Origin of the sequence: Vibrio crassostreae (assembly GCF_041439375.1) — a bacterium.
Taxonomy (GTDB): Bacteria; Pseudomonadota; Gammaproteobacteria; order Enterobacterales; family Vibrionaceae; genus Vibrio; species Vibrio crassostreae_D.
Genome location: NZ_JBGONY010000002.1, coordinates 1 through 57,671 on the forward strand (window position 1 = coordinate 1; position 57,671 = coordinate 57,671).

Annotated in this window: 51 protein-coding genes (1 of these 51 running past the window's edge); 30 read left to right on the top strand and 21 right to left on the bottom strand. The window is 44.8% G+C overall.

Annotation, left to right across the window (positions count from 1 at the left end; translation table 11 throughout):
- The first annotated feature begins 77 nt into the window (after positions 1–77).
- Positions 78–596, top strand: a complete 519-nt coding sequence (locus ACED45_RS01270; RefSeq protein WP_371713173.1) for a lipocalin family protein — start codon at positions 78–80, stop codon at positions 594–596.
- A gap of 93 nt (positions 597–689) precedes the next feature.
- Here the strand turns inward: ACED45_RS01270 and ACED45_RS01275 are convergent, their stop codons facing one another.
- On the bottom strand, positions 690–1,304 hold the full coding sequence (locus ACED45_RS01275) for a TetR/AcrR family transcriptional regulator (protein ID WP_371713174.1): 615 nt from the start codon (positions 1,302–1,304) through the stop codon (positions 690–692).
- A gap of 200 nt (positions 1,305–1,504) precedes the next feature.
- Between ACED45_RS01275 and ACED45_RS01280 the strand changes: the two genes are divergently transcribed.
- From ACED45_RS01280 to cyoE, 7 genes are all read left to right on the top strand, one after another.
- Positions 1,505–2,629, top strand: a complete 1,125-nt coding sequence (locus ACED45_RS01280) for an efflux RND transporter periplasmic adaptor subunit (RefSeq protein WP_371713175.1) — start codon at positions 1,505–1,507, stop codon at positions 2,627–2,629.
- Between the two features lie 8 nt (positions 2,630–2,637).
- Positions 2,638–5,736, top strand: coding sequence for an efflux RND transporter permease subunit (locus ACED45_RS01285; RefSeq protein WP_371713176.1), 3,099 nt, complete (start codon positions 2,638–2,640; stop codon positions 5,734–5,736).
- A 728-nt stretch (positions 5,737–6,464) separates the two neighbouring features.
- Positions 6,465–7,361, top strand: a complete 897-nt coding sequence (cyoA, locus tag ACED45_RS01290; RefSeq protein ID WP_371713177.1) for a ubiquinol oxidase subunit II — start codon at positions 6,465–6,467, stop codon at positions 7,359–7,361.
- Between the two features lie 5 nt (positions 7,362–7,366).
- Positions 7,367–9,445 carry a cytochrome o ubiquinol oxidase subunit I gene (gene cyoB, locus ACED45_RS01295; protein WP_048669033.1) on the top strand — a complete coding sequence of 693 codons (2,079 nt, stop codon included), beginning with the start codon at positions 7,367–7,369 and terminating at the stop codon, positions 9,443–9,445.
- Positions 9,435–10,052, top strand: a complete 618-nt coding sequence (gene cyoC / locus ACED45_RS01300; protein ID WP_010439790.1) for a cytochrome o ubiquinol oxidase subunit III — start codon at positions 9,435–9,437, stop codon at positions 10,050–10,052. The genes cyoB and cyoC overlap by 11 nt, the downstream gene beginning before the upstream one ends.
- Complete coding sequence (gene cyoD / locus ACED45_RS01305; protein ID WP_010439794.1) at positions 10,052–10,363, top strand: cytochrome o ubiquinol oxidase subunit IV; 312 nt, start codon at positions 10,052–10,054, stop codon at positions 10,361–10,363. The genes cyoC and cyoD overlap by 1 nt, the downstream gene beginning before the upstream one ends.
- Positions 10,364–10,371: 8 nt before the next feature.
- Complete coding sequence (gene cyoE / locus ACED45_RS01310) at positions 10,372–11,244, top strand: heme o synthase (RefSeq protein WP_371713178.1); 873 nt, start codon at positions 10,372–10,374, stop codon at positions 11,242–11,244.
- Between the two features lie 77 nt (positions 11,245–11,321).
- On the opposite strand, the gene ACED45_RS01315 is transcribed toward cyoE, so the two are convergent.
- The 6 genes from ACED45_RS01315 to ACED45_RS01340 all read right to left on the bottom strand — a co-directional run bounded on the left by ACED45_RS01315 (position 11,322) and on the right by ACED45_RS01340 (position 19,344).
- Positions 11,322–11,810, bottom strand: coding sequence for a hypothetical protein (locus tag ACED45_RS01315; RefSeq protein ID WP_371713179.1), 489 nt, complete (start codon positions 11,808–11,810; stop codon positions 11,322–11,324).
- Between the two features lie 207 nt (positions 11,811–12,017).
- Positions 12,018–13,994 carry an alkyl sulfatase dimerization domain-containing protein gene (locus ACED45_RS01320; RefSeq protein ID WP_371713180.1) on the bottom strand — a complete coding sequence of 659 codons (1,977 nt, stop codon included), beginning with the start codon at positions 13,992–13,994 and terminating at the stop codon, positions 12,018–12,020.
- A gap of 310 nt (positions 13,995–14,304) precedes the next feature.
- Entirely contained in the window at positions 14,305–15,294 is a 990-nt protein-coding gene (locus ACED45_RS01325; RefSeq protein WP_017107610.1) for an efflux RND transporter periplasmic adaptor subunit, read from the bottom strand.
- The gene (locus ACED45_RS01330) at positions 15,294–15,875 is read right to left on the bottom strand and encodes a magnesium transporter (protein WP_371713181.1); all 582 of its coding nucleotides are present in this window, start codon (positions 15,873–15,875) and stop codon (positions 15,294–15,296) included. The genes ACED45_RS01325 and ACED45_RS01330 overlap by 1 nt, the downstream gene beginning before the upstream one ends.
- A gap of 632 nt (positions 15,876–16,507) precedes the next feature.
- Complete coding sequence (locus tag ACED45_RS01335) at positions 16,508–17,419, bottom strand: hypothetical protein (protein WP_122975736.1); 912 nt, start codon at positions 17,417–17,419, stop codon at positions 16,508–16,510.
- A gap of 674 nt (positions 17,420–18,093) precedes the next feature.
- Entirely contained in the window at positions 18,094–19,344 is a 1,251-nt protein-coding gene (locus ACED45_RS01340; protein WP_371713182.1) for an OmpP1/FadL family transporter, read from the bottom strand.
- A 157-nt stretch (positions 19,345–19,501) separates the two neighbouring features.
- Here ACED45_RS01340 and ACED45_RS01345 point away from each other — a divergent pair, with 157 nt between their 5' ends.
- The 4 genes from ACED45_RS01345 to ACED45_RS01360 all read left to right on the top strand — a co-directional run bounded on the left by ACED45_RS01345 (position 19,502) and on the right by ACED45_RS01360 (position 23,146).
- Positions 19,502–20,437, top strand: coding sequence for a LysR family transcriptional regulator (locus ACED45_RS01345; RefSeq protein WP_371713183.1), 936 nt, complete (start codon positions 19,502–19,504; stop codon positions 20,435–20,437).
- A 242-nt stretch (positions 20,438–20,679) separates the two neighbouring features.
- Positions 20,680–21,057, top strand: coding sequence for a lactoylglutathione lyase (gene gloA, locus ACED45_RS01350; protein WP_017084654.1), 378 nt, complete (start codon positions 20,680–20,682; stop codon positions 21,055–21,057).
- Positions 21,058–21,071: 14 nt separating this feature from the next.
- Complete coding sequence (locus ACED45_RS01355) at positions 21,072–22,169, top strand: alkene reductase (protein WP_371713184.1); 1,098 nt, start codon at positions 21,072–21,074, stop codon at positions 22,167–22,169.
- Positions 22,170–22,279: 110 nt separating this feature from the next.
- A complete protein-coding gene (locus tag ACED45_RS01360) occupies positions 22,280–23,146 on the top strand; it encodes a DMT family transporter (protein ID WP_371713185.1) in 867 nt (288 codons plus the stop codon).
- 100 nt (positions 23,147–23,246) lie between these two features.
- On the opposite strand, the gene ACED45_RS01365 is transcribed toward ACED45_RS01360, so the two are convergent.
- Both ACED45_RS01365 and ACED45_RS01370 read right to left on the bottom strand, forming a co-directional pair.
- Positions 23,247–23,675 carry a MarR family winged helix-turn-helix transcriptional regulator gene (locus tag ACED45_RS01365; protein ID WP_050622032.1) on the bottom strand — a complete coding sequence of 143 codons (429 nt, stop codon included), beginning with the start codon at positions 23,673–23,675 and terminating at the stop codon, positions 23,247–23,249.
- Positions 23,676–23,691: 16 nt separating this feature from the next.
- Entirely contained in the window at positions 23,692–24,336 is a 645-nt protein-coding gene (locus ACED45_RS01370; RefSeq protein WP_371713186.1) for a cytochrome b/b6 domain-containing protein, read from the bottom strand.
- A gap of 192 nt (positions 24,337–24,528) precedes the next feature.
- Between ACED45_RS01370 and ACED45_RS01375 the strand changes: the two genes are divergently transcribed.
- Entirely contained in the window at positions 24,529–24,966 is a 438-nt protein-coding gene (locus tag ACED45_RS01375; RefSeq protein WP_371713187.1) for a c-type cytochrome, read from the top strand.
- Between the two features lie 130 nt (positions 24,967–25,096).
- Here ACED45_RS01375 and ACED45_RS01380 read toward each other — a convergent pair whose 3' ends face one another.
- The 3 genes from ACED45_RS01380 to ACED45_RS01390 form a co-directional block, all read right to left on the bottom strand.
- The gene (locus ACED45_RS01380) at positions 25,097–25,591 is read right to left on the bottom strand and encodes a peptidylprolyl isomerase (RefSeq protein ID WP_371713188.1); all 495 of its coding nucleotides are present in this window, start codon (positions 25,589–25,591) and stop codon (positions 25,097–25,099) included.
- 202 nt (positions 25,592–25,793) lie between these two features.
- Positions 25,794–26,393, bottom strand: a complete 600-nt coding sequence (locus ACED45_RS01385; RefSeq protein WP_132762665.1) for a thiol:disulfide interchange protein DsbA/DsbL — start codon at positions 26,391–26,393, stop codon at positions 25,794–25,796.
- A gap of 89 nt (positions 26,394–26,482) precedes the next feature.
- On the bottom strand, positions 26,483–26,857 hold the full coding sequence (locus tag ACED45_RS01390) for a hypothetical protein (protein ID WP_102432614.1): 375 nt from the start codon (positions 26,855–26,857) through the stop codon (positions 26,483–26,485).
- A gap of 316 nt (positions 26,858–27,173) precedes the next feature.
- On the opposite strand from ACED45_RS01390, the gene ACED45_RS01395 reads away from it, so the two are divergent.
- Positions 27,174–28,130, top strand: coding sequence for a glycosyl transferase family protein (locus ACED45_RS01395; RefSeq protein ID WP_371713189.1), 957 nt, complete (start codon positions 27,174–27,176; stop codon positions 28,128–28,130).
- A 99-nt stretch (positions 28,131–28,229) separates the two neighbouring features.
- Here the strand turns inward: ACED45_RS01395 and ACED45_RS01400 are convergent, their stop codons facing one another.
- Both ACED45_RS01400 and ACED45_RS01405 read right to left on the bottom strand, forming a co-directional pair.
- On the bottom strand, positions 28,230–28,514 hold the full coding sequence (locus ACED45_RS01400; protein WP_371713190.1) for a hypothetical protein: 285 nt from the start codon (positions 28,512–28,514) through the stop codon (positions 28,230–28,232).
- A gap of 202 nt (positions 28,515–28,716) precedes the next feature.
- Positions 28,717–28,950, bottom strand: coding sequence for a hypothetical protein (locus ACED45_RS01405; RefSeq protein WP_048609358.1), 234 nt, complete (start codon positions 28,948–28,950; stop codon positions 28,717–28,719).
- Between the two features lie 303 nt (positions 28,951–29,253).
- Between ACED45_RS01405 and ACED45_RS01410 the strand changes: the two genes are divergently transcribed.
- The 4 genes from ACED45_RS01410 to udp all read left to right on the top strand — a co-directional run bounded on the left by ACED45_RS01410 (position 29,254) and on the right by udp (position 34,890).
- A complete protein-coding gene (locus ACED45_RS01410) occupies positions 29,254–29,670 on the top strand; it encodes a CBS domain-containing protein (protein WP_060982864.1) in 417 nt (138 codons plus the stop codon).
- 173 nt (positions 29,671–29,843) lie between these two features.
- Complete coding sequence (locus ACED45_RS01415; RefSeq protein WP_371713191.1) at positions 29,844–31,307, top strand: MATE family efflux transporter; 1,464 nt, start codon at positions 29,844–29,846, stop codon at positions 31,305–31,307.
- A 153-nt stretch (positions 31,308–31,460) separates the two neighbouring features.
- Positions 31,461–33,818: a zinc/cadmium/mercury/lead-transporting ATPase gene (locus ACED45_RS01420; RefSeq protein WP_371713192.1), complete on the top strand. Its 2,358-nt coding sequence runs from the start codon at positions 31,461–31,463 to the stop codon at positions 33,816–33,818.
- Between the two features lie 313 nt (positions 33,819–34,131).
- Positions 34,132–34,890, top strand: coding sequence for a uridine phosphorylase (gene udp, locus ACED45_RS01425; protein WP_371713193.1), 759 nt, complete (start codon positions 34,132–34,134; stop codon positions 34,888–34,890).
- Positions 34,891–35,087: 197 nt separating this feature from the next.
- On the opposite strand, the gene ACED45_RS01430 is transcribed toward udp, so the two are convergent.
- Positions 35,088–36,254, bottom strand: coding sequence for a DUF1887 family protein (locus tag ACED45_RS01430; protein WP_048609362.1), 1,167 nt, complete (start codon positions 36,252–36,254; stop codon positions 35,088–35,090).
- A gap of 197 nt (positions 36,255–36,451) precedes the next feature.
- Positions 36,452–38,443, bottom strand: a complete 1,992-nt coding sequence (locus tag ACED45_RS01435; protein ID WP_048658275.1) for a methyl-accepting chemotaxis protein — start codon at positions 38,441–38,443, stop codon at positions 36,452–36,454.
- 277 nt (positions 38,444–38,720) lie between these two features.
- Between ACED45_RS01435 and hinT the strand changes: the two genes are divergently transcribed.
- The 7 genes from hinT (at position 38,721) to ACED45_RS01470 (ending at position 45,325) form a co-directional block, all read left to right on the top strand.
- Positions 38,721–39,071: a purine nucleoside phosphoramidase gene (hinT, locus tag ACED45_RS01440; protein WP_004736268.1), complete on the top strand. Its 351-nt coding sequence runs from the start codon at positions 38,721–38,723 to the stop codon at positions 39,069–39,071.
- 296 nt (positions 39,072–39,367) lie between these two features.
- Positions 39,368–40,759 (top strand): COG3014 family protein, encoded by a 1,392-nt coding sequence (locus tag ACED45_RS01445; RefSeq protein WP_371713194.1) that lies wholly within the window; start codon positions 39,368–39,370, stop codon positions 40,757–40,759.
- Positions 40,759–41,142, top strand: a complete 384-nt coding sequence (locus ACED45_RS01450; protein WP_017060222.1) for a YcfL family protein — start codon at positions 40,759–40,761, stop codon at positions 41,140–41,142. The genes ACED45_RS01445 and ACED45_RS01450 overlap by 1 nt, the downstream gene beginning before the upstream one ends.
- Positions 41,143–41,228: 86 nt before the next feature.
- Positions 41,229–41,819: a penicillin-binding protein activator LpoB gene (gene lpoB, locus ACED45_RS01455; protein WP_048658277.1), complete on the top strand. Its 591-nt coding sequence runs from the start codon at positions 41,229–41,231 to the stop codon at positions 41,817–41,819.
- A gap of 204 nt (positions 41,820–42,023) precedes the next feature.
- Positions 42,024–42,878 carry a phosphotransferase gene (locus tag ACED45_RS01460; protein ID WP_371713195.1) on the top strand — a complete coding sequence of 285 codons (855 nt, stop codon included), beginning with the start codon at positions 42,024–42,026 and terminating at the stop codon, positions 42,876–42,878.
- Positions 42,879–42,986: 108 nt separating this feature from the next.
- Positions 42,987–43,526: an alpha/beta hydrolase YcfP gene (ycfP, locus tag ACED45_RS01465; protein ID WP_048658279.1), complete on the top strand. Its 540-nt coding sequence runs from the start codon at positions 42,987–42,989 to the stop codon at positions 43,524–43,526.
- A 509-nt stretch (positions 43,527–44,035) separates the two neighbouring features.
- Positions 44,036–45,325 (top strand): NAD(P)/FAD-dependent oxidoreductase, encoded by a 1,290-nt coding sequence (locus ACED45_RS01470; protein ID WP_371713196.1) that lies wholly within the window; start codon positions 44,036–44,038, stop codon positions 45,323–45,325.
- Between the two features lie 110 nt (positions 45,326–45,435).
- Here the strand turns inward: ACED45_RS01470 and ACED45_RS01475 are convergent, their stop codons facing one another.
- The 4 genes from ACED45_RS01475 to ACED45_RS01490 all read right to left on the bottom strand — a co-directional run bounded on the left by ACED45_RS01475 (position 45,436) and on the right by ACED45_RS01490 (position 50,997).
- Entirely contained in the window at positions 45,436–45,981 is a 546-nt protein-coding gene (locus tag ACED45_RS01475) for a GNAT family N-acetyltransferase (RefSeq protein ID WP_371713197.1), read from the bottom strand.
- Positions 45,982–46,128: 147 nt separating this feature from the next.
- Positions 46,129–46,896 (bottom strand): peptidoglycan binding protein CsiV, encoded by a 768-nt coding sequence (locus ACED45_RS01480; RefSeq protein ID WP_086712213.1) that lies wholly within the window; start codon positions 46,894–46,896, stop codon positions 46,129–46,131.
- Positions 46,897–46,959: 63 nt separating this feature from the next.
- Entirely contained in the window at positions 46,960–50,421 is a 3,462-nt protein-coding gene (gene mfd / locus ACED45_RS01485; protein WP_371713198.1) for a transcription-repair coupling factor, read from the bottom strand.
- A 6-nt stretch (positions 50,422–50,427) separates the two neighbouring features.
- Entirely contained in the window at positions 50,428–50,997 is a 570-nt protein-coding gene (locus tag ACED45_RS01490; protein ID WP_371713199.1) for a PilZ domain-containing protein, read from the bottom strand.
- A gap of 227 nt (positions 50,998–51,224) precedes the next feature.
- Between ACED45_RS01490 and lolC the strand changes: the two genes are divergently transcribed.
- From lolC to lolE, 3 genes are read left to right on the top strand one after another with little or no spacing between them, the layout of a single operon-like run.
- Positions 51,225–52,433 carry a lipoprotein-releasing ABC transporter permease subunit LolC gene (gene lolC / locus ACED45_RS01495; protein WP_371713200.1) on the top strand — a complete coding sequence of 403 codons (1,209 nt, stop codon included), beginning with the start codon at positions 51,225–51,227 and terminating at the stop codon, positions 52,431–52,433.
- A complete protein-coding gene (lolD, locus tag ACED45_RS01500; RefSeq protein ID WP_076645514.1) occupies positions 52,426–53,118 on the top strand; it encodes a lipoprotein-releasing ABC transporter ATP-binding protein LolD in 693 nt (230 codons plus the stop codon). Before lolC ends, lolD begins: the two co-directional genes overlap by 8 nt.
- The gene (lolE, locus tag ACED45_RS01505) at positions 53,119–54,363 is read left to right on the top strand and encodes a lipoprotein-releasing ABC transporter permease subunit LolE (protein ID WP_076676706.1); all 1,245 of its coding nucleotides are present in this window, start codon (positions 53,119–53,121) and stop codon (positions 54,361–54,363) included.
- Between the two features lie 226 nt (positions 54,364–54,589).
- On the opposite strand, the gene ACED45_RS01510 is transcribed toward lolE, so the two are convergent.
- Positions 54,590–55,102, bottom strand: coding sequence for a DUF2062 domain-containing protein (locus ACED45_RS01510; protein ID WP_017078948.1), 513 nt, complete (start codon positions 55,100–55,102; stop codon positions 54,590–54,592).
- A 17-nt stretch (positions 55,103–55,119) separates the two neighbouring features.
- Between ACED45_RS01510 and ACED45_RS01515 the strand changes: the two genes are divergently transcribed.
- Positions 55,120–57,447, top strand: a complete 2,328-nt coding sequence (locus ACED45_RS01515; RefSeq protein ID WP_371713201.1) for a DNA internalization-related competence protein ComEC/Rec2 — start codon at positions 55,120–55,122, stop codon at positions 57,445–57,447.
- Between the two features lie 31 nt (positions 57,448–57,478).
- On the top strand, positions 57,479–57,671 hold the 5' portion of the coding sequence (gene msbA, locus ACED45_RS01520; protein ID WP_004736248.1) for a lipid A ABC transporter ATP-binding protein/permease MsbA. 1,556 nt of this gene lie beyond the right edge of the window; only the first 193 of its 1,749 coding nucleotides appear in the window; the start codon lies at positions 57,479–57,481; its stop codon lies beyond the right edge, outside the window.

The window sequence follows — 57,671 nt, forward strand, 5'->3', positions numbered from 1 at the left end:
TATAACTCTTTACCATGCTGTTCAAAAAACACTCACGAAAGATCAACACGCCCTAATAAAAACAAGCCGAGGTTAGGATGAAAAAAATATTATTGCTGCTTAGTGTGATTCTATTGGGTGGTTGCGTGGGCATGCCTGAAACAGTAAAGCCCGTTCAACAGTTTGAATTGGATCGATACTTAGGAAAATGGTACGAAGTGGCTCGTTTAGACCACTCGTTTGAGCGTGGCTTAGACAACATCAGTGCCGAATACAGTCTGCGTGATGATGGTGGCGTTAAGGTAATTAACCGCGGCTATTCGGCTGAAGATGGCGAATGGAACGAGGCGGAAGGTAAGGCGTACTTTGTCGAAGGCAGCGATCAGGGTTATCTAAAAGTGTCGTTCTTTGGCCCCTTCTACGGAGCTTATGTGGTGTTTGAGTTGGACAAAGAGAATTACCAATACGCGTTTGTTTCGGGCCCAGATACTGATTACTTGTGGTTACTTTCAAGAACACCAGAGGTTGCGCCAGAAGTGATGGAGAAGTTCAAAGCAATGTCTAAAGAGCGTGGCTTCAATACCGACGAGCTGATCGTTGTGGAACATACCCAATAAACGAATCGCTGTTATTTGTGTGAGTCGTTGATAAGGCACAGAAGATGAATATCTCTGTGCCTTTTTCATTTTTATTTAACGATAGAGCTCAACCTAGCGAGGCTGGTTGCCGTTCAAGAATAGCGCGACACATTCGCGAGTGTAGTGAAGCCTTTCTTCTTCTGACTCGCCGCTATTGTGGCCGAAGAACGACCAATACGCCGACTTACCATGAAACATCAGCAACAGTTGACGTGCCGCTATGATTGGCGAGCTTGTAGAAGAGAGCGTTAAGTCGCCAGACTCTATCTTTGTCTGCAAGTAATCAGCGAGTAACTTAGTGGTCTTCTGTGGCCCTGTTTCTAAATAAATAGAGGCAATTTCTGGGTGCGTGTTGGATTGACTCACCGCGTTCTGAAAGGTTTGTCGAGACTGTTCATCAAGTAACAAATCCTGAAACTTCACACCAAATTTCACCAACTCATCACCCACCGCCGCATTCATATCAAAGGCAGCAGGGCTAAGTTCGCGCTCTGCACACTTGGTTTGCATGCAGGTTTCGAAAAGTTCGTCTTTATTTTTAAAGTGAGAGTAGACCGTTTGCTTGGAAACGTTCGCCGCTTTCGCTATCTGATCCATATTGATCTTGAAGCCATGCTCAGAGAAAAGCTGGCTTGCTGCGGTTAAGATCTGCGATCTCTTCTGTTCACTCTTGATGATTTTAGTCACGTGCTGTTTCTCATTGCTTGGTACTTGGTGTTGCTCAGTTCAATGCATTTCGTTCTGCGTTAAGCATTATGCTTTTTGTGATGGTTTTATCAATCATTAACGATGAAACTTATTTTTAACATAATCAAACTAGACAGTCTAGTTTGGTTTGGTTAGTCTGAAAAAAGAATAGGATTGAGTACCGCATAGGAACAGGAAGTATGTATAAATTGATGAAAGGAAGTGCGGTGGCGTTGTCTCTATCGGCTTTTCTTGTTGGATGTGGTGAAAATACACAAGCCGAGACAGCATCCGATGCAGATAATGCTGCAGCGGAATCGAATAGTGCAGCGTCGACAGTCTTAACGGTAGAAACTGTCGCTTTGGAAAGCTCTCCATCGTATGCAGTGCTGCGTGAATATGTTGGTGTGGTTAAGGCAGGTCAGCAAGCTAATTTAGGTTTCGAGCTGGCAGGTAAAGTGAATGAGATTCTGGTTGATGTCGGTGACACAGTAACCGAAGGTCAACCCCTTATTCGATTAGACACTCAACTGTTACAGACTGAATCGAGCCAGCTAAAAGCGCAAGCAGAAGAAGTGAAAGCTCAACTGAGCCTTGTTGCGGCGAACCTAAAACGTCAACGTTCATTGAAAGCGAAAGGCTTCAGTGCCGAAGCGGAGATTGATTCACTAACCAGTGAGCAACGTGTGTTACAGGCTAACTTACTGCGCATTGACGCCTCGGTAAAAGGTAACGACCTAAAATTGGTTAAATCGACGATTCTTGCGCCGTATTCGGGCACCATCGCAACGCGTTTTGTATCGCTCGGCGATGTGGTCAATGTCGGCAATCCAACTCTTACATTGCTGGCATCGGAAGGCAAAGAAGCCTTCATCGGTATTCCTGCTCACCAAATGCAAAAAGTCACCTCACTTTCTTCCCCTAACATTCGAGTTGGACGTACAGATTATGCCGTGGAGCTGTTGAATCCGGGAGCCATGGTCGACACGCAATCCCGCAGTGTCGGCTTACGTTATCTTTTCCCCGAACAAGCGTCTGTTTTAGAAGGTCAACTTGCGTACCTTAAATTTGATGAACAGATTGATGAGCAAGGTTACTGGGTGCCATTAACGGGTTTGATTGATGGCTTGCGCGGTGTGTGGAATATCTTTGTGATTGGCGATGGCAACAAGGTTGAACGTAGAAGTGTTCAAGTGTTGTTTGCTAACAATCAACAAGCGTACGTGAGTGGTGCGATTGAAGATGGTGAGCAGGTTATTGCGAGTGGTTTACATCGCTTGGTTCCGGGCCAAACCGTGAAGCCAGTAAGCACTGCTGCTGAATAGGGAATAGTATGAAAATCATAGAGACTATTTCCAATACTCGACTGCTCATCTTGATGACGGCGCTACTGATGGTGAGTGGTATTTCTGCGTTCATGACACTGCCTCGTGCAGAAGATCCAGTAATCATCAACCGTTACGCGAATATCACAACCAGTTTCCCCGGAGCCAGTGCCGAGCGTGTTGAAACCTTGGTGACTGAGGTAATCGAGAATAAGTTGCGTGAGCTGAGTGAAGTTAAACTCGTGAGCTCAACCTCTAGGCCGAGCGTGTCGATTGTCACGCTAGAGCTTAATGACACCATCACTGAGCCCGAACCCGTCTGGTCGCAAGCGCGTGACAAGCTATCTGATATCGAATCCACTTTACCTGCGGGTGCGCATTCTCCCGATCTCGACAGTGACCATACCTATGCTTTCACGACCATCGCATCTCTGACTTGGTCTGGCGCAGGTGAGCCTGACCGTTTAACTCTCGGGCGTTATGCCAAAGAGCTCGCCAAGCGGTTACGAACGTTGTCGGGTACCGAATTCGTTGATGAATACGGTATGCCGCAAGAAGAGATTCAAATCAGTTTACGTACGGCCGCTGCCGCTGCATTAGGGCGTTCAAGTGCCAATATCGCCGAATCGTTAGAAGGGGCAGATGCTAAGAACTCGGCGGGTGAACTGGTCAGTGCGTATTCACGTTTTGGTTTAGAGATTGAATCAGAACTTGATTCCATTGAACGCATCAAGCAAGTCCCAATTGCCACCGACAGCAATGGCCACATCATCCGTATGGAAGATATTGCTTCTGTGAAACGTGGTGAAAAAAAACCACAAGACCAAATTGCCATTATTGATGGTGAGCCGGGAGTCATTGTCGCGGCAAGAATGCACCCTGATCTGCGTGTTGATAACTGGACGTCTCGAGCCAACGCGCTGATTAGCAAGTTTGAGCAAGAGTTACCAAGTAACGTTAAGGTGACTGTACTATTTAATCAGCAAGGTTATACCGAGACTCGCTTAGACGATTTAGGCAAGAGCTTGATGATCGGTTTCGGTCTGATTTTGATTGTTCTATTTGTCACTTTAGGTGTGCGTGCCGCGATCTTAGTGGCAATTTCTCTGCCGTTAACCTCATTGTTGACCCTGTCGATCATGAAAATGACCGGTGTACCGATTAACCAAATGTCGGTGACAGGCCTAATTGTAGCACTGGGGATCATGGTCGATAACGCGGTGGTGATGGTCGATACTATTCAGGCATATCGCTTGAAAGGGCAACACAGAGCGGAAGCGACCATGAATGCGTTGAAGCACTTGTGGGTGCCGTTATTAGGCTCAACCTTAACTACCGTGTTGGCGTTTGCCCCGATTATTTTGATGCCGGGTGCATCGGGTGAGTTTGTCGGTGGTATTGCGATTACTGTGTCTTTCTCACTGATCGGTTCTTACATTATTTCACATACCCTAATTGCGGGCTTGGCGACTAAGTTACTGCCGAAACAGCTCAGTGATGTTGATAAGAAAGGTCAGCACCATTGGTACATGACCGGTTTGAGAATTCCGGCTTTGACGCGTTGGTTCTCGTCTTCTGTCCGTTTTGGTGTGACGCATCCAATCATCACGATTGCTCTGGTGTTGTTGGTACCGTTTACTGGTTATTGGAGTATGTCTCAGCTGACTGAGCAATTCTTCCCACCATCAGATCGAGACATGTTTGAGATTCAGGTGTACATGCCGCCGCAAGCGAGCATTTATGCGACCAAGAATACCTCTGAAAAAATCGACGATATCATTCATCGTTATCCTGAAGTAGAACGTATCGATTGGCTGGTGGGCGCAAACTTCCCATCTTTCTATTACAACTTGCAGGCAAGGCAAAATAATGCGCCTTACTTCTCGCAAGCCATGGTGAAAACAGAGAACTTTGACCAAGCCAATGCGCTGATTCCTGAGTTGCAAAAGGTGTTAGATAACGAGGTGCCGGAAGCACAAATCTTGGTGCGAAAGCTTAATCAAGGGCCTCCATTTACTGCGCCAGTTGAGCTGCGTGTTTATGGTGAAAACCTCGATACGTTAAAAGCGATTGGTGAAGATGTACGCTTGATTCTGGCAGGTGTGCCTCATGTGACTCATACGCGAGAAACATTGCAGCCAGGTACGCCTAAGGTGTGGTTGAAGGTCGATGAAGACACCGCGAAACTTAACGGCATCTCACTCAATCAGTTTGCTGGCATGCTGCAAACTACGCTTACAGGCCGTGAAAGTGGCTCTGTGATTGAGGGCAGTGAATCGGTGCCAATCCGTGTTCGTGTTGCGGATGATGCGCGTGAAAACTTGGCGCACTTAAGCAATATTCGTTTGCCAATCAGTTCTGATGTCTACTCAACGGGCATCAATGTGTCGACTTTGGCTGAACTTGAACTGACTACCAGTCGTGGTGCGATTACTCGTCGTAACGGGCAGCGTGTCAATACCATTGAGGGTTACATTGAAGCGGGTGTCTTGCCTCAAACCGTGCTTAATGAGTTCCAAAAACGATTGGAAAGCTATGAGATGCCATCGGGTTATACGATTGGTTTTGGTGGTGAATCGGCTGAGCGTGACAATTCAGTCAACAGCCTTATCTCGAATGTCGCTGTCGTGGTGGTATTGATGGTTTTGGTGGTGGTGATGTCGTTTAACTCGTTCCGAATGAGTAGCATCATCTTCATGGTAGCAGGACTGGCTGGTGGGCTAGGGCTGTTGTCGGTATGGATCTTCGGTTATCCGTTTGGTTTTACGGTGATCATCGCCATGCTTGGGATTGCGGGCTTAGCGATTAACGCTGCCATCGTGATTCTGACGGAATTGAAACTCGATAAGCAAGCCTCATCAGGCAATGTGGATGCGGTCGTTGAGGCAGTGATGTCGTGTACTCGTCATATCAGCTCGACCACGATTACAACCGTTGGCGGCTTTATGCCGTTGATTATTGCTGGTGGCGGTTTCTGGCCTCCGTTCGCGGTCGCGATTGTTGGCGGAACGGTATTAACCACGCTTATTTCTTTCTACTTTGTGCCTGTGGTTTATCACTTAATGACTAAAAATCAGCGTAAGAAAGTCGTCACAGCAACAGCATAACCCCTTTTTAATGAGTATTACTCCTCTCCTTTGAGGGGAGCAATACTCACTGAAATACATCAAAATACTCATCAAATCGGCTTTTTAGATCGATCTTTTCCATTGTTTTTCGGTACCTCACTGGCATTATTATCAATGAAAAGTAGTGTGTTATTCGAATATCTAATGGGTTGCTGTCTGAAGTGATGTCTTTTCTAAATACCTTTAAAATCGTATGTGAATTCATAAATTTGACATGTATCACACTTTACTTAATTCGCTCTTTCTAATGTAATCAATCATTGTTGCTTCTACTGCGTGTTTACTTTTCTCTCTCCCGTTTCGCTTTAATCCTTTTCCGCACATGGCTCAACTCGTGTGGCACGTATATGATGTGCGTCTGAATTGCATCAATTTCCCACATCTTACTTTCATAACTGGAAGGTTATTTTCCAAGTTTGTTTGGTGAGCTTTCAATTTCAACTCCTCATAATGCGCCAAATGTAACAATGTATTTCAAAGTGTAACAATTAAGTCATATTTTTTGTGTGGTTTTAACCGTGCGGCAATGTTTCGGCTACGCTGTGCTGTCGTTTTAATTCGGCAGTTTTAACTGTACTGAGAAGGGTTTAATTCAGTTTCGCTTTGAGATGCGTCGTTTCACATGCTCAACACATAAATATTCTAATGACCATGACAACCAGTACTCGGGCGTTCGTTCTGAGGCTGGATAACCATCGAGAAAGTTAATGGAAGCTTCAAGATATAAACGCATTTTATCGAGAGCAAATCTGTCGAGGATTGGTTTGGTGGGAACCGTCCTGATGCTCGAAGGATGTAACTCAGCATTGCTCGACCCAAAAGGTAGCGTTGGCGTTCAGGAAAAGGAGCTGATTATTACTGCTCTGTTGCTGATGCTGATTGTCGTCATCCCCGTGATTCTGATGACCATCTACTTTGCTTATAGATACCGTGAAAGCAACACCACAGAAGAGTATGCACCTGACTGGGCGCACTCAACCAAGATTGAAATAGTGGTATGGACGATTCCAATCATCATTATTGCGATTCTGGCTACCATCACTTGGCGAACAACACACGAACTGGAGCCTTCCAAGCCTCTGGAGAGTGACGTTAAGCCTATGGTGATCGAAGTGGTCTCTCTGGACTGGAAATGGCTGTTCATCTATCCGGAGCAAAACATTGCGACGGTTAACTATGTTGCGTTCCCGAAAGATGTACCGGTGACGTTTAAGCTGACTTCAGACAACATCATGAACGCGTTCTTTATCCCGCGTCTTGGTTCGCAGATTTATGCGATGCCGGGAATGGTGACCAAGCTGAACTTGATTGCTAACCATGAAGGCGACTTCAAAGGTTTTGCATCGAACTACAGTGGTAAAGGGTTCTCTCAAATGAAATTCACCGCATCAGCAATGCCTGACCAAGTGGCGTTTCTAAACTGGGTGGAAAAAGTGAAGGCTAGCCCAGACCGTATTGAAGATTGGGAGCATTTCCGTTCATTGGCTGCGCCAAGTGTTGCTGAACCTGTGACTTTTTTCTCCAGTATCCCACCATTTTTATTCACTGATGTCGTGACCCAGCACCCTGGTTCAATGAACTGTTTGCCGGAAACCCAAGGATAATCGTCATGTTTGGAAGATTAACTCTAGACTCAATTCCCTACCACGAACCCATTATTGTAGTCACTTTAACCATGATTGCTTTGGTGGGTGCTTTAGTGGTGTTCGCGGTAACTAAAGCAGGTAAGTGGCAATACCTTTGGAATGAATGGTTTACGTCTGTAGACCACAAAAAACTGGGCTTCATGTACATTGCGGTTGCGATGGTGATGTTAGTTCGTGGCTTTGCTGATGCGGTAATGATGCGTAGTCAGCAATTGCTTTCTGCAGCCGGTGAGACGGGCTATTTACCGCCACATCACTACGATCAGATCTTCACTGCTCACGGCGTGATCATGATTTTCTTCGTAGCGATGCCATTGGTTATCGGTTTGATGAACATTATCGTGCCGCTGCAAATTGGTGCTCGTGATGTTGCATTCCCTTACTTGAATAACTTAAGCTTCTGGCTGTTTGTGGTGGGTATCATTCTAACCAACATGTCACTGGGTTTAGGTGAGTTTGGCCGTACGGGTTGGTTAGCGTATCCACCGCTTTCCGGCATTGAGGCAAGCCCGGGAGTAGGTGTCGATTATTGGATATGGGCACTGCAAATATCCGGTGTGGGTACCACACTAACTGGTGTGAACTTCTTTGCGACCATTTTGCGCATGCGTACTCCGTCTATGCCAATGATGAAGATGCCAGTGTTCACATGGGCATCTCTGTGTGCCAACATCCTGATCATCATCTCTTTCCCGATCCTAACTGTGACCATTGCGTTACTGACTTTGGATAGATACATCGGCACGCACTTCTTCACCAATGACCTTGGTGGCAACGTGATGATGTATGTGAACCTGATTTGGGCATGGGGACACCCTGAGGTGTACATCCTAATCTTGCCTATTTTCGGTGTGTTCTCTGAAGTTACTGCGACTTTCTCACGTAAAAAACTGTTTGGTTATACCTCACTGGTATGGGCGACGGTGGCTATCACTATTTTAGCGTTTGTGGTTTGGCTGCATCACTTCTTCACCATGGGTTCAGGCGCCAATGTAAATGCCTTCTTCGGCATTGCAACTATGATTATCTCTATCCCGACCGGGGTTAAGATCTTCAACTGGTTGTTCACCATGTACAAAGGTCGTATCCGCTTTACTACACCTATGTTATGGACGGTCGGTTTCCTTATCACCTTTACGGTGGGTGGTATGACAGGCGTATTGATGGCAGTTCCGGGCGCAGACTTTATTCTGCATAACTCGGTATTCCTGATTGCTCACTTCCACAACGTAATTATCGGTGGCGTAGTGTTCGGTTGTTTCGCTGCTATTGGTTACTGGTTCCCGAAAGCGACGGGTTTCACTCTGAACGAACTTTGGGGAAAACGCGCATTCTACTGCTGGATAATCGGTTTCTTGATGGCGTTCTTGCCGCTTTATGCTCTGGGCTTTATGGGCATGACGCGTCGTTTGAGCCAAGACATCAATCCTGAATTCTTCCCTCTACTGGCGGTTGCGGCTGCAGGTACGGGCGTGATTGCGATGGGTGTTGTTTGTCAGTTCGTTCAGATTTACGTGAGTGTTCGTGACCGCGACCAAAACCGAGATCTAACCGGTGACCCGTGGGGCGGACGCACATTCGAATGGGCAACGTCTTCACCACCGCCGTTCTACAACTTTGCAAAATTGCCTAAGGGCGATGAGATCGATTCGTTCTGGTATCAAAAGCAAAGTGGTGAGTTTGATCCAACTCAGGAAGAAGAATACGAACGTATTCACATGCCTAAGAATACACCGACAGGCATTTATGTGTCTGCATGGGCGTTGGCATTTGGTTTCGCAATGATTTGGTACATCTGGTGGCTAGCGGCGGCAAGCTTAGTGGGCATCGTGGTGACGTGTATTCAACACAGCTACAACGACGATGTGGACTACTACGTGGAAGTTGAAGAGATCAAAGCGATTGAAGCGGCTCGACGTGCACAGCTTGAAGAAGCTAAGAGACAGTCAGTGAAGGGCGACAACTCTGGTCGTGGTAACAGCGCTGACGGTGACAGTGATAACAACAATAAAGATGATTTGGAGACGACGTATGCAAGCTAATACTCCGTCACACACTTATGATCTTGCACACTCGCATGATCATCACCACGAAGCTGCGGGTAACAAGTTGTTTGGCTTCTGGGTTTACTTGATGAGTGACTGTGTCCTGTTTGCCACACTTTTCGCGACTTATGCCGTGCTTGAGAGTGGTTCAATCGCAGGGCCTACAGGCAAAGACATCTTTGAACTGCCCTTCGTGTTTGTCGAAACCATGATGCTGCTGTTCAGTAGTATCACCTTTGGCTTTGGCATGATTGCAATGAAGCGCAAAGACGTTACGGGACTGAAGCGATGGATCAAAGTTACTTTCGTATTGGGCTTAGCTTTTATCTGTATGGAAGTGTATGAGTTCCATCACTTGATTGCAGAAGGTTATGGTCCTCAAGAGAGTGCGTTCCTTTCTGCGTTCTTTACCTTGGTTGGCACACACGGGTTACACGTAACGTTTGGTCTGATTTGGATGGCAGTGGCGTATCACCAGCTTTCAACCAAAGGCTTGAACGACAACATGTCGATGCGTTTCCAGTGTTTAAGCTTGTTCTGGCATTTCCTTGATATCGTTTGGATTTGTGTATTTACCATTGTGTACTTAATGGGGGTGATGTAATGGAACAGCATCTAGACAGCGGTGCAACGGATTATGTGAAAGGCTTTATTGCGTCACTAATTCTGACCATTATTCCGTTCTACATCGTGTGGTCACATGCGCTACCAAGCACGGAAACTTACGTGATCTTGTTCGGTTGTGCGCTGGTGCAAATCTTTGTGCACTTTAAGTACTTCTTGCATATGGAAGCGAAATCTTCCGATGGGCGTTGGAACTTGGTGTCACTGATGTTTACCGCCATCGTTGTATTGATTCTTATCGCTGGCTCGGTATGGATCATCTACAACATGAACGTCAACATGAAGTTGTAGGCTAGGGTATGCTGAAAAGATATCTGTCTATTACCAAACCGGGCATCATTTTCGGCAACCTGATTTCTGTTGCGGCGGGGTTCTTCCTCGCCGCAAAAACAGAACCAGCCAGTGCGATGTTGTTACTGACAACATTAGCGGGTGTGGGACTTGTGATTGCATCAGGTTGTGTGGTCAACAACATCTTTGACCGAGATATCGACCAGACAATGAAACGAACCCAGAACCGTGAATTGGTTCAGGGCAACATCAACACAGACGTCGCATTTATCTATGCGTTAGTCATGTTGTTGGCAGGCACGGCGTTGCTGTTTCAATTCGTTAATCCGATGTCTGCAGTGGTGGTGTTGCTTGGTTATGTGTTCTACGTTTTTTTCTACACCATGTGGTACAAGCGTAATTCAGTTTACGGCACCTTAGTGGGCAGTATTTCTGGCGCGGTTCCACCATTGGTTGGCTACCTTGGCGTGACGAACTACCTGAGCTTAGAAGCCGTTCTGCTGTTCATTATGTTCTGCTTATGGCAAATGCCACACTCGTATGCGATTGCGATGTTCCGCATTCAAGACTACCGAGATGCAGGCATTCCCGTTTTACCGGTTAAAGAGGGTGTGGATAAGGCCCACAAACATATGAAAGCGTATGTGGTCGCTTTTGGCGCGGTTGCTCTGGGGTTATTTTTACTCGGAGAGGCGGGTTATGAATACCTAGCAGTGTCGGCAGCCGTTTGCTTTATGTGGACCAAAGTGACGTTCCGTAAGGTCGACTGCCTCAACTACATTCAGTGGTCAAAGACCGTCTTCAAGGTCTCTCTGCTGGTGGTAATGAGCATTAGTGGTGTGCTGGGGTTGGAGTTGATTCCGCTGCCTACGCTTTTTTGATTTAAGTTTGTCGTTGAACCCTCAATGTACTGAAGTCCGAGGGTTTGACGACCTTTTATCTGTTCCGCTTTAAGCTATTACCCTTCAAAAATATCACCAAGCCAATCTTCAAGCTGTTCTCGTTTATCTTGTGGGCCGTTGATGATCACTAAGCCGTTTAGTGTCGCGTGATCCCAGGAGATGGTGCCAGTTGCTAGCGCATCGAACACATCTAATTCAGTAATTAACAGTAGATCTTCTTCAGTAGGCAAAGTGTCTCTGCCTGACACATCGACGCCCTTCTCAAGTTTCACTTGGCTGTAATGACCTTTAATTGCTTCGAATAAGTTGAACTCTATTTTGCTTGGGGGGGGCTTCGCAAGCGCAGCCTTGATGGCAAAGAGTCGAAAGTGATCCGGTTTATTGAGGTTGTTGAATTCATTGTCTTGTCTGGCTGTGATGACGTTGCCAAACACCTCTAGTGAACCGGGCTCTGTCACTAAACTAAACCCGGTATCTTGGTGAAGGCCACAGGCAAACGTGAGTGAAGAGGTGAGTGAAAGAATCAAAGTAAATCGTTTTAACATAATGGTTATCGAGACCTATAACAGGGTTAAGAAGCTGACGGCAGCAGCCGAACCTGACGATAAAAAAAGGGACCACAAAGGGTCCCTGTATTTGTTTGTCGTCCATGTGAAGCGGTCAGCGTATTGGTTGATAGTGTGTTAGTGATTGTTTACTAACACGCTATCATCGAAGAGCTATCGCCGAAGAGCGACCGTTCAAACTCGCTATTAGCGAACGATGAGCATGATCTCTTCTGGAGTCATTGCCTTATCGAAGTAGCTCATGAATTGACCGAAGCCTTTGATGTCGCCATTCGAGAACTTGAATGCACCAGACTGTAGGTTAGTACCAATCACTTGTTGAGCGTTTGGACCTGCAATCAAGATTTGGTTCAATACTGCACGAGTGGTGTCGATTTGAACGTCTGCGCCTTTCACTGCTTCTTCGTGTAACTGAGCAATACCGTTGCGAATTTCGATAGTGAATGCTTCGTTCGTATCAGAGAAGTTGTACGTTAGCATCATGTTCACGTCTAACGAGTTTTCTGCGATAAGCGTTGAAGTCATCATGTCGAAGATCTGCTTGCTTGGTAGTGCAGTAAGAACGTCAACAGAAGCGAAGCTGATCATGTTAGAGAAGTCACGTTTGTTCTCTAGTTCAGCCGCCGCGTTGAGCGCCCAGTTACGCCAGTTGATGTTCACTTGGTCTGCAGCCCATGCTTTGTAAGCTTGTGCTTTCATTTCGCGAGCTTCCATATCTTGCTTGTTTACCGTGATCGGGTAAGAAAGAATTTCTGCTGCAAATGTGTAATTTTCTGCCTTAATTGCTGCTTGTGCAGTCGTAAGGATGTTGTCACGACCGCCCATGACCTCTACGAAGGCTTTAGCGCGTTGCTCGTAAGCCATTGGCTCTAGCTGCCATGGGTCACCTTCGAAGAAACCGTTGTAACCTACGTAAATCTGACGCACGGCGTGTGCAACAGTGCCGTAGTGCTCACCTAACCACGGGTGTTCTGCAAGGTGCTTCGGAAGTTTAACGACTTCAACTAGCTCATCTGGCGTCATACCTTTGTTCATGTAACGGATAGTTTGGTCATGCGTGTATTGAATCGCATCACGGTAAGCCGTTAATACGTCAGATACCGCTTCTTTGCCTTCAACAGGACGACCGTGAGAGTTAATCATGATCTCAGTATCAAACTTACCCATTACGTCGATGCCTTTGAACCACATTGATGGGTCACGGAATTTAGTACCACGGATTGTGTGAAGGTTAGGGAAGTTCTCTCCTTGAAGTACTTCTGCTGCGTGCAGGATTTTCTGCTCTGGGAAGTAAACCACTAACTCATCTTTAGTTTCAGATGGCACGTTCTCGATGTGCATTTTCACGCCAGCAATTTCGATTTCGATGTGGCTTTGGCTTGGTACAAGCAGGTTTGGTTCAATGAACGAGATAGCACCTTGCATGAAGCGTGGACCAAGGCCATCGTTTACTGTGCCGTGCTCGCCTTCTTCTACGTGCTTAGCGCCTGTGTAAGAAGTACGGTGACCAAATAGAGTACCTAGGTTTGAAGACCAGTTAGCCACTGCCGCGGTTAGGCCTTCTTCTGCGATGATTTTCACTTCACCTGATGCCACTTCTTCATCCGTTACCCATGCACGCACACCTGAGATGTGGTCGATGTGGTTGTGAGAGTAGATGATGGCTTTAACTGGCTTGTCTGTGATTTGACGAAACTGCTCTTTAACCGATTGAGCCATTTCTACCGACTCGCCTGGATCAACAATGATGATGCCGTCCGTACCTTCAATCATGACGGGTGTATCTAGACCGAAACCGTAACCAAGATATACGTTGTCATCTACTTTGATGATTGCTTGGTCCATTTTACGACCATGCTTGGTGAGGATTGGGTGAACATGGTCAGACTCAGCAATGTAAGCTAGAGAATCGCCTGTTTTAGAAACAACTTGAATACGTTCGCCTTTTCCCCAGAACATGTTTGATTTGTGTTCGAATAGAACCTCGCTCTTGTAGCGAGCATCAAGATCAATGTTTTGGTATTGCGCAGCATTTGCCGTCTGAAGTTCTTGGCCGACTTTCGATGTCGCTTCTACAGTTGGCGTTGCAGATGCAAAACCAGAAGCAAGTAGAGTGCTCGCAATAGCAACAGGAAGCGCCATTTTTTTGAATGTATTAGTCATGGTAGTGACCTTATATTTGGATACAGGAATTGGATTTCTTGAGCCAAATGATAGAGGTGGGGGAGGTCGCTATCTACGCGCTAATAATATTTCAATCTATCGTTTTTTCGATGATTTGTTTGATAAACGATTGTATTGGCGATTGATTTTGATCTAAATCAATTAGTAAATGAGCTTGCAACAGATACAAAAATGCCCTGAAATTCAGGGCATTTGTTTTACAATTAGTCGCTAGTTCATGAGTGGCTGTGATACGAGTGAATAACAGCCAAATCATTGAATATTTAATTGCTTATCAAGAGCTAATCGTTTACCAAGCACCTAAGTATGACTTGTAAGATTGTAGGCGAACCGTTGCTGCACCGATTACATCGATGAAGCCCCAGAACGGATGTGGCTTCTCAGCTGAGATCCAAGCTGCGCCAGCTGAACCAATTGGGATATTGAAACCTTCTGGTTCGATGATCTCAAGTACGATGGTACGACCTAAACCGTTACCGTTTCTTACCACGTGTTGACCGACGCTTTGTGGCCCCTGAAGTGGAGAAATACTTGACTCCCCCGTACCTGCATTAAAGCTGTGTACTTTTGCTCGGAACACATGCCCTGGGTAGGCATCAACGAAGAACTCTGCGAAGTCTCCTACTTGAACATAGCCGTAAGTTTGGTCTGAAATACGCATCTCAAGGAATTTTTTGCTGGTGTTGTAGAGGTGCATGTTACCCATGACAGAACCTTCAGCAATATTCACTATCGATACCTGACCATCAAATTCAGCTCTAATGGTTTTCTTCTCTTGCGCCCAATTTACTTTTTGTAGATCGGCTTTTAACGACACAAGTTGAGCGTGCAGCACTCGAAGGTCTGAGTCGTACTTTTCTACGTCACGCATATTGAAGATTTCAGGTGACGTTTCAGCGCGCTCTAAGTCGCGAGTCATTTGCTTGATTTCTTCTTCTTTCTGAACAATTGAAGATTCGATCTTTGCTTTGTCTGCGGCAGAATCGATGTCGACGAGTGTGTAAATTACGTCGCCTTCTTTAACCATTTGGTTGTGCTCAACAAGCACTTTGTCGATCTGCTGACCAAAGATAGGTGACATTACCGCGTGTGGTGCTTTCACTGTGGTTGAGTTGGTTAAATCAACCGGTGCCCATAAGCGAGAGATAACCGCTAATACGGCAAGGATTGTTACGCCGCCAATGGCAGCCCACGTGTAGTTTTTGAAGTTCTTCTTCAGTGCACCTGTCGCAAACAGTGACCATACAATTAGGATGTATGGAATCATCATCTCTTTCATTATGCGACCTCTTTTTCTGTAGGGGATGGTTTTGCTGGAACCTGATTTGTTTGAGACGGCTCTGTTAACGATTGTTCAGGTGATACGTGGACAGCGGCTGTCGCTGCATTAGTCGCATCTTGTTTAGGCTGAACACCACGGCGAATAACATCACTCAGTGATTGACCAATATGTTTCCAGTTCGCCAATGCGATGACCAAGGCGATAACCCAGAATGTTTTGCTGATGAACAGTCCACAAAGTGACAGTGCAAACACGATTTGTACGTGAGCGCTTTTGTGCTCTTTTGCTTTATGCACACCCAGTTCATGCAACTGCCACATGCCGTAAACACCGGCTAATACCACAGCAATTGTCACCGAGAACAAGTAACCAGAGAAGGACTTCATCTGGAAGAAGTTCATCATCATTTCATTGGGATGGTTGTTGAATTGAGACATGTCGATGTCTTTAGAATGGATAGTGCCTAACGGTGCAAGAGCCCATGCGCCAGCAAACATTACCGCCATAAACAGGCAGAATTTAATCAAGACCATCACAACGGCCCAGATCTTCTGGAAAACGATTTTTATAAAGTTCATATCTCAACCTACATCAATAAGAAGAGAGAATTTGTAGCCTAGAAGTCACCTTAAATGACATCTTAAAAAGTAGATGTCTATTATGTGGGTAGATTGGTGCTCATAATAAACAAAAGTAACAGATGATATTTAAAGTGATATTGCTCAGTCTAGACAACCGATTCTCGGTATCAAGAAGCGAATATGCTCCTCTACAAATCAATCTTTATTATTTGTCAGCAGACGTAAATTAGATGGCTATGAGGCGTTCGAATTAATATTCGTGCTTCTTTCAGCGACTGTCTTTATTACGTGTATTACCTCGGCAATCGAGGGGCTATTCCATGACAATTGACATACCAAAGTAAAACATTTGTCAGCATTCTGTTTTGGCTAATAATTGATTTGTTAGCAGGATAATAGGAAGAGTTTTGACCAGTATCTACCTAGAATTACGATTTGATAATATCGTAATTACGATTAGTAGTTATAACTCTAAATCGGTAGGTCGATTTATTTGGAAAGGCTCATATACAGATAGAAAACATTGTTCATTAACTTGGTTTGGATCATAGAAGTCGGTGAAAAGTGCTAAAAAGACTGGCCTAAAATATTAAATAAATTAGACCAACCTGTAGGGGGATTTTAATCGATTATTTGAACGGGTTTAATGTAACAGGAGCAATAAAGAATTTCAGGTTCCAATCTGGTGCATATGGCACATACTCAGCTGGATTGGTTGTATTAACATTTGCGTCTGGTTTCATTACGTAATATTGAAGTTCTACACCCCAACGAACTGGCATTGGCCCAACCTTAAACATATCGATATAGCCTAATCCGACAGGTACAGTAAATTGGTCGGAACCGTCTTTTGTCCAATCAATTTGAATATTAGGTGTCATACCAATTAACGCGGTGTTGCTGACACGATAGTTTAAGAAATACTGGATGTCCGCTTGATTGGTTGACTCAGTAACGCTGTCACTGCCGCCCACGTCCCACCATTGCTGAGCTAAGAAACCAACGTTCCAGCTTTCAATACTGGTTGGATTACCTGTTTCTTTACCAAGGCGAGCGACCATTGCTGCAGGGCCGACTTGCCACTTATCTTGCGTTAAACCATCAGTACCTGTTGGCATGATCATCGTTGGACCAACACCCCAAATCCACCCATCATCACGGTTAGGGGCTGCCATTGATAGAAAGACAGTGTCTCCCATACCGTTTGTACGTCCTTCAAAGAAATCACCGTTTTCACGATCGCCTGGTGAACTGTAGTGGTTGGCAACCAAACGGTTCACCAAGTTCCATTCACCATCCATGATAGGTACAGGCATTACTGGTTGAAAGCTGAAGCGGTTTTGCATCTCATGGTGACCATCTTCTTTTTCTAGAAAAGTATAATCATTTTGAGTAATTAGCATCCATACATCTGATACTGGGTTTGCTGATTTTTTTGCCGCTTCTTGTACTGATAATTTTTCTTGTGCACTTGCTGTTGTTGAAAGTAATGCTGCTGCAGTAATGGCAACAGAAAGGAAACTCTTTTTAATTTTAAGCATATCTATACTCTTAGTCATAACTTGTTTGGCATTCACTTCATCTTCACAGTCATGAAGTGTTTATTCGTTGGCGGGAAATATAGAAGATGTGAATAATATGAATCTACGTAATATTTCGTTTTTTAATCATCGCAAATACGATAGCTAATGATCTTTATTCATTAGTAGTGAGTTTTATAAAAATAAAGGGCTGCTTTTTGAACTAATGTGCTGGTCGTTCTTTAGGAAAATAGCGAGCGGAGAAAGCGTTCCTCCAAACCTCTTCATTAGGCTGAATAAGGGCTGAAGCCTAAAACGCTCGAAAATTAATAGGTTTAGTTGAAAGAACAGTGTTTTGCTAAATGCACAATTTTCAGCCTGCGCTGTGAAAAAGACAAAGAGCTTTACTAAGTAGCTGAAAGCGACTGTGAAACAGTGTCACGAAAAATGAGACAATAAGCCCTTGTTTGTTGGGTTTATTAGGTTGATAATCAATGCAAATCAAAACGGCGATAAATGACTTGTCGATTGAGAGCAGAAAGAAAATTAATTGAAATGCTTAGCCCAAATAAAAAAGCTTAGCGCGCAGGGCACTAAGCTTAATATTTAGTTAAAAATTTCAGGTAAGTAATATAGATTTAGCCAGATGACTAAATTTAATTCTTATTTGAGTTAGTGTTGTTCAAGGCTGAATGTTACTTGAAGCGATAGTTCACTTGTAAGCCAAAGTAGTGTGCATAACTCTTGTATTGACCGTTAAGGTTACCTAGCGAAGGTGCAAGGTCGAGCGTGTAATCAATGTTTGGTGTACCTAAGTCGATGTAATCGTAGTAACCACGCACTTGCCAGCTGTCGTTTACTTGATAGGTCGCACCGACTCCATAGCGCCAAATGTCGCTTACCGGGAGGTCCATGTATACCTTTGTCGGATCATCTTGCGGTGAGGTTTCGTAACTCACTCCGGTTTCTAATCGCCATTGTTCATTAAGTTGGTAGTGTGTACCGATCGCGAAATTCCATACATCATCAAAATCACGTTGAACGATTTCAATTGGTGCATTGTTCAGGTCTAGCGTTAGGTCTGTCCAAGTTGATAAGTCATACCAAGTCACACTCCAAAGCATGTCCCACTGCGGATTAACGGCATGAACACCACTTGCTTGAACGTGTTGTGGCATGATGAAATCTAATCCAACATCCATGTTGACGATATTGCCTTTGAATCCTGGTTGCGTTGTTTTTACATCGCCTTCACCGTAGTGCGCGATTTCAGAGCGATAAATCAAACCGATACGATGTGCTTCGTTGAATTTGTAAAAGGCACTGAGTGTATAATCTACGTTAAAATCGTCGGCATTGGCCTCAAGCTTGCCCTCTCCAATCGTTGGGAGAACTCCCGGAAAGACATCGAGTTCACCATTTGCTGAGAAGTATTCCAGATTGATGGCAGCACCAACAGCAAACTTGTCAGTTACTTTGTACGATATTGCTGGTGCAATTTGTACGGTAATAAACTCCACGTTTTCTAATAGATTACCACCGTGGAAATTGTCACCATAATCAACGCCGGAACCACCCTGTGATGCAACTGAAAGGCCTGCGTGGAATTGATCGTTGATTGGTGTGACAAAGTAGAAACTACCTGTTGGGGTTGTTGTCCCGCCATCTGCGTTCTCCCCATTTGAAAATGCGGGGCCTGTTGAACCTTGATCAGAGTAATCAAATGTCGTATCTAAAATAGAAGCATTTACTGTAACGTTGGTTTCTTTTAGTTGAGACATGCCGGCCGGATTCGTCCAAGCTGTTAACGCACTCTCTGCTAGAGCTGCGGTACCAGCTCCTGCAGTACTTGCGTTCAATGAACCTAATTCAGGAAGCAATGGGCCAGCCGCCATTGCATGAGTTGAAAGCGTTGACACTACAATGGCAAGTGCGTGTTTTTTCATGGAATAGAACCTATTTTGGGAGCAGTTTTTAGGGCGCTGATAGTAGTCTCACAAATTGGGTCGAAAAATAGCGAATTAACATTTCATAGTATCGTATTTACGATAGGATAAGATTTGTAGATACACGAGAGTACTATCCAGAATAAAGGCATGATCTATGAGCAACGACATCCCCAACTTTAATCTACTTGCCGTGTTTTCTGCGGTGATGGAGCAGGGCAGTTTAAGTAAAGCTGCGGATCAACTCAGTACCAATCAATCGACCATCAGTACCGCGTTAGCTCGCCTAAAAAAAGAGATTGGCCAAGAGCTTTTTGTTCGTAAAGGAAGAGGCGTTGCGCCTACGTCTTATGCGCAAAGCTTGTATGAGCAGATTAAAGCGCCAATCAATGAACTCAATGGCGTGTTTCAATCGATGGCTAATTTTGATGAGCAATCCTCTGAGCGTAAGTTTGTGATCTCTGCGCCTGAGCACTTACAGTGGGTACTGCTCAATAGTTTCGCGGAGCTTCCTAATCAAAACTTGTCGCTGGAAGTCTTTGATCAACCAGACAGTGATGAGCGCATTTATGAAGATCTTTTGACTCAAGAGTTCGATGCGATGATCGATATTGTGGTGCCTGAACACCCAAGTATCGCCAGTGAAACACTTTATGAAGGCGAGTTTGTGATCGTGTGCCGAGCTGATCATCCGCGAATCCAAGGTGAACTCAGCGAAGCTCAGTTCCTAAGTGAAAAGCATGCTGTATTAGACAGAACACGACGCAAAGTTCGCAGTTTAAATCACTACACTGCTTTGGATCTGTCCCAGCGTAAAATCGTGTTCCATGGACGCTCGCTGTTCAGTAATATCTTGCTGTGTAGCCAATCCGACTACATCACTGTGGTGCCTTTATCTATGGCCGTGCAGTTCCAAGAAAAGTTAAGTTTGCAGCTGTTCAAGCCACCCTTTGAATATCAGCCGATGTCTCACTACCTGATTTGGTTGAAGAAGCAGAACAGCGACCCCGCTCATAAATGGTTCAGAGAACAAGTCATTAGTACATCAGATTCAATGTCGAAGGCGCTTAAAGATAGGCGGTTGCGATTTTAATTGAGAGTCTAAATCTAAGGGGAGCATTGGCTTCCCTTTTTTGTGTCGCTTAGTTGGTACTAGACAATATATTAATAACAAAAAATTATTAAAATGAGAATATTTAATAATTTCACTGATTTGTGTGTGTTCAGTAATATACCTAGCAACAGAGAAGTAGGTGGCCTCAAGGTCAACCCAAACGAACATTACTTAGCTTCTGAACGAGGCTGAGGCTGAGATTAAAGTATCAAGGGCGAAATATGAAATTCCTACACACAATGATCCGAGTTACTGATTTAGACAAGTCTATCGAGTTCTACACCAAGGTATTGGGAATGAAGGAACTTGAACGCCATGAAAACAAAGACTACCGCTACACATTGGTTTTTGTTGGCTACGAGCAAGGCGGCACGACTATCGAGCTAACGTACAACTGGGATACTAACGAGTACGAGATGGGCAGCGCGTTTGGTCATCTGGCATTGGGTGTAGAAGATATTTACGCAGCATGCGACAAGATCAAATCGCTAGGTGGTAACGTCACTCGCGAAGCGGGTCCAGTGAAAGGCGGCTCAACTCATATCGCTTTTATTACTGACCCAGACGGCTACCAAATCGAACTGATTCAACTAGGTTAATCGAGGATATAACAATGACAAACGCACTATTTCAACCAATTCAACTTGGTAATATCGAGCTTAAAAACCGTATTGTTATGCCACCGATGACGCGTTCTCGCGCAACTCAACCTGGTAATTCAGCAAACGACATGATGGCGGCTTACTACGCTCAACGCGCTTCTGCAGGTTTGATTATTGCGGAAGGCACACAAATTTCACCTATGGGCCAAGGCTATGCTTGGACTCCGGGTATCTATTCTGATGAGCAGATCGCTGGTTGGAAAAAAGTAACTGATGCCGTACATGAAAAAGAGGGCGTTATCTTCGCTCAACTTTGGCATGTAGGCCGTGTAACACACCCAGACAACATTGGTGGTGAACAACCAATTTCGTCTTCTGCACTTAAAGCAGAAAGCGTAAAAGTATTCATCGATAACGGCACTGATGAACCAGGTTTTGTTGATGTGGTTGAACCTCGTGAGATGACGAAAGAAGACATCAAAGATGTGGTTGAACAGTATCGCCAAGCGGCTTTGAATGCGGTTGAAGCGGGCTTTGATGGTATCGAACTTCACGCAGCGAATGGTTACTTAATCAACCAATTCATCGATTCTGAAGCAAACAACCGCACTGACGAATACGGTGGTTCAATTGAAAACCGTTTACGTTTCCTAGGTGAAGTGGTTGAAGCTATGGTTGAAGCGATTGGTGCTGACCGTGTTGGTGTACGCCTTGCTCCGTTCACATCGTTGAATGGTACGGTTGACGCTACACCAGTAGAGACTTACACAGCTGCTGCAGCACTACTTAACCTATACAAAATTGTTTACCTGCACATTGCAGAAGTTGATTGGGACGATGCACCTGAAACGCCAAAAGCATTTAAAGCGGCAGTTCGTGAAGCTTACGATGGTGTCCTTATTTATGCGGGTAAATACGATAGCGAGCGTGGCGAAAAGGCCGTTGCTGAAGGCGTAACTGATATGGTTGGCTTTGGTCGTCCATTTGTTGCGAACCCAGATTTACCAGCTCGTATTCAAAATGGTTACCCACTTGCAGCGCACGATCCAAACACATTGTTCGGTGGTGCTGAAAAAGGTTTAACAGATTACCCGGAATACGCAGGCTAAAAACAGCTGCCTGAAGCAGAGTATTGAGATAGTATCTCGATCCTGTTGAATGTTTATAAAAAGCAACCTTGCAGAGTCGGGTTGCTTTTTTTGTTATTGGACTAAGTAAAATGATGAACGTGAAAGCGATGCGCGGAGAGCTTTACCTTCTATTTGCCACCCTGCTAGCTGGGGTTGGATGGATTGCATCTAAGCTGGTGGTATTAGAAATGCCTGGGCCAGTGTTCATTGGTGTGCGATTCCTCGTCGCGAGTCTTATTCTTCTGCCATTTTGTATTCACCATATTCGTAAGCTTTCGCTTAAGCAGATTCTGTCTCTTTGCGGCGTGGGTTTGTTGTTGTCTGCCTCATTGCAGGTATGGGTGTTTGCGGTTTCAGTGACGGAAAGCTTGTCGGAAGGGGCATTCATCATGAGCTTAGCCATGATCATTGCACCGTTTGTGTCTTGGATTTTGTTTCGAGTTAAGCCTAATCGTGCGTTTTGGATGTCTTTCCCTATCGCGGTTATCGGCATGCTATTGCTGACTCTGGGCAACGGCTGGCATGTTGAGCAGAGTCAGATTTACTTCTTACTAGCATCGATGTTGTTGTCCGTTCACTTTGTGATGAACAAGCGTGTGATTACCAATATCAAGCCTATCGCATCAATCTGTGTGCAACTGTTTGTGGTGGGTGTGACTGGTTTAGCCTTTGCTTCTATGACTGCTCAGCCGGAGTTCGAAATCACCAAAACCTTAGTCTTCTGGTTTATTGTCTCTGCGGTGATCGCAACGTCTATTCGTTACTTGCTGCAAACGGTCGGTCAGCACTCCGTGAACATGGAAGTGGCGGCATTGATCATGATTCTTGAGCCAGTGTGGACGCTGCTGTTAAGTGTGAGTGTGCTTGGTGAAAGTGTTGAGATGCAGAAGCTGCTCGGTGGGGCGGTGATCATTGCTTCACTGTTTTGCTATATCAAATGGTCGAGACGAAAATAAAACACTCGGCGCAAGGCCGAGTGTGGGTTGTTTTTCAATACACGTTCAGAGTGTAATAATTTCTAAGCACTAAGCTAGGTAAGCAGTGAACGCGGTAAGATCAGATTGCCGCGACTACTTTCTGAAGTAGCTTGAGCATTTGTTGCTGTTCTTCAGCATCTAACTCGTTCATCAACTCTTTGTTTAAACGAACTGGGATAGGAACGAGTTGTTCTTCAAGTGCTTTGCCTTTTTCCGTTAAGTAAATTCGGAAAGAACGTCGACTGTTTGGATCGGCTCTGCGTTCGACCAGTTCAAGCTTTTCTAACTTGTCTAATGTGCGTGTCGTTGTTGAATTCTCGACTTTGGATTTCGCAGCAATATCACGCTGAGTCACACCTTCTTCTTCCCAAAGACACATCATAGTTGGCCATAGAGCAATGCTTAAGCCATGTTCTTTCAATTCCGTGTCGAAATCTTTGGTCGACTTATTGGCGATCACATTGATCATCCAACCAAAGCTTTTTTGTCTATCAAACTCTTCTGGCATCTTTCGCTACCTAATTTTACTGTGATATTACAACTATTGTCATCGTAACTAATACCGATGCAATTAGCACCAACAACGCTTTCCTATTTGATGAAAAAGCCAATTGACTGCTATTCCTGAAATAATCCGTTGACACTGAATGGTTTTGTTTGCCTGTGATCATGGCAAGAACCAGCGGTTTTGAACGCAGTTTGTAGATGATAATAGCCACCAAGTGCAGTACGACAAAGACCACTAACATGCGAGCGGCAATGCCATGCACCGCACATAACACATCGAATGCGGCATCAGTAATCACGAGTTCCGAGCCTGGAATCGCATCAAAGAAACCAGCAATCACAAGCCCTGTCATACATTGGATAAACAGAGTCGTGATCATTCCTATCACCATCCAGGCACCCAACGGATTATGTCCCGGTTTTGGGCGAGCCTTTCCACGTAAGTAATTCCAAGCCGATTTCGGGGAGCTAATGAATTGAGAGAAACGACTGGTATCACTGCCGACGATTCCCCAAACCAAGCGCCATAAAATCAGACTGAACAGCGCGAGGCCTAAGTAAACATGGGGACCTTGTCCGTTAAATCCTGATGCAGCAAGACCAATAAAGAGTGCGGCTTGAATCCAGTGATAAAGTCGAGTTGGTAGATCCCAGATTTTCATAATGCTTTTCCTGTTTGCGAATTTGCTTGGTGGGAATAATTTACACAACAATAGTTGCACGTGCAACTATTGTTGTGTAAATTAAATGCATCTCTTCGATTACGGTTGAACTATCAAGCCGTAATTCACTAAGAAACCAATCAGTAATTAACGAAGAAATCACTCAATCAATTAATCACGAGGAATGACACTATGAAAAAATTCACGATCGCTTTAATCATCGCACTACCAACGATTGCTCTACCTATGATCTCTGCAGCCGCAGCGGATGTTGTAAATAATCGTCAACAGGCTTTTAGCTCTATTGAAGAGGTCAGTAAACAAGTCGATTCAGAATTGAATAACAGTGACGTGGATTGGCTGAAGGTGGGCGAGTTAAGTGAAATGTTGGTGGAACATGGTGATGTCTTGAACGCGAGTTTTGCTGAAGCTGACACAGGAGGTAAGGCCAAGAAGGAGATTTGGAGCAAGCCTGAGAAATTTAACCAACTGATGTTACAGATGAACCAAGGCTTTGCAGAGCTGTATCAAGCGAGTGTTGAACAAGACTTGTCGAGTGCAGAGCGAGGGTTAACTTCTGCGAATAAGACGTGCAAAGGATGTCACCGTACTTATCGTTCTCGTTGGTAACGATTCTAACAACGAGCTTTGAATATAGGTGGTAAAGTCGACCCCTTACCACCATAGTCCTATCGCGCAGCCTTCTTTTCTTTGTGCAATCAATTCGAATGCACTAGGGGCGGGAAAGTACGTGAGTGAATTAGTCGCGAACAGTGACTTTAGTAATCACAATCTCTTCGCAAGGCACATCTTCATGTCCCCAACGAATGGTCGTTGGCGCGGCTGCGATCTTGTTTACCACATCCATACCTGCCGATACTTTACCAAATACAGCGTAACCCCAGCCTGCGTTGGTTGTTGAGGTGTGATCGAGGAAATCGTTGTCATCAAGGTTGATGAAGAACTGTGCCGTTGCAGAATGTGGTGCATCAGTACGAGCCATCGCTACAGAGCCAATCACGTTCTTTAAGCCACGGTTTGCTTCGTTGACGATGGGTGCGCGAGTTGGTTTTTCTGTCATGTCGATAGTGTGCCCACCACCTTGAATCATGAAACCTTCAATAACACGGTGAAATGTCGTGCCTTCGTAGAAGCCATCTTGGCAGTATTTAAGGAAGTTTTTCGATGTTACTGGCGCTTTTTCAAGGTTCAGTTCAATTTCAATGTCGCCAAAGTTTGTGGTCAGAATGATCATAAAGGTCCCAATATTTGAGTGTTAATACTTTGAAGGCTACAGCACAGTGGTTAGCTTATTTGAGTGCAGTATATGAAAAATTGTGGAGGATGCCAGTTAACAATGCTTCCCAAGCGGATTTATGGGAATGGTGAGTGGCTAGGGAGACTTCATATATAAGAAAGCCAGCGATGAATCACTGGCTTTGAGATGAAAAACGGACTTAGAGCGTTAGTAGGTAATTCACTAGTTGGTTGTACTCTTCGTAGCTCTTGATTTGATCCGGTTTCACGATGTATTTGTTGTTAACCAGAACTCCAGGAACACCTGTTAGTGTGCTTTGATCAAACTCTTTATCGAAACGTTTTTGCATCGAGTTCACTGCAAAGCTGTTGTATGCTGCATCAAACTTCTTCGCATTGATACCGTTATCAATGAAAACGTCACGCAGTTCTGCTTCATTTTTTGGTGTTTGTTGCTTCTCATGGATCTGAGCAAACATGGCAGGAACCATGCTTTCTTCAGCGTCTAGCGCAACCATGGTCGCGTAAGCCTTCGCCATTGGCACTGCCATGTTGTTACCCATAAAAGCGACGTGCACTTTTTGGAAGCTTGCTGACTTTGGCAAGTCTGCTTTTAGGTACTTAATGACCCCTTCAAACTTGTAACAATGTGGGCAGTAGAAAGAGAAAAATTCGGTAACGACAGGCTTGTCGGCCTTTGCTACATCAAGGATTTTGTAGTGCGTGCCTTCTTCAAATTGTGCGGCGTTTACTGAAGCGCTTAAGAGTAGAGCAGCAAAGAGGCTAAATAGTTTTTTCATGTGTTAATTTCCTAAATTCGGATGTCATTTGATACAGCAAAAATGCTGTTATAACTTGGTGGCAGAGATTGCCAAACAGGGACAAACGATTAGGAAATAGGGGGGCGGTATGGCGCTTGTGGTGCAAAAATCGCTTTGTGCGAAGATTCTTTTTCTATCAGTGCCAGTGATTCAATCTGCGGTTCGAAAGATTCAGAAACGATAAGTGGTGGCATTTTCAGTAGACAGACCGATCCACAGCAGTGGTGCTCAACGTTGGATTGTACGCTGGAAAAAGGTGTTGGGGCGCTCTCTACAGAACTGATGTTAGAAGCAGAGAAAGATAAGCTATTGGCAGAAGTTGATTGAGCTTGGGGGGCTTGCAGAGCATTGCTGCTCGCGATGCTGTCCACACTAATGGTGGCCATTAGCATAGCGAAGAGCATGAAAGCGTGTACCCAAATTTTGTTAATCAACTTTGGCATCAATTCTTAGTCTTGGTATATGAACGTGTGTTGGTGCGAATAAAATTGTGCAACCGCTAACCGTAAAATAGGTAAAGTGCAAACGTTCCGATAATACACGACTTGTTTCAGCATCTCTAATCAAACCCGATGAAACTTGCCAGGGTTCTATTTTTGTTTGACCTATCAAGGTGCGCTGCATTCGTTAATTTTACCTCAATCCGTGTATTGATAATTAGGGAGCAGCTGTTGAATCGCTTTGCAATGGACTGCGGGTATCATAGAATCGAAAACGTATGCGAATTTTATTGATATCAACGGAAGAGAATAACAATCAATGAGTAGTATTTTAGAGTGTATTCGTACAGTTGGACGAGGAGAAAGAGGGCGTAAGCCTTTATCGTTCGAACAAGCCTACCGCATCATGGATGAGTATTTAAGCGGAGAAGTCGGCGACGACCAAATGGCTATGCTACTGATGCTGATTCGTGTGCAGAATGAAACCAATGAAGAGATCGCTGGCTTTGTAAAAGCGTTTCAATCTCGAGTGCCAGATTTAGGTGCTGATATTGATTGGCCGTGTTATGCAGGTAAGCGTAACGATAACGCCAGTGGTAAACCTTGGAACTTGCTGGCAGCAAAAATCCTCGCTGACAGTGGTTATAAAGTCTTAATGCATGGCTACATGGACAAACCGAGCGGTAGGACACACGTTGAAAGCCATTTGCAAGATGTTGGTGTGCAAAGTGCAGAGAACCCTGAACATGCTAAGTCGATTCTTGAACAAGACGGCATTGCTTATTTACCGCTAGCTAACTTTGCACCAGAAGCTCAGACCATGATCGGCTGGAAACACCGTTACGGTTTGCGCACACCAATCAACACTGTGGTTCGAGCATTGAACCCAGGTGGTGGCCGTTTAGGCCTGCGTGGCAGTTTCCATCCTGGCTTCCCACAGCTTCATGCGGAAGTTGAGCATGTCATTGGTAATAAATCCCACTCGGTGATTTCATTCAAAGGGATGAATGGTGAGTCGGAATATAACCCTAAAGTTAGCCAAACGGTTTGGATGAGCTCTCCTGACAAAGTTGAATCGTTCTACTGGGAAGAGATGATGAACCTAGAGCTGCCACTTCCTAGTCAATGTGTACTTGGTACACCGGCTGAAGAGATGGCGTTAATGGCGAATACCGTTGTTGACAGCATGACAGCTATTCTCTTTGCAGAAACGCACGATAAAACTGAGGCATACCAGAAAGCGGTGCGCCTGTGGCATGAGTATTGTGCGAGTTAGATGATTGTTTTTAACCAATGAGAGAAGGTCAGCGTGTGCTGGCCTTTTTTGTGCTTGATTTCTAGCAAAGGGCTTTCGTGAATGCTCAAGCAATAAGAGTTACTTTACTCGCATCAATCGATGCATCTTGCCTTCAAATTGAATCTCAATGACTTGTGAAATTTTCATTTTCTCAACTCGTTCAAGCATTGCTGCTTGATAGGCTCGCTTCTTCATCCACTCTAACGGTTCTTTAAAGCCATCTTCATTAATCACAAATGACTGATCGGTAATAGAGTCTTCAAAGATATGAACCACCCAAATGCGTGATTGGAAATCCAATAACTCGCTAAAGTAGCTTTTTAATTTAGATAAGGAGTTAGAGAGATACGTTCGAGAAGACATAGTAAACCGTATTTAGACAATGAAAATCGGCAAGGGCACCGTCTGATCATTATAGCCTTTACCCGTTAGGCTTGTCAGGGCGAATTCGGCAGCCATTATGGCTAATGCTAATGCTAATGCTAATGCTAATGCTAATGCTAATGCTAATGCTAATGCTACTGTGGCTGCCAGTTCGTGATTAACCAAACCAGTGTCGGACTCACTATTTTACGAATAGGCCGAAGTCGATCTCTTGCTCTCTTTGATACTTCACCAGCTTCACTTTTAGGTCGTGTTTTGCTGCTAAGTCAATGGCTAAGCACGACATGCGTTTTATCTCATCAACGCAGCTTGAAATAAGCGGTTTTTCTTGATTATCTATAGTGGCGATGAGTGTGTTTTCTGTGCCGTCGTTACCTGCATAAACATACGCGTACATGTTGTTGTCGTGTTGCATAAACTTCCTAAATCCGGATTTCTAATTATTAGTGCGGTGAAGATTACAGGGTTTATCTACTCAGGCTAGTTCGGCTAAGTAAGGTTAAGCAAGGAAAAGTAAGGCTTTGTAAGGGCTCTTTTCCCCCTTTTTTCTGGTGGTCTAAAACGTGCTCAAGCCTTTGTTTGTCTCGCTTTGTTGTCTTGTTAGGTTTTGCCTATCAATAAAATTGTTGAAATCCATTTAGTAAAATCAAGATTTTAGACAACAATTAACTTAACAAGATAGAAAAATATATAACGCAAAGTATTTAGGGAGAACGCAATGCATTCTATTAAAGTGAAAGATTATATGACGCAACAGGTTGTGACATTTACTCCTGATATGCCGTTAAGTCTAGCGTTAGACAAAGTGATGCGTAGCCACCATATGGGTGGACCCGTAATTGACGATAATGAGCAAGTGATTGGTTTCCTTTCTGAGCAAGATTTACTCGAGAAGCTGGTGAAGGTGAGCTATTTCTGCCAAGACACACACATTGTGGGTGACTGCATGTATCAAGAAGTACTGTCTGTCTCACCTGAATTATCTATTATTGAGCTGGCGGACATGATGCAAGTTGGTAAACCTAAGGCATACCCAGTAATTGATAACGGGAAGCTGGTCGGTATGATCACCCGAACCGATGTTTTGAGAGCAATCGGCAAGAACTTAGATGAATGTTTCAAACATCCTGTATAGTAAGGTGTTAAGAACGATTATTTTTATCAATACCCATAATTGACAAAAGGCGCACTAGCGCCTTTTTTCTGTATAGAGCTTTTCTAGATAGATCCTTTCTTTGTGGATCCCCAACTTGTGGTTGACTAGTTTATTAAGCTTTAGTTTGCGGTATGCCAACTTTTGGAGGTTTCATGTCAAATCAAACGGCAAAGTTTGTTGAAGGTTCAACGATGCGCCATATATTGGTGATGTCGGGGGCTGGCTCTGTCGGTTTGATGGCGTTATTTGTCGTAGATTTACTCGACATGCTGTTCATTAGTATGCTCGGGCAGGTTGAATTGGCCGCGGCAGTGGGCTTTGCAGGTACGCTGACTTTTTTCTCTACCTCTGTTTCGATTGGTACTTCGATTGCCATGGGCGCATTAGTCTCCAAAGCTATTGGCTCAAAGAATCAAGAACACGCTCGAAATCTAAGCACCAGCATCATGCTGACTGCGTTTGTTATCAGTTCCACCGTAACTGCAATCATGTTCGCTTATATTCCAGAGCTGTTAGCCGCGATAGGCGCAAAAGGGATTGCTGCTGAGCGTGCTCAAGCTTACCTACAGATTTTATTGCCAAGTGGGCCATTTCTAGCGTTGGCGATGGCGGCTGGTGCGGGTTTGAGGGCGGCAGGAGATGCCAAACGTTCGATGTGGGCGACTTTGTCGGGCGGTATCGTTAATGCGATTTTGGACCCTCTGTTTATTTTTGGTTTTGGCTGGAATATAGAAGGGGCGGCTATTGCTTCTGTTTTTGCCCGTTTTTCGGTGCTTCTCTTCTCGCTGTATCCTTTGATTCGCAGCCATCAGCTGGTGGCTCCACCTTCGTTTGTGCAATGGCGCCTTAATATTCGACCAATATTGGCGATTGCGCTGCCTGCGATTATCACCAATACCGCAACGCCTATCGGTAATGCGATTGTGACGACAGGTATCGCACAATATGGTGAGGATTTTGTCGCGGGTTTTGCCGTGATCGGTCGTCTAACACCGGTTTGTTTTGCGGTTATCTTTGCCTTGTCTGGCGCTGTGGGACCAATCATTGGTCAGAACTTTGGTGCAGAACGCATGGACAGAGTTAAAGAAACACTTAATAACTCATTGCTGGTGACGACACTTTATACCATTGCCGTTTGTATTCTGTTGTACCTCGTTCAAGGTTATGTCATTCAAGGCTTTAGCTTACAAGGTGATGCGGCAATCATTGTGGCGGCTTTCTGTACCTATGTGGCGTTAACCTTCACCTTTAACGGCGCGCTATTTGTTGCCAATACCTCCTTTAATAATCTAGGTAAACCGCTTTACTCAACGGCGTTGAATTTGGGCAAAGCGACGTTAGGTACTCTACCATTCGTCTATCTAGGTTCTCAGTGGTATGGCGCTTTGGGGGTTTTGTACGGACAAGCGTTAGGTAATGTTCTGTTCGGGATTTTAGGTATTTTGGTACTTCGACATCATATTACTGAGCTGATGCAAGGTTCTCAAGTTGATCCAGTTGAAGACGATGTGTCGATTGTCAGCTTGAACACACAGCCGTTTTGTTCACACGATGCGGTTCTTATTGATGATGTATCGGCGAATCGTGAAGAGTGTGCGGAGCGTAAATCTCCGTAAGCCATTGGCGCTGGCATAATATTTTTGTTTTCTCGATAACTTCTTCTTGACCTTGGAGTAGCCTCCAAGGTTTATACTTTTGGTGAACTTAAGGTTCTGTTGCTCGTGAGTCAGCAACAACCTCAAGGCTTTTGAGTATTAAGGAGATACATTATGTGCGCAAAACATGCAGCGTGCCGCTCAACAAAAGTGGACGTTCAACCTCAAGCGGTGGGAGCTGGTTGCTCTAGCCCTAAAATTTCCAGCATTACGGCAGCAGGTACTTCATCTGGCTGTTGTAGTTCTTCTTCTGCGGCTCCTTCATCGTCAGGGGATGATTGTTGTAGTTCGGACAGTGGAGAAGAGGACAGTCAGTCCTTACCCTCATCTTTCGACGCTCAATTTTCGAAAAGTTGGTTGGTTGCCGGAATGGACTGCCCAGCTTGTGCAAGAAAAATAGAAAACGCGATCAGCAATATTGACGGTGTTATTCAAGCGAAGGTTCTCTTTGCTACCGAAAAGCTGGTTGTGAAATTCGATAATGAAAGCCTTGCCGACACCATTGAACAGGTCTCTATTAAAACGGGTTTCCCTCTTACGGAAGTCGGTTCAAAGAAAGAAAAACAACAACCTGAGACTTTTTGGCAAGCTCATATCCAACCTAATTTACAGATTATCGCGATTGCAGCGGCAATGCTGTTTGCTGCGCTTCTGAAAAGTACCTCTCCTCAATTAAGTGAAGGCTTGTTTACGGTAACTTGTTTGCTTGGTTTATATCCGGTGGCGAAGAAAGCGGTTCAGTTGGCACGCTCAGGTACACCGTTTGCTATTGAAACCTTAATGAGTGTTGCCGCACTGGGTGCTTTGTACCTGGGTGAAACCGCGGAAGCGGCGATGGTTCTATTATTGTTCTTGATTGGTGAGCGCTTAGAAGCGTTTGCTTCATCTAGAGCAAGAAGTGGCGTTCAAGCGTTAATGGCATTGGTACCAGAAAATGCAACTAAGATTATCAACGGTGAACGTGTTGAAGTAGCAGTCAGTGAACTGGTTCCTGGTGATGTGATTGAAGTGGCTGCGGGTTCTCGTTTACCTGCTGACGGTCAATTGATTACAGACGCGGCGAGCTTTGATGAAAGTGCGTTAACCGGTGAATCTGTTCCTGTTGAACACACCGAAGGTAACAGCATTATGGCTGGTGCCGTCGTCGTGGACAAAGTGGTTCGTATAACCATCACTTCAAAACAAGGTGAAAACGCAATCGACCGTATTCTTCACTTGATTGAAGAAGCAGAGTCTCGTAAAGCACCGCTGGAACGTTTCCTTGATAAGTTCAGTCGTTGGTACACGCCATTGATGATGGTGGTGGCTTTGCTCGTTATTATCACGCCACCACTGTTGTTCGCTCAACCTTGGGAAACATGGGTATACCGTGGTCTAGCGTTATTATTGATTGCTTGTCCGTGTGCGTTAGTTATCTCGACGCCAGCAGCGATTACTTCTGGTTTAGCGGCAGCAGCGAAACGTGGTGCACTAATTAAAGGCGGTGCAGCACTGGAGCAGCTTGGTAAAATCCAAACTATCGCCTTCGATAAGACGGGCACACTGACCGAAGGTAAGCCTCAGGTTACGGATATTCAGTCTCTTTCGGGTTGGCAACAAGATGCGATGCTGCGTGTGGTTGGTGCAATTGAAGTTGGCTCTACTCACCCATTGGCGCAATCACTTGTCGCTAAAGTAAAAGATCTGAATATTGAGATTCCTGAATCACATAACAAGATCGCACTTATCGGTAGTGGTGTTGAAGGTGATGTTGATGGCGTTAAGTATCAGGTTCTGTCACCGTCTAAAATAGCGTTCGATCTTGGTGCCGATGTGGTTTCTCAGGTAGAAGCATTGGAAGGCGAGGGCAAGACGGTTGTGGTTGCTCTTGAGCTTAAAGATCAAGAAGAATCAACAGAGCAAAATACGACAGTGATTGGTCTGATTGCTTGGCAAGATACGTTACGCAGTGACGCTAAGCTTGCGATTGAACGACTCAATGATTTGGGTATTCAATCTATCATGCTGACTGGCGATAACCCGCGCAGTGCGGCTGCGATCAGCAGTAAGATTGGTATGCAATACAAGGCGAGCCTACTTCCAAGCGACAAGGTATCTTACGTTGAGGAGTTATCTCAACAGTCGCACGTTGCAATGGTTGGTGATGGCATCAATGATGCGCCAGCAATGAAAACGGCGAATGTCGGCATCGCAATGGGCGGAGGGACTGATGTTGCCTTGGAAACGGCGGATTCAGCACTAACTCATAACCGCTTAACAGAATTGCCAGCGATGATTGAGCTATCGCAAGCAACTATGAACAACATCCGTCAAAATGTTGCGCTAGCGCTCGGTTTGAAAGGTGTATTCTTGGTGACGAGCTTATTAGGTATTACTGGCTTATGGGTTGCAGTGTTAGCGGATAGTGGTGCGACAGCTTTGGTGACATTAAATGCTCTACGTCTGCTTCGATTCAAGTCTAAGGCGGATTAAGTTCAGATCTCTGACATAGATTATGTCTTATTCAAAGCGACGAATATAGAAAGCGTCTAATCTAAAAAGCGCCTTTAGCGGTAATACGTTAAAGGCGCTTTTTGTCTCATTAGTATGCAACATAGGTATACGGATTGCTTATTTTTGTGATGCCAATCGTTTTTTTGTGAAACTTGAATTCTTGTTGCGATCATTCGTGTGACATGTATCACTTCATTTTGTAATAAGCTTGGTTAGAGTGTGTTCGTACCCCACGAATTTACTATGAGCTTAAATAAGGGTAAAAAGCCCAATAAGCCAAAAGGAGCGAACTATGTCTCAAGCTGTTTTCCACTTAGGTGTTACTGAAGCAGATCTTAACGGTGCTACTCTGGCGATCATCCCTGGTGATCCTGCTCGTGTGCAAAAAATTGCGGAAGAGATGGAGAATCCAGTATTCCTTGCTAGTCACCGTGAATACACGCTTTACCGCGCAGAGCTAGACGGCAAGCCAGTTGTTGTATGTTCAACAGGTATCGGTGGCCCATCTACTTCTATCGCTGTAGAAGAGCTTGCTCAACTTGGTGTTCGTACTTTCCTACGTGTTGGTACTACTGGTGCTATCCAACCTCACGTAAACGTGGGTGACATGATTGTTTCTACAGGTTCTGTTCGTCTAGACGGCGCTAGCCTGCACTTTGCTCCAATGGAATTCCCAGCAGTTGCTGACTTCGAAGTGGCAACAGCGATGAAAGCAGCGGTTGAAGAATCAGGCGCAGCAGTTCACATGGGCATAACGGCTTCAAGTGACACTTTCTACCCAGGTCAAGAGCGTTACGATACGTTCTCTGGTCGTGTTGTTAAGCGTTTCCAAGGTTCTATGCAAGAATGGCAAGACATGGGCGTTCTAAACTTCGAGATGGAATCTGCAACGCTGCTAACTATGTGTGCAAGTTCTGGTCTGAAAGCAGGTTGTGTTGCTGGTGTAATCATCAACCGTACTCAAAAAGAGACGCCTGATCACGACACACTAAAAGTAACAGAAGCGCGTTCAATCAAAGTAGTTGTAGAAGCTGCTCGTAAAATGCTTTAAGTTGCAAAAAAGATTTAAGTCTTAAACTGACTGCAAATTTTGAAAATGGCCGTATCGAATGATGTGGCCATTTTTTATGTGGCAGAGAAAGTAGACAAGAAAAAGTATCAGATACAAAAAAGGCGAGTGACTTAATCGTCATTCGCCTTTTTAACAATCTGCTTAAGAGCATTTAGCTCTCATGAGTTTATTTGTTTTTAGTACTCTAGATCTTCACTACCACCCGCAGCCGTAAACCATGCCGTTAGGTGTGTTTTAAGATCTTTCAATTCGTCAGGGCCAATCAATGCAAGGCCAAGATCTTCTGCTCGTGTGATGTCGTTATGGCGAAGAGGGCGGAAGCTCACTAACATTGCACGTGCTTGTAGGCCACCCAATAGGTCTCTAAGCGATTCCAGTTTGTACAAGGTGTCATCACCATCGTCACGCATACCTTTGGTCTTACATTCGATGATGTGCAGCTTATTGTTCACCACTGAGGCAACATCAAGCTCGTTACGAACTTCTCGTTCACCCAGTTGACGGTATACCTGAACATTCAAAGAACGATCTTGAATGGTCGGCATGTCATCTTGGATTTGTTTCACTGTGCTGTGAACCAGAGTCTCCAGCCATTCACCGTTTGAGAAGCGGCGTGCGTCTTCATTAGCAAAAGTTAAAATACCATTGTCGTAAGTCGCAATCTTCGCTTCAACTAAATCGCTCAACAGCATGTTCAGTTCACGGTAACCTTGTTGCTTCTCAGAGAGACCAACATCAAGCTTCTGTTCTTTACGGCAGGTCGTTGCAAGGTAGTTTAATGTCGCAAGGCCTGGGCCCAATTCTAGCGCGTTACTTGCCCAACGTTCACCCAGTTCATAAAGTTTCTGATCAAGTTGCGGAGATAGCTGAACATCGCTGAACTCGCCACGAGCCCCAAATACCGTTAGGTAGTCGTCGATAGTAATGCGGTCTTGAACTTGTGCGTCTTCTTTTCCGTTCGGGTACAACCAGCACAGCTTGTCACTGTTTGGTTCAACCACGAAGATTGGCCAGTGGTAAGTACGGAATACTTCGTACACCGAAAGTAGGCGGTGACGCAGGCCACAACTCGCGTTGAGCTTCACTTCTTGACCGCGAGCTTTGAGGTCTTCGGCAAGAGTTTGGATAGATTCTTTGATTACAGATGTGTTTACGATGGTCGGAATTTCGAAAAACTCACTGGTAATGTCGCGCTTCTGTAAAACGCTGTCTAAACGTTTGTACATACTGACTTGATTCTTGTCGCCGATAAACACGATGTGAGTGCTGACCGTTCGGTTATCAAGTAAAGGGGTGAGCAAGCGAATAGGGTCTTGATCGATAATGCCAACATGAACAGCCATATAAATTCCTTAATAGCGGCTCGCTCATAAAGGTGAAAGAAAAAACGGGAAGCAGCAAGCCTTAATAATCATATAATGACAAAGCTCATAAAAAACAAGGGCAACCCTTGATAAAAGTTGCCCTAGCTCAATTAGTTACCACTATTGGGTATGAAGTCTCAAGAATCTCACTAAATATCTATCGATTCTTTATTTATCTATAGTTTGAACTGATGTACTAAATCACCTTGCTGATTTGCCAGAATTGTTAGGTTTTGGCTTGCTTCCGCAATTGAAGACATCGCTTGGTAACTCTTATCTGCGATGTGGTTGATGTCTTCGATATTACGTGCGATATCACCAGACGTTTCACTCTGCTCTGCGGCTGCTTGAGAGATGTGCGTGCTCATGTGGCTGATCTCTAGAATCAAGGCTTGGATCTCTTCCATCGCACTGTTTGCACTTGAAGCTTGTTGAACCGACATGTCCATATCGCTCATACAACTTTCAATTACGTTGCTTGCGGTTTTCGAACTTGACTGCAGATTGCTGATCATGGTCTCGATTTCAGAGGTTGATTGAGTAGTTTTTTGCGCTAGCACTCGTACTTCATCGGCAACAACTGCAAAACCACGACCTTGTTCGCCAGCACGCGCTGCTTCGATTGCCGCATTAAGTGCAAGTAGGTTGGTCTGTTCAGCAATGCCACGAATAACGTCAAGGATTGAACCAATCTGACTACTCATTTGTTGTAGCTCGCCCACAGCACCCACAGACTCAGTAAGGCGAACCTCAAGCTGATTGATAGTGCTAATGTTGGTGTTCATGATCTGACGACCAGACTCAGAAGCCGATTCTACTTGTTGAACCATGGTGAGTGAGCTTTGCGCGCTGTTTGCCACTTCTTGTACAGAATGAGACATCTCTGTCATTGCGGTCGCGACAGTTGCCGTTTGTTCACGTTGACTGTTCAGCTGAGCTTGCGTTTCAGAAGAAGTCTTTTGGTTTACGCTTGCTGTCTTGGTTAAGTCATCTGAAGCATCATTCAGCTTCACAAGGATATTGTGCAAGTTGTCCGCCAAGGTGTTGATGTGGCGACTCACACGGCTGAATTCGTTGTCGTAGCGAATATCGATACGTTGAGTCATATCGCCTTGAGTCAGGCCTTCTAATGTTCCGAGAATGCGAGTTAATGGCTCTCTTACGCTATGTGCTATGTGGTAACCAATCGCTGCAGCGAATACGGTCACAATGATGCCAATTGCGATCGCATTGAATAGGCCTTTGTCGTAGATGCTGCTTGCGTCAGCTAACGACGAGTTCAGTTGCTCTTCAGCGGTCACGTTGAATGAATCTAGCACTGCCATTGCTTGGTCTACTTCTACGGCTAGGTTTGCAATGTTGATATACAGAGCTTCTTTCGCTTTCAAGTAGTTGTTGTGTTTGTCCAAGACACCGCCTTTCTGACCAACATCTTTGGTGAACTTTTGAACTGATTCATCAAAGACATTTTTAAGTGCTGGTAGTTGTGTTGATAGGCCACGATAAGCGTAGTTAAGGTGAGTAACGGCCTTTTTATTTTGGTTAACGGCTTTTTGAACGAAGGCTACATCAGAGCTAGCAAGTGCATCAGAGGTAATGACTTCTGCGTCTTGCAGTTTAATGAAGTAGCTTTTTGCCATTACTTTTACAGAGATGCTTTTTTGGTCGGCCACGTACTCTTTCATGCCAACGGTTAATTCTGAATGTAAGCGTTGGAAATCGCGAGACGCTTTTTGTACTTGTTCTTGTGCTTCAAACATAGCGACGTAGTTGTTCATCGCTTCGTCTGCTTCGGCGAAGTAGCGCTCTTCCATCGCTCTTAATTGGGCGATACGTTCGGTGAGCGAAACATTGTTTTGGCTTGCTGCTTCTAAGTTACCTAGCACTTCAGAAAACGAGTTTTGTGATGCAGCAAACTCTGTACGCATTGCAGACATGCGTTCAGCGTTTTGTGTGGTTAAGAAATCTTTGAATGACTTATCAGCAGAGAGCAATTGAACACTTGTTTGATTTGAAAGCGCGACAAGTGGTAATGAGGTTTCTGAGACACTCTCAAAATTGCTGTGTATCTGATTCATGCTGTTCATCATGATGGTTATCGTGACTGCGAACATGATGATGATCAGTGCGAAACCAGCGTACATACGCTTGATCACAGATCCCTTCATGGCTTTCTCCCTAAATAAAAATGCTGACCTAATGTCAGGTCAAAGTAAAACTAACAAAATTATCAGCATTCTATTGAGCTCCGCTTGCGCATTTTATGACGCACACGTCAAAAATAACCCTCAGTTATAACCAACATGCCATTCTTGAGAGCTGAGGCTCGTTTTCTTTGATTTGAACGGTGTTTTTTATTATGCTTTAAAGCAGATTTATTGTGGTTTGATGCGGCATAGCGCATACTCAAAGCATTAAAAAATAAATGTTTTATCGGAGAGAAACATGGCTGAAGAAACCATTTTTAGTAAGATCATCAATAAAGAAATCCCTGCAGATCTACTATACCAAGACGATTTAGTAACCGCATTTCGTGATATTAACCCTCGCGCGCCAAGCCATATCCTAATAATCCCTAACAAGTTGATTCCAACAACTAACGATGTTGAAGTCGAAGATGAAGCGATGATGGGCCGCATGTTTACCGTTGCTCGGAAGTTAGCAAAAGAAGAAGGCATCGCAGAAGATGGCTATCGTCTTATCGTGAACTGCAACTCTCACGGTGGCCAAGAGGTTTATCATATTCACATGCACTTGGTTGGTGGCCGTCCACTTGGTCCGCTATTAATGAGCTAATAAAAAGTTAATGAGCTAATGAAAAGCTAACGAGTTAATGAAAGCTAATGGGCTAGATTAAACGAGCTCATTAGCGGGTTAACACTAGTAGTTAGTTGGAAAATTTGTAGTTTGTATGCCAACTTTAAGTTCTATCTGTTGTCTGAATGTCGGCATCGCCTAGGCAGAGGCTAAATCAGTAGGGTTTCAACTGGCTTGAGATCCTTTTTACAACACGTTTCGTTTTGATAATGAGACCACGAAAGGTCAGCAGACCCTAATAAAGTTGGCATTTTAAACATGCACGGAGACGATAAGTGAAGCAACAGTTTAGATTCGCTTCCATTGCCCTGTTATCGGCGTTGACCGTAGGTTGTGCGAGTATTTCAGCAGGAAGCCTATTTAGTCATTACAGCGCACAAAACAAAGCGATCTACCAAGCCGTTAAATCTGGAGATTATTCAGAGGCTCAGCAAGAGCTACCAGATTACGCGGCAGGCGACATCCTTGATAACTTTGAAAGAGGCAGAATTAACCTGCTGGATCAAAAATATCCTGAGAGTAAGTCTTCGTTTGAAGTGGCTGATCAGGCGGTTACTGAGCAGCAACGAAAAGCCGTAATCTCAATCTCAGACAGTGCGACCAGCGTGGGTGCGTTGGCTGTGAATGACAATATTACCGAGTATGTGCCAGCCGATTATGAGTTGGGCTTTCTTCATCTCTATCTCGGTTTAAATTACCTCAAGAAAAATGATTTAGAAGGTGCGGTGATCGAAATGCGTCGCGCCAACCAAGTGCAAGAGCAAGCGAAGAAGCAACGTGAAGCTGAGTTAGACCGGGCAGCTAACGATGCGAAGAAGCAAGGCTTGTCTGCCAATGTCGGTAGCATCCTTGCCAACTACCCAGATGCGGGTAAAAAACTGCAGTCGGTACAGAATGCATATCTGATGTTCTTGTCTGGTCTGCTTTATGAAGCTTCGAATGATCTAAATAGCGCTTATGTTGATTATCGTCGTGCTTTGGCTGTGATGCCAGATAACCAAGATATCATCGACAGAACCATGGCGACAGCCGCTCGTTTAGGGATGCGACAAGATTTAGAGACACTAGAAAAACGTTATAAGCAGTCTTCTAAAATTAATGCAGGTGAAGGGAGAGTAATTGTTCTTCAAGAACAGAGCGCTGTACAAGCTATGGACAGTTGGCGACTAGATTTACCTGTTTATGACAGTCGCGATCAGGGAGCAATATACTCTCTTGCGCTGCCATATTACCCAAGCCAAAACGTAGAGCGTTTTTCTGCGTTGCGAATCAGTGGGCAACCGCTACAAGAGCACTTGATCACTGACGTAAATGCAATGGCGCAGAATGATTTATCCGAGCGTATGACGAGCATTGTTATTCGCCAAGCGCTACGCGTAGTCGCGAAAGATCGCATTCGTAAAGAAGCCACCAAAGGCGATGATGTCGGCAATATTTTGTTCAACGTGTGGAACACACTGACAGAGCAACCAGACACACGTAGTTGGCAATCATTACCTGCAGAGATTAAGAGCAGCACGTTTGTAGCAAACAACGGTCAATATACGTTGGAAGCGGGCGCTAAAACGTATGACTTTGATATTCGAGAAGGGCAAACTACCTTGGTGTGGATTTCTCGACAAGGAAACAACGCAACAATGTGGCATAAACAGCTAGGGAGGCTGTAATGAAAAAGTGGTTAGTGAGCTTAGCAGCGGTGATGGCTCTGGCTGGTTGTGCAGATAATACAGCTGGCGTAAGGGTCGATAGCCTGACTCAGAACGTTTTCTTTGGTGACAAGGTATTGGGCAGCCGTTTACAGGTTGAAGATATCCGCACTGATCTGGTCGACGGTCATACGCGAGGAATCGTTCGTTTAAACAGTAACTATAAAGGCGATCAACATATCCTTTATCGTTTTTACTGGTACGACGATGCCGGCCTTGAGGTCAACCTAAAGCAAGGCCCTTGGAAGCAAGCGATTGTGCGTGGCTTTGAAAGTATTTCGTTGTCGGAAGTGTCGGTAAACCCGAAAGCGACTCAGTTTAGAGTTCAGTTCCGAGAGCAGTAAGTTAGATAAAACGGATCTAATGGTTCGTAAATATAAGAATTTAAGAGTGTGGGTAACCCCACTCAGTGATAAGTTGAGGAAACAAAATGAAAAAGAGTGTCATTGCGCTACTAGGTTTAGCGGTTATTTTAGGCGGTTGTTCGAACAAGGTAAGCTACGGTGATGCACAAGCAGTAGAAACCACGACAATCGATTTCGGTTCAACTGACCTTCAAACGATTGCGGGTGAAATGGTCGATAGCATGATGGCGTCTGGTTCAGTGGCTTACATTACTCGTGAACAGCGTCCAATCGTGTTCGTTGAGCGAATCAAGAACAAAACAAGTGAGCACATCGATACTGAGTCAATCACTGACACAATCAGTACTAAAATGTTGAATTCTGGTAAGTTCCGTTTCGTTGATATGGATCGTGTTGAGTCTGTTCGTGATCAACTGAACTTCCAAAACAACGATGAGCTTGTAAACCAAAGTTCAGCGATTCAGTTTGGTAAAATGGTGGGCGCTCAGTATATGTTGTACGGCAACCTATCAAGCATCGTTAAGAAAGCGGGTAGCGATGAAGACGTATACTACAAAATGACGATGCGCCTAATGGATCTTGAGTCTGGCTTGATTGAGTGGGCTGACGAGACTGAAATCCGTAAGCAACAATCTAAGAGCCTTCTAGGCCTTTAATTTCGCTTACTTGCCAACTAACGCAGCCAGTTTTGACAGCGCTAGTCTTGGCTGCGCATAGTTTGGCCACATATAGCTTGGTCACACGCCAATGCAGTGCATGATGTGCTGTTTATGAAGAGACACTGGCTTTTGGTCAGTGTCTTTTTTTGTAGGGAAATGAAGACGTTTATAGGGCAGTTAAGACGTTTATAGGGAGTAAATATGGCAATTTTTTCTTGGTCTGAGGCTAAGCTTCTTGATACCAGTCTGAGTTCGCTTGATGGTTACTTTTCTGAGCCTCCAGTTAGAGCTCAGACATTAACAGGCGGTTTGACCAATCGATGTTGGAAATTGGTTGATGTCGATGGCACTGCGTATGTTTGGCGGCCAACCACAGCTATCACTAAAGCCTTCTTCATCTCTCGTCATGAAGAGTACCAAGTGTTGTCGGCAATTGAGCGTCTCGGCATCGGGCCAAGCCCAGTGGTGGTGAATGAACAGGGTTTATTGGTTGAGTGGATTGCAGGTGAGACACTTTACAAAGATCTAGAGCTCGATGACCTGTTGAAAACGCTGATCTCTGTGCATCTGGTCAATACTGCGCGATTACCACTGCAACCATTCAGTTTCACAGCGCGAGTCGACCACTATTGGCTGCAGCTTGATGCGATTCATAAGACCGAAGCCTGCACTAAGGTTTATCAAGAGTGGCGCGTAGCCCCGAGTGTTACCAATGTCGACCTGTCTTTGTGCCATTTTGATTTAGGTGGTTATAATCTGGTGAGAAACAGTAACGGTATTAAGATTATCGACTGGGAATACGCTGCGCTAGCAGACCCTAGGCTCGATTTAACCTTGACCATTGCGGTTACTGGAGTGCCGGCTACTGAAGCGGTTGAGAAGTACTGTCAGCTGCGAGGTATCCATGATGTTCAGCCTTGGCTAGATGGTGTAGCAGCGTGGTTACCAAGAAGCCAAATGATGGCGATGCTTTGGTATTTACTTGCTCATCAGCTTTGGGGCGATGAAAGTTATTTGCAGGAAGCAGAGGCTCTGAGTCACACTTTATGTAGCTAGGATCACGTTTAGGAAGTGAAAAATATAATTTCTCAGCTGTTACCTTTAAAACCTTGTTTTTCGTGTTAGATTGATCAAAACGTACCAATATTCAACGGGGGAGGTACAATGATTATCTATCTACATGGCTTCGACTCAACAAGCCCGGGCAATCACGAAAAAATACTGCAGTTGCAATTCATTGATGATGACGTTCGTTTCATCAACTACAGTACTTTGCATCCAAAACACGATATGCAGCATTTGCTAAAAGAAGTGCATAAAGTGATAGAGCAATCAGATGATCCGCATCCAATTATTTGTGGTGTAGGTTTAGGTGGTTTCTGGTCTGAGCGCATTGGTTTCTTGTGTGGTATTAAGCAGGTGATTTTCAATCCAAACTTGCAACCTGAAAACAACATGGTAGGTCGAATTGACCGTCCTGAAGAGTACGAAGATATTGCGACCAAGTGTGTTGAGCAGTACCGTATGAAGAACAAAGGTCGCTGTTTAGTGGTGCTTTCTCGTGAAGATGAAATTCATGACAATAGCAAAACAGCCGCTGCGCTCGAAGATTACTACGACGTAATCTGGGACGAGAAAGAGAGTCACAAATTCAAAAAAATCTCTCAACATCTTCAGGCAATGAAAGCGTTTAAGAACGCTTAATTACTCCGGTTATTTTATAAAAGCAGCACTCATTTGGGTGCTGCTTTTTCACATCTGAATCTTAGATATTGGTATTGATAAAACAGTTGTATATGTTTTATCGGTCGGTTTGTGCATTTATAGATAAGTTTGCGCAAACGTTAACTAATTAGCCGCGAATCCTCATTGTGGGTAAGGATTTTTGTTGCGGTCATCTTTTTGCTATATATAATGTTCTCAAGCAAAATATTTTGACAAATATCAAAAAAAATTGAGAGCGAGTGAAAAACTTGCCCATAATTTGCGTTCTATCTCTCAGCTAGACGCCTTTTTTATCCATGTGAGCAAAGCGACAAACGAATGTTTGTTGTTTGTTATCCCTCTAACTACTCGGTGAGCTGTCGTTATTCTTTTTCGCGGTTATCCAATATGTCACAGCCTTATCAACAAGGCCGAGTAGATACATAGAATTTATCGGTTGGAGTAATCGAGCCGAACCCCATTTATTCATTTTGTAGAGGATTGTCATTGTGACAAAAATTATCGTAGTAGGCGGCGGTGCTGGTGGTTTAGAGCTAGCAACTAAGCTAGGCCGAACTTTAGGTCGTAAGAAGCGTGCCCAGATCACTCTGGTAGACCGTAAAGCAAGCCACCTATGGAAACCATTACTTCATGAAGTAGCAACTGGCTCACTGGATGAAGGTGTTGATGCATTAAGCTACCGCGCACATGCAAAAAACCATTACTTCGACTTCCAAATGGGCAGCCTGAACGACATCGATCGTGAACGTAAAGTGATTGCACTGAGCGAACTGAAAGATGAGCACGGCGAATTGCTGATGCCAAGTCGTGAACTTGAATACGACATTCTTGTTATGGCACTAGGTTCAACGTCGAACGACTTCAACACTCCAGGTGTTCGTGACAACTGTATTTTCCTTGATAGCCCAGAACAAGCGCACCGTTTCCGTACTGAAATGAATAACCAGTTCTTAAAGCTTCACGCTAAGAACGGTCAAGGTACGGTAGACATCGCGATTGTTGGCGCGGGTGCAACAGGTGTTGAGCTTTCTGCAGAGCTACATAACGCAGTAAAAGAGCTTCGTACTTACGGCTTCGGTGATCTAGATTCAAGCAAGCTGAACGTGAACCTAGTTGAAGCGGGTGAGCGTATTCTTCCGGCTTTACCTCCTCGTATTTCAAGCGCAGCACACTCTGAGCTAACGAAGCTTGGTGTGAATGTTCGTACTAATACTATGGTGACTCAGGCGGACTCTGACGGCCTAACAACCAAAGATGGCGACAAGATCCCAGCACAAATCATGGTATGGGCAGCAGGTATCAAAGCACCAGACTTCTTGAAAGATATCGGTGGTCTTGAAACCAACCGTATCAACCAGTTGGTTGTGAAAAACACGCTGCAAACAACACTGGATGACAACATCTTTGCTATCGGTGACTTGGCACAATGTACCCAAGCAGATGGTTCATTTGTTCCACCACGTGCACAAGCGGCTCACCAAATGGCAAGCTGTGCATTCAGCAACATCATTGCTAAGCTGAACGGTCGTGACCTAAAAGACTACATCTACAAAGATAAAGGCTCACTGGTTTCGTTAAGCCGTTTCTCTACCGTAGGTAGCTTGATGGGTAACCTAACTAAAGGTTCGATGATGGTTGAAGGTCGTATTGCTCGTGTGGTTTACATCTCTTTGTACCGCATGCACCAAATGGCGCTTCACGGCTTAATCAAAACATCACTGATGATGCTGGTTGGTCGTATTAACCGTGTACTTCGTCCAAACCTAAAGCTTCACTAATCAGGTAAGCCTTATAAGGGCATTTCGCTGATAATAAAAAAGAGCTCTTCGGAGCTCTTTTTTGATCGTGTTGATTGAGTACTATCGCTGGTTGCAACTAATTGAAGTAGTTAAGAGGTTGGAGGTAGCACAGAATAAACCACGCCATCTTTCGGTTTACCGTTAAACAGAAATCGATTCTTGGCAATGGTTTCTCGCTTAGCGCCACATTTCTCGATCAGCTTTTGGCTTTGTAGGTTCTCGGTATCGCAGACAATCTCCAAGCGCGTTAACTTCAGTTGCGCAAAGGAAAATTCAAACAAGGCCAGCATCGCTTCTTTGGCGATTCCTCTCCTTTGAAAGTCATCACCCACCCAATAACCTAAACTCGCCATATTGAAGGTGTGGTAAAGCTCATTGATCGCCACCATTCCGACCAGCTTATCGGTTTTTCGCTCAAAAATACCAAAACCAAACGCGTCTGCTTTCACCCAGTTCAGGCGAGTTGCTAGAATAAACTTCTCGGCTTCGACGATAGAAAACTCATCGTGGCACCAATCTACCCAAGGTAATAAACTCGGTGAAGATTTGATCAGCTGAGCAAACTCTTGAGTATCTGAGGCTTCAATGATTTTGAGGCTTAGATTTTGTGTATTGATCTGAAAGTCTGGGCTCATAGGACGTACCAAATAACATGTAATGGCTAATAAAACGCCCTCACAATGGAGGGCGTATTGAATGCTTAATACAACTTCAATTCTTTATATCAAGTTCCACTCTCTATAAGAATAGTTGAGCTGCTAGCTGAAGACTGATTACGTGGTTTATTGAGCGACGCGACGTACTTGAATCACCATGCCAAGAAGCGGGTGGTCTAGGTAGTGAGTCTCTGTACTGCGCATGCGACGTTTTTGGTCCATGCGGTAGCTTTTAAGGAACTCTTGCACTTCAACGGTCGGAGAGATCTCAGTAAGGTTACCCACCTGAACATTGCTCTCTGCACCACTTACTGGCGAGTCTAGCTCGATTTGCTGTTCTTGCAGCGTCACTTCACGAACGCTTGGCGCTTTTAAATCCAGAGTCGTTTCAGCATATAGATAGTGCTGTACGTAGATCTGTAGCTTGCCGTCTAATTCGTAAAGCGGTTTATCAATAGTCTCTTCTTGGAAGCCATCTGGGTTTGATGCAGTGACAGCACCTTTCTCAGAGCCGTCGGCATTAAACTGTTTAGAGAAGTCTTTACCTGCTTGAATGTGGAAAACAGGTGCTGAACTTTTACCTTGGTCACCTTGACGCCAAGCAGTATGCATCAGAACTTCAAAGCCTGCGTGTTTGCGTAGCTTGTCTTTCTGAGGCGTTAACTTGTATTCCGAGTAAGGCAGCATTTGAACGCCTTTCTTTGCTCGGTATTGGGTATCTTGAAATGAACCAACGCGCTCAAGTGAAATCTTAGGCTGTGTGTTAGGCCAAGATTCATTCACTTTTTCTGCATCAACAGCACGCTTAAAAATGATCACTTCTATATCAAATTGTCTCTGCGCCAAACTTGGCAGTGAGACGAACAATAGTAGCAGTGGGATCAGTCTTTTCATTTTTACTCCGTCTTCCAGCCGATCTATCGGCTGGATAATTTATATGTGCAAGTGGATTGGGTCTTATGCTGAAGGCAGCAAGTTCTGTCTGAATTCGCCCAATAAATCACTAACAAATTGAATTCGTTTCCGTCTGTCGACCAATGGTATCGTAAACTTGAACTTTGTTGGTCCTTCCATTGAAAACTTTTGCGGTTGAGATTGCAACAGTTTAACAAGGTAGGCCGGGTTTATGTCAGCATCTGGGTAGAATTCTAAGAATCCACCTTTATCGTGCGCTTCAATTTTCTTCGCTTTGATTGACGCCGCGGCTAATTTTAGCTCAGAAACTGACAACAAGTTCTTGGTCGCATCAGGTAGAAGGCCGAAGCGATCTATCAGCTCGACTTTCAACTCGGCCAATTCGTCCGTGTCACTCACACTCGCAATACGCTTATAGGTAGACAAACGTGTATTGATGTCTGGGATGTAGTCATCAGGCAACAGTGCAGGCAGGCGCATCTCAATTTCAGTTTGTTCACGCAGTAGGTCATCAAGCGATGGCTCTCGTCCTTCTTTTAATGCCTCAACCGCTTGTTCAAGCATCTCCATGTAAAGCGTAAAGCCAACCGACTGGATTTGACCACTCTGTTCATCACCGAGTAGTTCACCTGCACCACGAATCTCTAAGTCATGGGTTGCTAGCGTAAAGCCTGCACCTAAGTCTTCAAGTGAAGCAATGGCGTCTAATCGCTTGACGGCATCTTTGGTCATTGCTTTCGGGGGAGGTGTTAGCAAGTAGGCATAAGCTTGGTGGTGAGATCGACCCACACGCCCACGCAATTGGTGCAGTTGCGCTAAACCAAGGTTATCGGCTCTGTCCATTAAGATGGTATTTGCCGTTGGTACGTCGATACCCGTTTCGATGATGGTGGTACACACTAGCAAGTTAAAACGCTGGTGATAGAAGTCATTCATGATGCGTTCTAGCTCTCGCTCTCGCATCTGACCATGGGCAACGGTGACACGCGCTTCTGGAATCAGTTTTTGTAGTGACTCAGCCGTCTTTTCAATCGTGTCGACTTGGTTGTGCAGGAAGTAAACTTGACCACCACGCATGATTTCACGCAGTACCGCTTCTCTGACTATCGCGTCATCACTCTCACGGACAAAAGTCTTTATTGCTAAGCGTCGTGCAGGTGGTGTGGCGATGATCGACAAGTCACGCATACCGCTCATTGCCATATTCAACGTTCTTGGAATCGGTGTTGCGGTTAGCGTGAGGATATCGACATCCGCGCGCATCGCTTTCACTTTCTCTTTTTGGCGTACACCGAAACGGTGTTCTTCATCAACGACTAACAAGCCAAGGTCTTTAAACTTAAGGTCACTGGAAAGAAGCTTGTGAGTACCTACTAAGATGTCGACCTTACCGTCGGCAACATCTTGCATGATCAATTTTTGTTCTTTAGCTGATTTAAATCGCGACAGCACTTCGACACGTATCGGTTGGTTCGCGAAACGGTCTCGGAAGTTTTCAAAGTGTTGCTGAGCAAGTAGCGTCGTTGGAACTAACACGGCTACTTGTTTACTGTTGTCGGTACAAACGAATGCCGCGCGCATCGCGACTTCAGTTTTACCAAAACCAACGTCACCACACACTAAGCGATCCATGGCTTTTGCTTGGCACATATCCGACATAACGGCATTGATGGCAATTGCTTGATCATCCGTTTCTTCAAACGGGAAGCCAGACTTGAAGGTCGCGTATTGGCCACGATCGAGTACAAACTTGTAGCCAGGTTTTAGTTCACGCTTAGCGTAAACATCAAGCAGTTCGGCTGCAACGTCACGAACTTTCTCTGCGGCGCGCTTACGAGCTTTCTGCCATGCTTCGCCACCGAGTTTATGCAGTGGTGCAGAATCTTCAGCGCCGCCAGAGTAGCGCCCGATTAAGTTCAGAGAAGCAACAGGTACGTATAACTTGGCATCATTTTGATACTCAAGCGTTACGTATTCGGTTTTCATGCCACCCGCTTCAAGTGTTTGCAGGCCGATGTAACGACCAATACCGTGGTCAATGTGAACAACAGGTTGACCTGGTTTAAGTTCGGCTAAGTGACGAATTACAGTGTCGCTGTTAACGCTTTTCTTGTCTTTCTTACGGCGTTGTACAACGCGATCACCTAACAGGTCGCTCTCACAGACAAGGGCGATGTTTTGCTCTTCGTGGATAAAGCCATGCTCAGCAGAACCTAGGATCAGGGTGAACTTATCTTTACCTTTAATCGCCGCGTCGAGGTTTTCAACTTCACTTGGTCGTACTTTGATGCCTCGAAGCAATTCACTCAGTGCTTCACGGCGGCCTTCAGATTCAACCGAAAAGACTACTTTGCCGTCGAAGGCTTCAGTGAACTTTCTTAGGTTAGACAAAGGTTCTTTATTCTGATGTTGAACGCTGAGATCAGGCAGAGACACAACCGGAAGGTTGGTACGTCCGGCTTTTTCTTCAATTGAATCTAAGCTCAGATTGACCTGTGGCTTTTGTTTGAAATGTGCGAACAGTTCGTCTTTTTGTAGCCAAAGTTGTTCTGGTTTCAGCAGTGGTCGTAACGGGTCAACACCGCGTTGTTCGTATCGATGAGAAACGTCTGTTAGGAATGAATCTACCGCAGTCTCGACATCACCTAGAACGAGGATTTGCGCTTCATCGGCAACATAATCAAACAAGGTTTCAGTATGGTCGAAGAACAGCGGCTGCCAGTATTCAATACCTGCGGGCCAAGTGCCTTTTGAAACCTGCATATAAACCGATTCTGGTTCACGGCGCGCATCAAACTGTTGGCGCCAGCGAATGCGGAAATCTTCAATTGCACTTTCAGAGGTTGGGAACTCGTGAGCTGGCAGCAAACGGATCTCAGAGATGTCTTCGATAGAGCGCTGATTTTCAGGATCGAAAGTACGAATGGTGTCGATCTCGTCATCGAAAAAATCGATTCGATACGGGTCTTTGCTGCCCATTGGGAACAAGTCGAGAATTGAACCTCGGCTCGCATATTCACCCGGGCCAAACACTTGGTCTACGTAACGATAGCCAGACTTTTCAAGTTGAAGACGCAGCTTCTCTAACGAGTACAGATCGCCCGTTTTCACCATTAAGGTGTGCTGCAACAAGAAGTCACGTGGCGACTGACGTTGTAGTAGCGTGCTGATCGGTACGATCGTGATGCCATCTTTTAACGTTGGTAGTGCATAAAGGCGAGCGATACGGTCAGAAATGATCTCTTGGTGCGGTGAGAAGCTGTCGTATGGCAGAGTCTCCCAATCAGGGAATAGTGCCACTTCATGTGACGTAAACTGTTCAATTTCTGATTGAAGCTTGAGTGCGATTTGAGGATCGGGCACTGCAAGTAAAGTATGGCTGTTATGCTGCTCCGCAAGTCTAGCGATAGCAAGCGCGAGAGATGAACCAACTAGGTTACCGATGTGTTTTTTATCACCGGCACCTTTGAGCTTAGGTAGTGTAAAAATGGATTGTTTTGTCATGTCTATTTACTTGTTATCTCGTTCTAGAGAGCGTTGACGTAAGAGTTTTTGTTGTTGATGAAGTGCAGCCTTGATCAGCAAGTCTTGGTCAGTATCACGAAGATGAGCGTATTTGAATTTGATTTCGAAGCCTGAATCTTTTGGTTCGCTAGCGAAGACTTCTGCGTAGCAATAAATAGCGGCGGCTGGGTGCTCGATAAAGAGCTTAGCTTTAACTAAGCGACCCGCTTCGATATCTGTTTTGGAAAAACAAGAGAACTGACTCGCGCCAAATGAATACGTGTGGGTACGAAATTGTTCATCATCTTGTTGCGATAACATAAAGCTCAACAAGAGGTTTAATTTAGAGTTCTGTGCATCCAATAAACTGATGACATTCTTCAAGTCGCTGTTTTTCAGTTCGCTGCGAGCACTGTCAGCTAATAGATCCAATTGGCTAAATTCACTTGCCACGACAAACGGGGCAGGGATCTCAGATTCGAATTGAATTTGAGAAGGTAAAGTGAAGCCGCTGTCCATTGGTTCAATATTCGCGGTGAGGCTGTGGTGAACGGTGAAAAACTCTTGTTCTGTCATGCGTTAGTTCCTTGAAGTGATCTATTGATTATCGCTATGTGGCCGCAGTAATCAAGGTCAGTTAATTGAAAGTCTCAAATAGTTGTTTGAAATCTGGCTATTTGACAAGGTTCTGTTTTTCAAGCCTAACTAATTGAGTTAATTCACTCTATATTTTCAATTAACCCCTACACAGTAACAGCAATACCCGTTACATTAACCCGCATCCCCTTTAGATGGTTCAAAGTATGTTTCATCCTATTTCGTTGTTTGTTGGCCTGCGCTATTTGAAAGGTCGTTCAGGTGATCGCTTTAGCCGTTTTGTTTCTTATATGTCGACGGCAGGTATCACCATTGGTGTGCTGTCTTTGGTTACTGTTTTATCGGTAATGAATGGATTCGAAGCGCAGTTAAAAGACCGAATTCTCGGTGTCCTTCCTCAAGCCGTCGTTTACGAGCAGGGAGGCACAACATCACTTTCTGCTCAAGCGCCTAATTTTGCAGAGCAAATGTCGCTCAATGGTCACGTTGAACCTATTGTTCGCAGCGAAGCGGTAATTCAAAGTCCTGCTCAGTTATCTGCAGGTCTGTTGATCGGCATTGAACCTAATTCAGATGACCCTCTTCAGAACCACTTGATTGCGGGTAGATTGTCTTCACTTAAAGCGGGTCAGTATCAGCTATTTCTTGGCCATACCTTGGCGAGAAATTTGAAGGTATCTATGGGTGACAAAGTTCGCCTGATGGTGACCAGTGCCAGTCAATACACACCGCTCGGGCGCATACCTAGTCAACGAAATTTTACCGTAGCTGGCATTTTTAACACGGGCTCGGATATCGATGCTCAATTGATGGTTACCGACATCAAAGACGCAGGGCGATTGATGCGTTATAAATCAGACACTATTTCCGGTTGGAGACTGTTTTTTGAAGATCCGTTTGAAGTCGCAGAGTTATCGACTCAGCCATTGACAGAAGGTTGGCTGTGGAGTGATTGGCGAGACCAACGTGGTGAGCTATTTCAGGCCGTTCGAATGGAAAAAAATATGATGGGCTTAATGCTTGGGCTGATCATCGGTGTTGCTGCTTTCAATATTATTTCGGCACTTATCATGGTGGTGATGGAGAAGCAGTCTGAAGTGGCTATTCTTAAAACCCAAGGCATGACCGATGGTCAAGTTATGGGGATATTCATGGTTCAAGGCGCAAGTAGCGGCGTGATTGGTGCCCTATCAGGTGGCGTGTTAGGCGTTGCCCTAGCGATGAACCTCAATACTATTTTAGAGGCGATGGGTGTTGCTCTGTTTTCATTTGGTGGACAGTTGCCAATTTTAATTAACCCAATTCAGATCGCCGTTGTTGTGGTTCTGGCTATTGCACTTAGCTTGATTGCCACTGTATTCCCATCTTATCGTGCATCGTCTGTGAAACCTGCTGAGGCCCTTCGTTATGAGTAATTTTCTTCAATGTAATGATATCCGTAAAACGTACCGTGAAGGCTCGTTAGATACTGAGGTTCTCAAGGGAGTCAGCTTTGAAATCGATAAGGGTGAGCTAGTCGCTATCATTGGTACCTCTGGTTCCGGTAAGAGTACGTTATTGCATATTTTAGGGGCATTGGATGATGCGTCTGACGGCAGCGTGAGCTTTCTCGGACAAGACTTAGCATCTTTGAGCTCAAATAAGCAGGCGAAGCTTCGCAACCAGCATCTTGGCTTTGTTTATCAATTCCATCATCTTCTTTCGGACTTTTCAGCGTTAGAAAATGTGGCAATGCCGCTGCTGATTGGTGGTGAAAAGCCAGTTAAAGCAAAAGAAGAGGCGCAACGTCTGTTGGATAAAGTTGGATTGAGTCATCGTGTTGACCACCGACCTTCAGAGCTTTCTGGTGGTGAGAGGCAACGTGTGGCGATTGCTCGAGCTTTAGTGAATAAGCCGGCTTTGGTGTTGGCGGATGAGCCTACCGGCAACCTTGACCACAACACCGCACTTTCTATTTACGACTTAATGCGTGAACTAAACCGCGAGTACGACACGGCCTTTTTGGTAGTAACTCATGATGGTGAACTTGCAGGTAAGATGGATCGCCAGCTTCACATGCAAGATGGTTTATTGGTCAACGTAGAAAAAGAGGAGAGCTAAGTGTTTTCTTCTTTATCTCTATTGATAGGTGGCCGATTTAGCCGAGCGAAACAACGAGACAAAATGGTGTCGTTCATCTCTTTGTCTTCGACGATTGGTATTGCCGTTGGTGTGGCCGTGATCATTATCGGTTTGTCTGCAATGAATGGCTTTGAGCGAGAGCTTGAGTCGCGTGTACTTTCCGTTATTCCACATGGTGAATTCGAGGGTGTCAATGAACCGGTGACTCGCTGGGAGCACGTGATTGAGCAGTCGGTGAAAAATGATAAAGTTGTAGCTGCAGCACCCTATGTAAAAATTACCGCGCTTGCTGAAAAGGGCAAAGAACTCAAAGCAATTGAAGTTCGCGGTGTTGACCCACAACTTGAACAACAGGTATCAAGCCTATCGAAATTTATCGATAAACAAGCTTGGAGTGAGTTTAAAGCAGGGCAACAACAAATCATCTTAGGTTCTGGTGTGGCTAACGTGTTGGGGGCGAAAGTGGGTGACTATCTGACTTTGATGATTCCAACGGTTAACGGTTCTGTGAAAGTTCAGGCGCCAAAACGAGTTCGAGTGAAAGTGGTTGGCTTACTGACGCTTAATGGCCAGATCGACCACAGCTTGGCGCTAATCCCGATTGGCGATGCTCAAGCTTATGCAAACCTAGGCGAGGCAGTAACCGGGGTTTCTTTAAAAGTGACCGATGTGCTGAACGCGAACTCTATTGTGCGTGAAGTGGGTAACCAGCTTGATGTGTATGTGTATCTACGAAGTTGGCAACAGAAGTTTGGCTTCTTGTATCGAGATATTCAGTTGGTTCGCACCATTATGTATCTGGTGATGGTACTGGTTATTGGTGTCGCTTGTTTCAATATTGTCTCGACCTTAATGATGGCAGTCAAAGACAGAGCATCGGAGATCGCGATCTTAAGAACCATGGGCGCATCAGACGGCCTTGTTAAACGCATCTTTGTTTGGCAGGGCGTATTCTCGGGTGTGTTAGGCAGCTTAGTCGGGAGTGCGATAGGTGTCTTGGTGGCGCTTAATCTTACTACGCTTATCAAAGGGCTCGAAAAGTTGGTCGATCACCAATTCTTGTCCGGTGATATCTACTTTGTCGACTTCTTGCCATCACAACTTGATATGACGGATGTTGTTGTGGTTTCCGGTACCGCGATTGTGTTGAGCTTATTGGCGACATGGTATCCAGCCTCACGAGCGGCTAAGTTAAACCCAGCCTCGGTGCTTAGCTCGAAGTGATTTTCGAAGTAATGCTCTAAGTAATACGTCACGTTGCGCTATAGATGAACGGCATAAACAAAAAAGGATCCCTGATGGGATCCTTTTTTATTGAATTCAATTCGTGTTCTTTACGACTTTCGTTACATGTCAATCTTGCAGAGTTCAGTGGTTCATCTGACTTTAACTTATGTGCGTTTTAAGTGAAGCGTATACAAGGATAGATTGAGTAACAAGGAACGGTCGTTCAGTACCTTGCTTGTCGCTTCTTCCAGCTTCTTACTACTGAGTAACGCCATAACCCGCGAATACCAAAGTAGCCAACCATTGCAGAAACCACACCACAAATCAGACAACCCAGCAGGAACGGAGGTCCTATGGTGCTCATTTGCGCCAAGATGAAATCCCAAGACAGTTCGAAATGGAAGGCTTGAGGTGGCACATGCATCACAAACGCGCCTACTTTATAAGCAAAGTAGAACAGCACCGGCATAGTCACAGGATTACTGATCCAAACCAGTGCGACAGACAGTGGTAGGTTAACACCACATGCGACTGCAAGACCTGCAGACATAATCATTTGACTTGGTAAAGGGACAAACGCCATGAATAACCCAACAGCGAACGCACCAGCCGCAGAGCGACGATTAAGGCACCATAAGTTGGGGTTGTACAAAACATTGCCAAAAACTTTCAATGCTTTCTGACGCTTGATTAGCTCATGGTCAGGCATAAATCGTTTGATAAACTTTCTTGGCATAGGAGGAAGCTACTCTCTTGTTTAACACTTGGTTCTTGATTTCATTTGCTGCGACAGTTGTGTCTGCCAGCTTCTGGCCTGTGATGCCACATTGGGTTTGGGCACCATTGATGCTGTTGTTACTGCTAGCATCAACAAAGTATAGCGTTTTCCGGAGTGCAAGAGGTCTAGCAACAGCATTGATACTAGTTATCTGCCTGGGGAATGCGATTGAAATACAAACGAGTCGCTTATTCCAATCAGGGCAGAATACTACCATAAATGCTTCGGTTGTTAGCCTTTTTAGTGAAAATAGCCACGGTTTTGAAAGCGTAATAGTAGCCAGATCAATTGGCGGCGAAAAATTAATCTTTCCTCAATTGATAAAATTGCGTTTGTTTACTCCTTTTAAGTTGACGCTCGGAGATGATGTCTATTTATCAGTCTCAATAAAACCAGTGTGGGGTAAACTCAATGAAGCAGGCTTTGATCTAGAAAAGTATTTGTTTAGCACCGGTGTGGTTGCCAATGCAACTTACAGAGCCGATACCAAATATCGAATTCACACCAATACCAATATGCGGTCTCATTGGTTTGAAAACCGTCTTGAAAGGTTAAGTGAGTTAGCAAATCAAGATCTCATTATGGCTTTGAGTTTTGGTTATCGAGACCTTATCCATCCTCAGCGTTGGGATTTGCTCAAAAGCAGTGGTTTGATTCACTTGATGGCTATCTCGGGGCTACATATTGGGATTGCCTTTGGTATCGGCTATCAAGTAGGAAAGATATTCAGGTTACTCTCACCTTCATTTCTTTGGTTTCCCACAATATTCGGGCTCGGCTTAGCCTATTTCTATAGTTGGTTTGCTGGATTCACGCTGCCAACTTTGAGAGCTTTAGTGATGTGTATTATCGCGAGCTATTTCTTGTGGCGTGGGCAAAATATCAGTGTGCTTCGGTATGTCGTCTTAAGCCTGTGCGTGGTTCTGCTGATTTGGCCGTTTTCAGCATTGTCGAGCAGCTTTTGGCTATCTTTTGGTGCGTTGGGTGCCGTTATTTATATCGCCTTGAATAGTCGGTCATCATCTTCAGACACCACTCTTATCGATCGAGTGCTGCAGCTCATCAAGATTCAACTGATGCTGACATTCCTTATTGCTCCCTTTTCGATACTGTTTTTCAAAGGGGTGAGTCTAGTCTCTGTTCTCTACAACTTGCTCCTTTTGCCTTGGGTATCAATGGTGACGATCCCGCTATTGTTTCTTGCGATGTTACTTAGCTTAATATTGGAGTCAGTGTCTGAGGTGATGAGTTTGACAGCGTTAAGCAATGGTTTTTCTGAACAGCTATGGATGTTGGTCGACTTGTCGCTTGATCCTCTCGTATTTAGCCTTCCTTTCTCTGAACGATTTTGGATTCAAGTTGATAATCACAGTATGGCGCTGTCTGTATTCCTCATCTTATTTTTCGGGTTCGTCAGTCGATATCTCAAACGAACACTATCAATATTGGTCATTGCAGTGTTTGTACTGTGGTGGGAATTCGGTAAGCAGCAAAACAAATTAACAATCGATATCTTGGATGTTGGGCATGGGTTGTCTTTAGTTTTGGAAAAGAACAATCAGGTCGTTGTTTACGATCTCGGCAACGTGTGGCAGGGAGGTTCGATTGTTGAATCCTTGTTGATTCCCACCCTGAATCAGAGAGGAGTTCATGAGGTGGAAGGTGTGATAGTGAGTCATTTCGATTCTGACCATGCTGGTGGCTATCCGGCGTTACTTGAAAACTACAATCCTAAGTGGATAAGAGCCAGTCAGAATATCAATCAACAAACACAATCGACTGTTCAAGTTCAGTCGAATATCCAAACATGTACTTTTGGAGAGGTGTGGAACTGGCAGGGTCTAGAGTTTGAGGTTTTATGGCCACCTCAAAGAGTAAAGAGGGCGTACAACCCACATTCGTGTGTGGTCAGGATTTTTGAGCCCAATTCTGAGTTCTCGATGTTGCTCACTGGTGATATTGAACGGGTAAGTGAGTGGCTACTTGCTCGTGAAGGTCGGCGGCTCAAGAGTGACGTGATGCTTGTCCCGCATCATGGTAGTAATTCGTCGTCGATTAAGCCATTTATTGAGGCAGTTTCACCTCAGTTAGCAATTGCTTCTTTGGCCAAAGGTAATCAGTGGGGAATGCCCAGTAAATCTGTGATTGAACGTTATCATGAAACGGGTAGTGCTTGGCTTGATACCGGAGAAAGCGGACAAATAACCATCACAATCAGTCAGGAAGGTTGGAAATATCATACGATTAGAGAACAACAAGGCAGGCAGTGGTATAGGCAGATGCTTCGTAAGGGAGTAGAATAGATAGATTATTGTGAGAAAATTAAGCGATTCTATGTCAACACAAACAGATGAAACTACCTGGGTCACATTTAAAAGACTTTGGACTTATATTCGACTGTATAAGGCCGGCCTTGGTGTTGCGGTTATTGCGCTTATTATAAATGCCGTCTCTGATACTTATATGATTTCTTTACTGAAGCCTCTGCTTGATGAAGGCTTTGGTAACGCTGAGTCAGACTTCCTAC

What these genes read in the sequence shown, in the direction of transcription:
- ACED45_RS01270 (WP_371713173.1), top strand. Translation starts at nt 78, where the DNA reads ATGAAAAAAATATTATTGCTGCTTAGTGTGATTCTATTGGGTGGTTGC.
- ACED45_RS01280 (WP_371713175.1), top strand. Translation starts at nt 1,505, where the DNA reads ATGTATAAATTGATGAAAGGAAGTGCGGTGGCGTTGTCTCTATCGGCT.
- ACED45_RS01285 (WP_371713176.1), top strand. Translation starts at nt 2,638, where the DNA reads ATGAAAATCATAGAGACTATTTCCAATACTCGACTGCTCATCTTGATG.
- cyoA (WP_371713177.1), top strand. Translation starts at nt 6,465, where the DNA reads ATGGAAGCTTCAAGATATAAACGCATTTTATCGAGAGCAAATCTGTCG.
- cyoB (WP_048669033.1), top strand. Translation starts at nt 7,367, where the DNA reads ATGTTTGGAAGATTAACTCTAGACTCAATTCCCTACCACGAACCCATT.
- cyoC (WP_010439790.1), top strand. Translation starts at nt 9,435, where the DNA reads ATGCAAGCTAATACTCCGTCACACACTTATGATCTTGCACACTCGCAT.
- cyoD (WP_010439794.1), top strand. Translation starts at nt 10,052, where the DNA reads ATGGAACAGCATCTAGACAGCGGTGCAACGGATTATGTGAAAGGCTTT.
- cyoE (WP_371713178.1), top strand. Translation starts at nt 10,372, where the DNA reads ATGCTGAAAAGATATCTGTCTATTACCAAACCGGGCATCATTTTCGGC.
- ACED45_RS01315 (WP_371713179.1), bottom strand. Translation starts at nt 11,810, where the DNA reads ATGTTAAAACGATTTACTTTGATTCTTTCACTCACCTCTTCACTCACG.
- ACED45_RS01320 (WP_371713180.1), bottom strand. Translation starts at nt 13,994, where the DNA reads ATGACTAATACATTCAAAAAAATGGCGCTTCCTGTTGCTATTGCGAGC.
- ACED45_RS01325 (WP_017107610.1), bottom strand. Translation starts at nt 15,294, where the DNA reads ATGAAAGAGATGATGATTCCATACATCCTAATTGTATGGTCACTGTTT.
- ACED45_RS01330 (WP_371713181.1), bottom strand. Translation starts at nt 15,875, where the DNA reads ATGAACTTTATAAAAATCGTTTTCCAGAAGATCTGGGCCGTTGTGATG.
- ACED45_RS01335 (WP_122975736.1), bottom strand. Translation starts at nt 17,419, where the DNA reads ATGCTTAAAATTAAAAAGAGTTTCCTTTCTGTTGCCATTACTGCAGCA.
- ACED45_RS01340 (WP_371713182.1), bottom strand. Translation starts at nt 19,344, where the DNA reads ATGAAAAAACACGCACTTGCCATTGTAGTGTCAACGCTTTCAACTCAT.
- ACED45_RS01345 (WP_371713183.1), top strand. Translation starts at nt 19,502, where the DNA reads ATGAGCAACGACATCCCCAACTTTAATCTACTTGCCGTGTTTTCTGCG.
- gloA (WP_017084654.1), top strand. Translation starts at nt 20,680, where the DNA reads ATGAAATTCCTACACACAATGATCCGAGTTACTGATTTAGACAAGTCT.
- ACED45_RS01355 (WP_371713184.1), top strand. Translation starts at nt 21,072, where the DNA reads ATGACAAACGCACTATTTCAACCAATTCAACTTGGTAATATCGAGCTT.
- ACED45_RS01360 (WP_371713185.1), top strand. Translation starts at nt 22,280, where the DNA reads ATGATGAACGTGAAAGCGATGCGCGGAGAGCTTTACCTTCTATTTGCC.
- ACED45_RS01365 (WP_050622032.1), bottom strand. Translation starts at nt 23,675, where the DNA reads ATGCCAGAAGAGTTTGATAGACAAAAAAGCTTTGGTTGGATGATCAAT.
- ACED45_RS01370 (WP_371713186.1), bottom strand. Translation starts at nt 24,336, where the DNA reads ATGAAAATCTGGGATCTACCAACTCGACTTTATCACTGGATTCAAGCC.
- ACED45_RS01375 (WP_371713187.1), top strand. Translation starts at nt 24,529, where the DNA reads ATGAAAAAATTCACGATCGCTTTAATCATCGCACTACCAACGATTGCT.
- ACED45_RS01380 (WP_371713188.1), bottom strand. Translation starts at nt 25,591, where the DNA reads ATGATCATTCTGACCACAAACTTTGGCGACATTGAAATTGAACTGAAC.
- ACED45_RS01385 (WP_132762665.1), bottom strand. Translation starts at nt 26,393, where the DNA reads ATGAAAAAACTATTTAGCCTCTTTGCTGCTCTACTCTTAAGCGCTTCA.
- ACED45_RS01390 (WP_102432614.1), bottom strand. Translation starts at nt 26,857, where the DNA reads ATGCCAAAGTTGATTAACAAAATTTGGGTACACGCTTTCATGCTCTTC.
- ACED45_RS01395 (WP_371713189.1), top strand. Translation starts at nt 27,174, where the DNA reads ATGAGTAGTATTTTAGAGTGTATTCGTACAGTTGGACGAGGAGAAAGA.
- ACED45_RS01400 (WP_371713190.1), bottom strand. Translation starts at nt 28,514, where the DNA reads ATGTCTTCTCGAACGTATCTCTCTAACTCCTTATCTAAATTAAAAAGC.
- ACED45_RS01405 (WP_048609358.1), bottom strand. Translation starts at nt 28,950, where the DNA reads ATGCAACACGACAACAACATGTACGCGTATGTTTATGCAGGTAACGAC.
- ACED45_RS01410 (WP_060982864.1), top strand. Translation starts at nt 29,254, where the DNA reads ATGCATTCTATTAAAGTGAAAGATTATATGACGCAACAGGTTGTGACA.
- ACED45_RS01415 (WP_371713191.1), top strand. Translation starts at nt 29,844, where the DNA reads ATGTCAAATCAAACGGCAAAGTTTGTTGAAGGTTCAACGATGCGCCAT.
- ACED45_RS01420 (WP_371713192.1), top strand. Translation starts at nt 31,461, where the DNA reads ATGTGCGCAAAACATGCAGCGTGCCGCTCAACAAAAGTGGACGTTCAA.
- udp (WP_371713193.1), top strand. Translation starts at nt 34,132, where the DNA reads ATGTCTCAAGCTGTTTTCCACTTAGGTGTTACTGAAGCAGATCTTAAC.
- ACED45_RS01430 (WP_048609362.1), bottom strand. Translation starts at nt 36,254, where the DNA reads ATGGCTGTTCATGTTGGCATTATCGATCAAGACCCTATTCGCTTGCTC.
- ACED45_RS01435 (WP_048658275.1), bottom strand. Translation starts at nt 38,443, where the DNA reads ATGAAGGGATCTGTGATCAAGCGTATGTACGCTGGTTTCGCACTGATC.
- hinT (WP_004736268.1), top strand. Translation starts at nt 38,721, where the DNA reads ATGGCTGAAGAAACCATTTTTAGTAAGATCATCAATAAAGAAATCCCT.
- ACED45_RS01450 (WP_017060222.1), top strand. Translation starts at nt 40,759, where the DNA reads ATGAAAAAGTGGTTAGTGAGCTTAGCAGCGGTGATGGCTCTGGCTGGT.
- lpoB (WP_048658277.1), top strand. Translation starts at nt 41,229, where the DNA reads ATGAAAAAGAGTGTCATTGCGCTACTAGGTTTAGCGGTTATTTTAGGC.
- ACED45_RS01460 (WP_371713195.1), top strand. Translation starts at nt 42,024, where the DNA reads ATGGCAATTTTTTCTTGGTCTGAGGCTAAGCTTCTTGATACCAGTCTG.
- ycfP (WP_048658279.1), top strand. Translation starts at nt 42,987, where the DNA reads ATGATTATCTATCTACATGGCTTCGACTCAACAAGCCCGGGCAATCAC.
- ACED45_RS01475 (WP_371713197.1), bottom strand. Translation starts at nt 45,981, where the DNA reads ATGAGCCCAGACTTTCAGATCAATACACAAAATCTAAGCCTCAAAATC.
- ACED45_RS01480 (WP_086712213.1), bottom strand. Translation starts at nt 46,896, where the DNA reads ATGAAAAGACTGATCCCACTGCTACTATTGTTCGTCTCACTGCCAAGT.
- mfd (WP_371713198.1), bottom strand. Translation starts at nt 50,421, where the DNA reads ATGACAAAACAATCCATTTTTACACTACCTAAGCTCAAAGGTGCCGGT.
- ACED45_RS01490 (WP_371713199.1), bottom strand. Translation starts at nt 50,997, where the DNA reads ATGACAGAACAAGAGTTTTTCACCGTTCACCACAGCCTCACCGCGAAT.
- lolC (WP_371713200.1), top strand. Translation starts at nt 51,225, where the DNA reads ATGTTTCATCCTATTTCGTTGTTTGTTGGCCTGCGCTATTTGAAAGGT.
- lolD (WP_076645514.1), top strand. Translation starts at nt 52,426, where the DNA reads ATGAGTAATTTTCTTCAATGTAATGATATCCGTAAAACGTACCGTGAA.
- ACED45_RS01510 (WP_017078948.1), bottom strand. Translation starts at nt 55,102, where the DNA reads ATGCCAAGAAAGTTTATCAAACGATTTATGCCTGACCATGAGCTAATC.